The following is a 43,741-nucleotide window of genomic DNA, read 5'->3' as shown; positions in this document are numbered from 1 at the left end:
TGTTTTATTGAGTTTCTTCGCTATCCTTCAAGTAATTTATTGTAAAACTGAAGAAAATCTTCGGAGTTGAGATCCGGTTTCACAATTTTGTAGAGGGCGGTGAAATGATAAAAAATAATCCCGCAGATTACGCTGATAAACGCAGATAAATATTAGGGAACCTGTGAGATCTGTGAGAAAATTTTAGTAGGCGAAAAGACTTCTCGACTCCGCTCGAAGGGACAATTGGCTTTTCTTTGTCATCCCGACGGCAGGAGGGATCTTTTTTAATAGTAGGAATATTGCTCCATTGAGATCCTTCACTGCGTTCAGGATGACATTTTCGATGTGCTGTAATTAGTTCACATTTCTACCTCCATGTGGCATTCTACTATCATAAAAAAAGGGTTAGGGATAGTAGCGGGTAGCTCCCAATACATTTTTATGTGTTGGGACTAAAAGCGAATAGCCCGGCCGCTCTTTTTGGAGCGGAAACCCCATAAAAAAAGCCTCGAAAATTCGAGGCTTATAAGTTATTCTTCTTTAATGGCATCCATTTTGAAGTCTTCCATAAATTTGGTAGTGTAATTACCATCTACATAATCTGGATGGTCCATTAACTGCCTGTGGAAGGGAATAGTAGTTTTTACACCTTCTATAACGAATTCATCCAAGGCACGTTTCATTTTACTGATTGCCTCTTCTCTAGTCTGGGCAGTGGTGATCAATTTCGCGATCATGGAATCGTAATTTGGAGGAATAGAATATCCGCTATAAACGTGCGTATCTATTCTCACACCATGACCACCTGGAGCGTGTAAATTTGTGATCTTCCCTGGAGAAGGTCTAAAGTCGTGATAAGGATCTTCTGCATTAATTCTACATTCTATAGAGTGCAGTTTTGGGAAATAATTCTTTCCTGAAAGCGGTATTCCGGCCGCAACTAAAATCTGCTCCCGAATAAGATCGTAATCTATTACCTGTTCTGTTATTGGATGTTCTACCTGGATACGAGTATTCATTTCCATAAAGTAGAAATTCCTATGCTTGTCTACCAAGAATTCAACAGTTCCAGCTCCTTCATATCTAATGAATTCTGCCGCTTTAACCGCTGCATCTCCCATTTGCTTTCTCAACTTATCTGTCATGAAAGGAGACGGAGTTTCTTCTGTAAGTTTTTGGTGTCTTCTCTGGATAGAGCAATCTCTTTCTGAAAGGTGACATGCTTTTCCTGTGCTATCTCCAACAATTTGGATTTCGATATGGCGAGGCTCTAAGATGAGTTTTTCCATATACATTCCGTCATTTCCAAAGGCAGCAGCCGATTCTTGTCGAGCAGAGTCCCATGCTGTTTGCAGATTCTCTTCTTTCATTACGGCACGCATTCCTTTTCCACCACCACCGGCGGTAGCTTTTAACATTACCGGAAAGCCCATTCCTTTAGCAGTCTTTAAACAATCTGCATAATCTTTAAGCAATCCTTCAGATCCTGGGATACAAGGAACTCCTGCAGCCATCATAGTTGCTCTGGCAGAAGCTTTATCTCCCATTTGATCGATCATCTCTGGACTAGCACCAATAAATTTGATGTTATGTTCTTGACAGATCTTAGAGAATTTTGAGTTTTCTGCTAAAAATCCATATCCTGGATGTATGGCATCTGCATTGGTGATTTCTGCAGCTGCAATGATGTTTGATATTTTTAAATAAGAAAGGTTACTCGGTGGCGGACCTATACAAACTGCTTCGTCTGCAAATCTTACGTGAAGACTTTCAGCATCTGCAGTAGAATATACCGCTACGGTTTTTATACCCATTTCCCTGCAGGTACGGATAATTCGCAATGCGATCTCCCCCCTGTTGGCAATTAATATTTTTTTAAACATACCTTATATATTTTTTACTGAAACAGTAAAATTAAATCTAGTGAGAAGGTGAATTTATGACGGATCTACCAAGAATAATGGTTGATCGAATTCTACTGGGGAAGAATCGTCTACTAATATTTTTACTATTTTTCCTGAAACTTCACTTTCAATTTCATTGAAAAGTTTCATCGCTTCGATCACACATAGAACATCTCCCTCTTTAATACTATCTCCAACTTCAACAAAAACTGGTTTGTCTGGAGATGGTTTACGGTATAATGTTCCAATGATTGGAGATTTTACCGTTATGTATTTATCGGATTCATCGGGTGCAGATTCTTTAGAATCAGAAGCAGCCGCATGTGGAGCGGCTTGGCCTTCAGCAGGCGCTTGCTGTTGAAGAATTGGTTGTTGCATTTGACCTTGCATTGGCATTTGTTGAACATAAGTTGGTTCCTTATCTTCAGATCCTGTTTTGATGGTGATTTTAATATCATCCATTTCAAGTTTTACCTCACTAGCACCAGACTTTGCTACAAACTTGATTAAATTTTGAATTTCTTTTATATCCATAATAAGAATATTAGGGTGTTGATTTGTTAAGAATTATAGGCCCATTTTAGATAGATAGATCCCCAAGTGAATCCGCCTCCAAATGTGGCAAATATTAAATTATCTCCTTTTTTAAATTGTTTCTCGAAATCGCTCAATAATAATGGCAAGGTTGCAGAGGTGGTATTTCCGTATCGCTCAATATTCATCAATACTTTCTCTTCTTCAAGCTTCATCCTACTTGCAGTTGCACCAACAATACGTTTGTTTGCCTGGTGCGCAATTAACCAACTAACATCATCATTAGTAAGATTATTCTTTTTCATGATCTGCTCACTCACATCGGCCATGTTGGAAACGGCATATTTAAACACTGTTTTTCCATCTTGCTGAACAAAGTGTCTTTTACTGGAAACGGTTTCTTCTGAAGGTGGCATTAAAGATCCACCTGCTTCGATTTTTAAAGAATGTCTTCCAATTCCATCACTGCGTAAAATTTCATCCTGAAAACCTAATCCTTCAGTATTAGGTTCAAATAAAACGGCTCCCGCTCCATCACCAAAGATAATGCAAGTTGTCCTGTCTGTATAATCTATTATAGAAGACATTTTATCTGCTCCTATAAGTAAGATCTTTTTATATCTTCCAGATTCTATGTAAGCACTAGCTGTAGACATTCCATAAAGAAAACCAGAACATGCAGCTTGAAGATCATATGCAAACGCATTTGTAGCTCCAATTTCTGTAGCAACATGAACAGCTGTGGCTGCAACTGGCATATCTGGAGAAACAGTAGCTAGTACAACTAGATCTATTTCTTCCGGATTAATTTTCGATTTGGTTATAAGATCTTGGGCGGCCTTTATAGCCATATAAGATGTTCCTAAAGTAGGATCTTTAAGGATGCGGCGCTCTCTAATTCCTGTGCGTGAAAAAATCCACTCATCATTGGTGTCCACCATTTTCTCCAATTCTTTATTGGACAAAATATCTTCAGGGACATAGGCACCTACAGCGGTAATTGCTGCTGTGATTTTATTCATAAAAGTCTAATTTTAAACCCTTTGCAATAGAAAAGAACTATTACTTAGAGAAAGAAAAGTACTAAAAATTCTTTGAATCGGGTTGCAAAATAAGGCCTTTTTAGGACTTATTCAACTTAAAACAAAAAACTCCCACAATGTGAGAGTTTGTATTCTAGCAAAGCTCTATAATTAGGCTTGTACCTCTTCTGTATTATCTATTAAAATCTGACCACGGTAATATAATTTACCTTCATGCCAATGAGCTCTGTGATACACATGTGCCTCTCCTGTAGTAGGATCTTTTGCAATTTGTGGAACAGTAGCTTTATAATGTGTTCTTCTCTTATCTCTTCTCGTTTTGGAGATTTTTCTCTTAGGATGTGCCATTGCTACGTATTATTTATCGTTTAATAAGTTTTTTAATTTATTCCAGCGAGGATCTATATTTTCCTCATTGTCATTATCTTCATAAGTTCCTTTCGGACTTAATTCTTCTAATTTATCGAGTACATCAGATTTTAATGTGCCATCTTCTATACCCGGATGAATTCTTTTATGTGGAACTGCTAATACGATAATCTCATACACATATTGTGCGATGTTTATTTCGTATTCTCCATGAGGTAATATTAATAACTCCTCATTTTCATCGTTAAATTCATCTCCAAAATTCACAACCAATCTCAAGCTGCCATCAATAGGCATATCAAAAGGTTCATTTGTAAGATCGCAATTAACGTTTACAGTCCCCGAGATTTCAAAAAAAAGCTCCATCATCGTGGACTTTTTTTCTAGCACTACATCTGCATGTAAAGCAGCACTATTGAAATCTTCGTATTCAAAATCTTCAAAGAACTCTTTGCCAATCTCGTATTCAAACTCGTGGCTGCCAATCTTAAGCCCAACAAATGGGATTGTATATGCCGCTAATTTCCTCATAACATCATCGTTTTCACGCGCCCGCCCTCGAGCTAAGGCAGGTGCAAAGATATAAAATATAATGAATTAACTATTCGTTATAAACAATATTTTGTTTATATCTTTTTTCCTAGTTTTTTCAGGGGGTTTCGAGTGATATTTTTATATTCTTCTCTCGTTTTATAAATTTCTAAAGCCTTAAAGACGGCTTCTTTAAATGAATTTATATTAGCACAATCCTTACCTGCAATCTCAAAAGCCGTCCCATGATCTGGTGAGGTCCTAATTTTTCTTAAGCCAGCAGTATAATTTACTCCTTCTCCAAAAGACAAGGTTTTAAATGGAATTAATCCTTGATCATGGTAAGATGCGATCACTGCATCAAAATTCGCATGATTCTTAGACCCAAAAAAACTATCTGCTGCATAAGGCCCATAAACTAAATTCCCTTTATCTCTAATTTTTTGAAGCGTTGGTTTTAATATCTCTTCATCTTCGTTCCCTATTAATCCATTATCTCCACTGTGAGGATTAATTCCTAACACAGCAATTTTTGGTTTGGAAATTCTAAAATCTTGAATAAGGGTTTTGGTTATTGTTGCTATTTTCTTTTCAATGAGCTCTGGAGTGATTACACTTGCAATGTCCTTTAATGGAACATGATCTGTTAGTAATCCCACTTTTAAATTACCAGAGATCATGAACATTAAGCTATCTCCTTTTAATTGTTTCGCTAAATAATCTGTATGACCAGGAAATTTAAAATCTTCAGACTGAATAGTATTTTTATTAATTGGAGCTGTTACCAGTACATCAATCTCATTTGAAACTAAAGCATTTGTTGCTGCTTCCAAAGATTTGAAGGCATATTTTCCACTTACAGGATCTTCTTTTCCAAAATTTATTTCTACGTTCTCTTTCCAAATATTCACAACATTTATCTTTCCTTCAATGGCATCCGCGGCAGATTCTACTCCTTGAAAATTTAGAGAGAGTTTAAAATGTTTCTTGTAGAAATTTAAGGTTTTAACTGAAGCAAAAATAATAGGGGTGCAAAAATCCAACATTCTAGAATCTTCAAAGGTTTTTAGAACTATTTCTCCACCAACACCATTTAGATCTCCAATACTAATTCCTAGTTTTATCTTTTGAACGGACTTCATAATTATTCCCCTTTTTTATTTATATTTTTACACCACAAATGTAACAATAATCTACAACCATGTTTACCGGAATCGTTGAAGAAGTAGGAGAAATACTAGAAATTAAGAAAGATAAAGGCAATCTCAATATTTACGTAGCTGCCTCTATGACTTCAGAATTAAAGATAGATCAGAGTGTAGCTCATAATGGAGTTTGTTTAACTGTAGTTGCTATTAATGATAATTCTTACTTGGTAACAGCCATTCAAGAAACATTAGATAAATCTAATTTAGGAAGTTTGAGTGCTGGTGATTCTGTTAATTTAGAACGCGGAATGAAGTTGGGAGCAAGATTAGATGGGCATCTAGTGCAAGGACATGTAGACCAAACTGCTGAATGTATTGGCGTAAAAGAAGAAAATGGGAGTTGGGTCTATACTTTTAATTATGATACGACTTTAGGAAACATCACTATAGAAAAGGGATCTATTACCATAAATGGAGTTAGCCTAACTGTTGTTAATTCTGAGATTAATCAGTTTAGTGTTGCCATTATACCTTATACCTATGAGCATACTACATTTAAAAATCTAAAAGAAGGCGATACTGTAAATCTGGAATTTGATGTTATTGGGAAGTATGTAAAACGCTTAACTCAAATAGGTTAAGCCTCTTTTCTGGATCTTAAATAATAGATGCCAAGTCCTAATCCAGCTATTAACAAGTATGGTAGTTTGGAATCTATTGGTAATCCTGGTGGTGGTGGCACTCCTTGCCTGCAATCTCTAGCTTCTCTACAATCACCTCTACAATAACGTTGCCCTGGAGGGCAGTTATTTCCATTTCCATGATCTTTTCTCTGTGCTAAAACCTCAAAATTGAAAGAGAATAAAAGAATTAAAGAAATCATAGTAATGCGTATAAGACTTTTGGGAACATTAAATGCACTACACCCAATAACGCCAAAAGATTTTATTGCGAATAAAAAAACCGCTCTTATTTCTAAGGCTATGTAGATCAGGGCTTTTCTCATTTTAATTATGTGCAATTTACTTTATATATAAATCACTTAAAAACTTGTTCAGCAATATTAACGTAATAATCTCCAATTGGGTTTCAAATATTTAAAATTAATCCTGTAATAGAATCAAAATGTATTTATCCTAAAATTTAAAAACGCATGTTAGTATTATCTCTAACAATATTTATTAACTGGCTATTTTATCTGCCAATTATAAATATTATAAAAATTTAAGAGTTCTTAATTAATTCAGCCCAGTATATAAGTGTAATAAAGATACATATCTTAATTACATATCAAAAAATTATTTTGAGTAGCATACTCAGATAAAATCAATAAAAAAAGCCTCTCACTAAGTGAAAGGCTTCTATTTATTATGTGGTCCCACCTGGACTCGAACCAGGGACCACCTGATTATGAGATGAGAAAAACGAAGTTTCTTTTAGCTTCTTTTGCTTTCTTATATATTGATAATCAACACTTTAACTAAATTTAATTTTCATTAGCTAATATTTGTTTTACCTTAGAACAGTGATTTGTTGTACCTATGTTGTACCCAATTTTTGCTTATGGCGACAATTAAAACTGTTCTAAGAAAGAAAAAATTATCTGACGGTTCGTTCCCAATTTGCTTACGCGTAACCAAAAACAGAAAAACTAAATATTTCTCTACGATATTTAGGTCTATGCCATATGAATGGAATGAAAGTTCAGGCGACTTTAGAAAGAATGCTGAAAATTATATTCAAAGCAATCGGTTATTACTAAAGCTCAAATCTCAAGCCTTTAAAGTTTACACTGCTTTGGAAATTGAAAACAAGCATTTCAGCCTAGACGATTTTGAAAATTGTTATCGTGAGGAGAAAAATCCCGTTCAAAATAATATTTTTAATTTTTGGAATGAGATAGTGGATGAAATGAATATTGCTGGCAGAACTGGAAATGCACGTGTTTATAAAGATGTACTGCATGTTGTAAAACTTTATCATCGAAGTCATCACCTACTCTTCAAGGATGTTACTCCTAGCTTTCTAAATAAATTTGAAGTTTTCTGCCGGGCCCGAGGTGGTACCGATGGTGGTATTGCGATAAAAATGAGAGCGATAAGAGCTATTTATAATTTTGCAATACAACGAAATTTAGCCATAGAAGAGTCATACCCCTTTAAGGATTATAAAATTTCTAAACTAAAAGGAAAAGGATTAAAGAAGGCACTGAGCTTTCCTGAAGTATTGGAAATTATTAAACTGGATTTAAATAAGTATCCGCATTTAACAAACTGTAAACATTACTTCACATTCAGTTTTTATACAAGAGGTATGAACTTCACCGACATGCTTTGGCTTGAATGGAAAAATGTAACTGAAGATCGTATCTATTATACACGTTCAAAAACCAAAGGAAATTTTACAATTAAAATCCTCCCACCTGTTCGTGATATTCTCAACTATTATAAAGAGAGATCTTTAAACACGAAATATGTATTTCCACTACTTTTAAGTGATGATCTTACTTATGCCCAGGTTGCAAATAGAAAGCACAAAACTTTACAACGGTACAATAAAGAATTAAAAGAAATTGCCCAAATATGCAATATCAATAAACCTCTTACTAGTTATGTTGCCAGGCATAGTTTTGCGAACTCCTTAAAGCAAAAAGGAGTGGCCACCGATGTGATTAGTGAGTCTATGGGACATCAAAATCTGGCTATTACCCAAGCTTATCTAAAAGAACTGGATAATTCTGTTTTGGATGAAGCTAGTGAGTTGTTATTATAATAGTTAGAATTATAATCGTAAAAATGAATCCTGTATTAGATAATTACACATTGTCATAACTTAAAACAACTTTCGAAGTAAGAGGTTGTGCTTGGCAGGTTAAAATTAGGCCATTATCTATATCACTGTCAGACAAAATATTATTTTGGAGCATATTGACCTCCCCTTCGGTAAGTTTAGCAATACAACTACTACACACGCCAGATTGGCAAGAATAAGGAACATCAATATCTTCTTCTAATGCAGAGTCCAGTATGTTTTTCTTTTGAGGCATGTTAAAAGAATAATCTTTCCCATCTAATAAAAGTGTGATTTCTGCATTTCCAATAGCTAATGGTTTTAAAGCTTCAATAGGAGTAGCAGATGTGGTAAACAATTCAAAATGAATATTGTCTTTTTCAATACCATGTTTTTGTAATGCTTCGGAAGCGGCTGCTGTCATTGTTTCTGGACCACAAAGATAAAAGAGATCAAGTTCAATATTTTTATATTTATCCTTCACGATATATTCAACTGTATTTTTATCAATACGACCAAATAAAGTATTTTCTTCATCGGATTGACTAAAAACAAACTCTAATTTAAATCGGATAGGATATTTGCTTTTAAGTACAAGTAATTCGGAATAAAAAATGGTATCTCTAGGGGTTTTATTACCATAAACAAGGACAAATGTGCTAAGAGGTTCCTCTTCTAAAACGGTTTTTAAAATACTTATAATAGGCGTAATACCACTTCCAGCAGCAAAAGCTACAATTGTTCTTTTAATAGATCTAATCGGTTCAAATACAAAACGACCTTTTGGCGGAGCTACTTCTAAAACAGTATTAGCTTTTAAAATGTTATTGGCAAAAACCGAAAAACCACCTCCTTTAATCATTTTAACAGCAACTTTTAATTCTCCACTCTTAGGGGAAGCGCATATGGAATAATCTCTAAGGATTTCTTTGCTGTTAATTTCTGTTTTAAGCGTTATATATTGTCCGGCTTTAAATCTAAAAAAATCCTTTAAGTCTTGAGGAATATTAAAATCAATGATAACGGCATTATTCGTGTTTTTATTAATTGCCTTTATATGGAGTGGGTGAAATCTGGACATATGTTATTTTTCTTCGGAGATATACAGACGCTACTAAAAAACCTTAACCCTAATCTTATTTATCCTCAGCTTTGAAACGATATTTGATAAATCAAATAATTAAATGAAACTCAAAATTTTTAGGATAGATTGCCGATTGTGTCTGAAAAATTCTATGAATTATTTAGATTAGGGAATAGGGCTTTTGTTTGGCTAACATCTTGATAATAAAATTTAAATAGGGTTTCTACTATAAACCCTTCAATAAGAAGCTTTGGGATCTATGCTTTTTTCTTTTTCTTCTTTTTAAAAACCTTTCTAATAGTAGGGGAGGTAGTAAACCATAGCGTAAATCCGCTTAATACTGTTATTAACCCAAGAATAGAAAACGCACGCAAAATTATATTGTTAAAATCATCTCTGCCTTCATAATCCATTGTATGGGTCATCCATAAAAAATCAAAAATACGCCAGTCACGATGTCTAATAGTCTGAAATTGGCCATTATTAACCGATATATATGCTTTTAATGCTTCATCATTGGAATAAGAAACAACATATGCTGGCAATTTCCCTACATCCTTTCTTTGGCGAAATTCATGATGCCCTCCAGTCTCTGTTAATATGTCAATTGATGATACTTTTAAATCATCCTTTATTCTTTTTTTTGCGATATAAAGTGCTTCCTCTTGAGTAATTCCATTTTTTGAATCACCTGTTTTAGCATCAAAGAGTTTGCTTTCATTAAGCCAATAGTAGGGCTTATCTGCAATATTTAATAATTCTAATGAAATGATATCTTCGTTTGATTGTAATTCGGCTGGGCTAATCAAATTACTGAATGATGTACGTGTCATCGTTTGATTAAGAAATTGGTCCCCATGAATTTCATCTATATCTGTCCAGCTAAAATAGAGCCCGCTTACAGTCCACATTATGAATTGAATACCAAGAAATAGGCCTAAATATCTATGAGTTTTCCTAATTTTATTTGCCGTGTGTCTATTTACCATAATTTTTAAATAAGAAGGGGACGGTTGGCATAGTTAACAACCGGGTCCCCTTATTTGTTTTTTAATAACCTCTCTTCCTAGTAACCTTGTGTTTGTTCCATTCCAGTTGCTTCCACTTCACTGGCAGGAATTGGACAAATAGTCCTATTATCTGTGGCCAGAATGTCCAAATTAGAGACATCTATTCCGGTGTTCACATGCTCATTAGCTGGACGATTAATATCTTTACCTCTTCGTATATAGTCATATACTCCATGCCCTTCCAATGCAAGCTCTCTTCTTCTTTCTTCTGCAATTCTATTTTTTAATGCTTCACCAGTTTCCGTAACCTGATTAGAAGCAAAATCTGTTGTTCTTTTTTCTATGAGGATATTAAGAAAATTCTGTGCTTCTGTATCTCCCCCTGCACCCTGTGCAGTAGCTTCCGCAGCTATTAAATACATCTCAGAAAGTCTTATCACAGGAATATTGTGAGCACTTAAACCACCTCCTTCGCTACGATTGGTATATTTAACAAAAGCTTGCTGGGTACCTTCTTTATCTTCTTCCAACAACGCAGCCCTTGGGTCACCTTCATATACACTTAACAGGTCCACAAATGTCTGGGTAGCAATTATATCACCCTGACCCCCATCTTTCAAATCAAATTGAGCGCCTAAACCGTTACTTCCAAGAGAGTTCTGGCTGGTGATACTCAATTCAAAAATAGATTCAGAGTTATAATCATCAAAAGCATAGGAATTAATTCCCATAAGATTGTTAGCGCCCCGGACTGCAATCACCTCTTTTGCATACTTAAGGGCGTTCTCCCAATCTTGTTTATATAAATACACTCGGGCTAACAAAGCCGCGACCCCAGTTTTGGTGAGATACTTGGTGCTTCCTTGATCCCAGCTATTCTCTTCTAACAAATCAAAGGAGCTTTGCATATCAAGTATAATCTGGTCATAAGTTGCTCCCAAATCACTCCTTTCTAATACAATCTCTTCTGAAGAAAGCTTTATAGGTAATCCTTGCGAGGAAGCACCGGCTTTTATCCAAGGATAGGCAAAGGTTCTAGCCAAGTCAAAATACACCATCCCCCTGAGACCTAAAGCTTCTCCCAGTATCTCCTGCTTTTTTGCTTCATTACCTAGAGCAGCGTCAATATTGTTTATAATAAGATTTAAATTATTTATAGTTTTAAAAGACTGAATCCACAAATCTTCGCAGCTTCCACTGCTGTTGCTGTTTTCTTCGTACTTATAGCCTATGAGTTCATAATCTCTGGGATTATATGTGGTTTTAACAAATCTAAAATCAGTACCTTTTACGGCTGCCCTTTTATATAAAACCCTTCCCAAATAAGTATTTCTGGATATTTCATTATACGTTCCCGTTAATAATTTATCAAGTTTATCTACCGAATTAAGTACCAGCTTCTCTGAGATAACATGATCTGGCGATTGGTCCAGCACATCTTTACTGCAACCTTGAAGGACTATTAATCCTAAGACTAGAATGCTATTTTTTAATATTTTCATTTGAATGCTTTTTAAGTTCTAAAGTTGTAATTGAAATCCTAATAGGATAGTTCTGGCCGTTGGTACCTGAAAGAAGTTTACTCCATCAACCACAGCTTCAGGATCGTATCCGTCTAGTTCGGTCAATAGAAATAAGTTATCCCCTTGTATGTAAACAGACCCTCCTTTTAGGGTATTCCATAATTTCGGAAGATTATAGCTTAATTTAACATTTCTAAGTTTCAAGTAATCCGAATTATACAAATGTCTTGTAGAAACGTCGTTTGAGAACGTTGGGTTACCATTGATCCTGATAGGCACAGTAGCAGAGGTATTATTTGGATTCCATGGATTCAGTTGAGCAACTGTGTTGGTAAATTGGGGAGCAAACCCGTCATCATCACGCTTAAAAGCGGTGCGGTCATATACCTTTCCCCCTAAACCGAAAGTAAATTGGAAATCGAATGTGAAATTTTTATAGTTAAATTCATTAAAAACACCTCCTTGAAAGTCTTGTAAAGCATTTCCAAAAATTCCAAATCCAGCTTCCTGGGCATTTGTTGTGAGTTCACCAGTTCGTTCTCCATTTTCTAAAACATAATATTGTGCGTAACCATTTGAAGGATCTACACCTGCATAATCCCTTAAATAAAAGGAATATATACTTTCCCCTTCTTTAATAATTAAAGGATTCTGGCCATATCTTGAACTATATGTAGGAACAATATCATTCTTTAACTTGGTAATCTCGTTATCAAGCATGGTAAGGTTAGCACTGGTCCTCCAAGAAAATTCTCCCGTGGCCACCGGACTATACCCAATTTCAAACTCCCATCCTTTATTAACCATCTCCCCGTAGTTCTGCAACTGGGTCGTAAAACCTGTAGTATTTGAAACAGGAACATTTAATAACAAATCTTCAGTTTTTTTATGAAAATAATTAACTGCCAGATCCACTTCACCAAATAGATTGAAATCTACACCAAAATTGAAATTTTTACTTAATTCCCAAGAAAGATCAGGGTTCTGAAGTTGTCCATAAGACAAACCCGATTCTCCACCATATCCCAGTCCATCGGTTTCAAAAAATGCTAGGGCAGCATAATACTGAGGTGGTAAATTTCCGTTTGTTCCATAACTTCCTCTGAATTTTAGATAGTCTAATCCGTCAATATCTAGGAAATTTTCTCCAGTAGCTACCCATGCCCCAGAAACAGACCAAAAGGTTCCCCAACGAGAATCTTTTCCAAACCTTGAGGAGCCATCCCTTCTAAAACTTGTGGAAAAATAGTATTTCTGATCAAAATCATATGAGACTTTAGAGAAATAAGAAAGTAGTGAGTAATTCTCTGAATATCCTGTATGACTCCAAAGTGTACCAATGCTACTTGCTGACAGTAATTCACTATCCAAAACATCATAGCCATAAACATTTATAGAATTCATTTTTGAAACCTGTGATTCTTGACCTAACAAGACATCGAAACCATGTTTTCCGAAGTCCTCATTGTAGTTTAAAATATTGGTAATTGTGTATTGAAATACTTCACTCTTCACACGATTGAGAACACCGTTCCAAATTCCCCCACCAGCACCAAATTCTTTGTTATCATATAATGTTTCATCAATCGCTTGCTGATCTACACCAAAAGTAGTTTTAAAACTAAGCGGTTCAATAATTTGAAATTTAGCATAAGCATCACCCCTTACACGAAACTCAGTATTTTCATATTTCCCTACTTTTAAAATACCTATAGGATTGGCATTTTTTTCAATATCGTTTGGCAGGTTTGCAAAACCTCCATACCCTTCTGGATCATAAATAGCAGCAGCAGGAGGAAGAACTCGAGCCATATATAATGGATTGAGACCTCCGGCATAGGAACCATCAAAATTCGCAGTGTTCCGTTCTGTTTTTGAAACTGAAAGATTAACACCAATGGTTAACCAGTCCTTTGCTTCATTCTCAAGATTGATTCTCCCCGAGTAACGCTTCAGGTCTGTCTCTATAATTGTACCAGTTTGGTCCAGATAATTTCCAGAAATGTAAAAGGAAGTTTTTTCATTTCCCCCTCTTGCAGATAAATTATATTCTGTTCTTAAACCATCTTGGTAAATAGCATCCAGCCAATCTGCATTTGCATTGGTGTTTCCATAAATCCCCTCATAATCGCTTACAGACTGATTTTGGTAACCATTATAAAGAGTATTGTCTCCATACACTCTGCTAAATTCAGCATTTTCATTATTTTGGATATATTGGTTTATTTGACCTTCTATCCAAAGATCTTTAAACTGTTGGTTATTGATAAGTTTCTCTTCTGTTAGATTCTGGCTCCAGCCTGTCTCAACTCCAAGGGTAATTTCTGTTTCCCCATTCTTCCCATCTTTAGTGGTTATAATTATAACTCCATTGGCAGCACGTGATCCATACAAGGAGGAAGCTGCAGCATCTTTAAGTACAGTGATACTTTCTATATCTTCTGAATTAATAGTGGATAAAGGGTTGTATCCAGTTGTTCCAACCATATCGTCCCCAGCTCTCAAATTTGAATTGGTATTTATAACTACTCCATCTAAAACATATAGAGGTTGAGTATTCCCGCTAATAGAACCAATACCCCGTATTTGAACATTAGACCGTCCACCAGGCTGGCCTGAAGAAGAAACATTAATACCCGAAACTTTACCCTGTAAGGCTGTTTCAAAACTAGCCGATGAGCTCCGGGTGAGCGCTTCGCTTTTTACCGTTTCTGCCGCTCCGGTAAAACTTCGTTTATCTGAAGACCCATAGGCAACGACCATCACCTCAGTTAGAGATTCTGCAGACATTTCCATGTTTACATCAATTACATTGCCGGCTCCCACAGTGCGGTTTACAATTTTCTTTCCAATGAAAGTAAAATTGAGTATGTCTCCCACGTTAGCCAGTAATGAATATTTACCGTCGAAATCGGTTTGGGTTCCACTCTGGGTGTCTTTAATGGATACATTTACACCTGGCATTGGGAGCCCATTCTCATCCATTACAGTACCAGAAATTGTTTTTTCTTGTGCAATGACCACTTGCACGATTAACACTAAGAATAGCGTCAAAATTGTTCGTAATTTATTTTTCATAAATATTCGATTTTAGATAATTATTTTCTGTACTAACTTTTCAATGTATGAAAATGAAATTCATAATAACATGTTAAACTTGGCACAAATCAAACTTAACATTATTTTTGATACTAAATAAGACTAACTTAGTTAATTATTGATACTTATGAGTAATCAAATAGAATTAAGACATCTTCGATATTTTTTAGCAGTTGCTGAAGATTTACATTTTAGAAAAGCTGCAGAACGATTATTCATTTCTCAGCCCGGATTGAGTAGACAAATAAAACAAATGGAAGATGATCTGGGAATCCAATTATTTGAACGACACAATAGAAAAGTAAAATTGACACGTGTAGGAGAATATCTGAAATTAGAAATAACAAAAAATTTAAAAAATTTAAATCAAATAATTAATCATGCCAAATTACTCCAAAAAGGTATGGAAGGCAGTTTGACTATAGGTTATGTAGGATCTGCAATACAAAAAATCATTCCAGTATTATTATTGAAATTTAAAGAGAGATCTCCAAATATTAATTTTGTTCTCAAAGAAATGGATAATCAGAAACAAGTAGAAAATTTACTTCTACAAAATATTGATTTAGGCTTTGTTAGATTAGAGAGCGTACCCCTAAATCTTAGTATTAGATCTGTTTTAATAGAAACTTTCTGCTTAGTTCTTCCTAAAGATCATCCAATTGATAGCTCAAATTTCAAAAGTTTATCTCAATTTAAAGATGAATTTTTCATATTGTTTGACCCTATATTTAGTCCTTCATATTATGAAAAAGTAATGCGAATTTTTGACGATAATGGTTTTACTCCAAAAGTTTCTCATAGTACAATACATGCTAATTCTATTTTTAAGCTTATTGAAAATAATTTTGGACTTTCTATTATACCAAAATCATTACAATTGCCATATTATGAAAATGTCAAATTTATTGAATTAATAGATATTCCTCAGAGAACAACCTTATCTGTTGTATGGGACAAGAAAAACACAAATCCTATATTAGATGATTTTCTAAAATTACTTTAGAATAAAATTGGAAGCTTCCTTATAAAAAAATCCAGACTGAGTCATCTAGTTATCAAAGAAGAATATCCTTTAGGTAATTCGACTCAGAGCATCGAGATATTAGACCCCAAATCTCGCTAAAAAAGCGGAATTAGTTCAACTAATAATTTTTGAATTCATAGCCTCACTATTTTCCAACATTGAGTTTCACTAAAAAAAATTATTAATTGTTGTTAATACATTTTTATTTAGAAAGTATTTGAATTGCATTTATGAAAACCTGAAATATTTCACTGAGCTTCTTGAATTAATTATGCTTTAAAATAATTTATTTAAAATAGTATCTTCAACCAGATTTGGAAGTGTGACTTTTAAATTTGGGGATCTTTTCATTTCCCGTTTAATAGCAAAAGTAGCTTCCTTATTTCTGGCCCAACTTCTACGTGCTATTCCATTATTAACATCATAAAATAACATATTCTTTAAATTTGCTTCAGCTTCTCCTGTACCATCTAATACCATTCCGAATCCTCCATTTATTACTTCTCCCCAACCTACTCCTCCACCATTGTGAATAGACACCCAAGTTGCGCCTCTAAAGCTATCGCCAATCACATTATGAATGGCCATATCTGCAGTAAATTTACTTCCATCATAAATATTAGAAGTTTCACGATAAGGTGAATCCGTTCCACTTACATCATGATGATCTCTTCCTATAACTACAGGCCCCATTTTTCCAGATGCAATGGCATTATTAAATGCTTCTGCAATTCTTAAACGACCTTCTGCGTCTGCATATAATATACGTGCTTGTGAACCAACAACCATTTTATTTTTTTTGGCATTTTTGATCCATATAATATTATCTTGCATTTGCAATTGAATCTCTTCTGGAGAATTTTCCATAATGTCTTGCAATACTGTTGCAGCTATTTTATCTGTAGTGTCTAAATCTTCTGATTTTCCTGAAGTACAAACCCAACGGAACGGCCCAAAACCATAGTCAAAAAACATTGGGCCTAAGATGTCTTGAACATAGGACGGGTATTTAAAATCGATATTATTCGCTGCCATTACATCTGCACCTGCTCTGGAAGCTTCCAATAGAAACGCATTCCCATAATCGAAGAAATAGGTGCCTTTTGCTGTATGTTTATCTATAGCGGCTGCATGTCTTCTTAGAGATGCCTGCACTTTATCTTTAAACAAAACTGGTTCTTCACGAATCATCCGATTAGATTCTTCATAAGACACATCTACAGGATAATATCCTCCTGTCCATGGAATATGCAAAGAGGTTTGATCTGAACCAATATGAATATAAATGTTTTCTTCATAAAAACGTTCCCAGATCTCAACCACATTCCCTATATAGGCAATGGAAACAACTTGATTATCCCTTTGCGCTTGTTTTGCTTTATCAACTAGTTTATCCATATCATCAATTAGGACATCTACCCAACCTTGTTTATGTCTTTTGGTTGCTGCCTTCGGATTAATTTCAGCGCAAATGGTAATACAATTGGCAATGTTTCCTGCTTTTGGTTGTGCACCGCTCATTCCTCCTAATCCGGAAGTCAAGAAGATTTTTCCATTTGGCTTTTCATCTTTTGGCAAGATTTGTCGAAATGCATTCATTACAGTTATCGTGGTTCCATGAACAATTCCTTGTGGACCAATATACATAAATGAGCCTGCAGTCATTTGTCCGTATTGCGAAACGCCCAGCGCATTAAATTTTTCCCAGTCATCTGGTTGCGAATGATTGGGTATTACCATACCATTAGTAACCACAACTCTAGGAGCGCTCTTTGATGAGGGAAATAATCCCATTGGATGTCCAGAATATAAGTGCAATGTCTGTTCATCGTTCATAGTAGCTAAATACTGAACTGTCAAAAGATATTGTGCCCAATTTTGAAAAACCGAACCATTACCTCCGTATGTAATCAATTCTTCAGGGTGCTGTGCCACTTCTGGATCAAGATTGTTATGAATCATTAATATAATAGCTCTGGCTTGTAAAGATTCCCCCGGATATTCAGCAATATCTCTTGCATAAATTTGATAATTAGGTTTAAATCGATACATATAAATACGACCATAATTGATCAATTCTTGGGCAAATTCAGCTGCCAATTCTTGATGCCAATCTTTAGGAAAGTATCTTAACGCATTTCTAATTGCTAATTGTTTTTCATTAGTAGATAAAATATCTTTTCGCCTAGGTGCTCTATTTATATTCTTAGCGTATGCCTTTTTTATAGGCAGACTATTTGGTATTCCTTGCAGAATTTTTTCTTGAAATGTCATATTTTAAGTAATTTATCTTACAATAAAAGATCGATTTTTAACCAAATCAATCATATTATCAATGTCATATTTTAATATTCTATCATCATCTAACTTATTTACGCTACTTCGTACAATTGCAAAATTTTCTTCTATAATTTTTGAAAATGTATTGGGCCTTCTAAATTCCATAGCTTGTACAGCAAACATCAATTCTATTGCTAGTATCTTCTCTATATTTTCTAAAATCTGATTTAGTTTACGTCCTGAAATACTCCCCATGGATACGTGATCTTCTTGCCCCAAAGATGTTGGAATACTATCAGCAGAAGCTGGGAAACACAATGATTTATTTTCTGATGCTAATGCGGCTGTAGTATATTGGGGAATCATGTAACCCGAATTTAATCCTTCATTTTCCGTAAGCAATCTTGGCAAACCATACTTGCCTTCTAATAGTAAATAACATCGTCTATCTGAAATATTCCCTAATTCTGAAGCCGCCAATGAGACATAATCGATGGCCATTGCCAAGGGTTGTCCGTGAAAATTGCCACCAGATATAGCTTCGGTTTCACTTAACACAATCGGGTTATCTGTAACAGAATTCATTTCTATTCCTGCCAATTCCTTTAGGTGATCATAAGCATTTCTAGAGGCGCCATGTACTTGGGGCATACAACGAATTGAATAAGGATCCTGTACCCGGTTGCACTCCAAATGGCTTTCTATATTCTGTGAATCTTTAAGCAATTTCCGAATTCTCTTGGCTACTTTTAAATTCCCTTGAAAAGGACGAATTTCATGCAATGCTTTATTAAACGGAGCAGCACTACCTTGAAACCCTTCTAAACTCATAGTCCCTGACACATCTGCTAAATCTAATAAGTATTCCATTTTATCAAGCGCTTTGATAGCATGCGCTAAAATAAATTGTGTTCCGTTTATTAGTCCTAGACCTTCTTTAGCCTCTAATTGTAATGGTATCAATCCGTGAGATGATAAGACTTCTTTGGCAGAACAAATATTATCCTCAATCCAAAAATCACCTTCTCCTATTAAAGGCAAAAATAAGTGCGATAGTGGTGCCAAATCACCTGAAGCACCTACCGAGCCTTGTTCTGGTACTACTGGGAGTAAATCATTTTCTATAAAATATATAATGCGCTCAATCAAGCTAAGCCGCACTCCAGAATACCCTTGACATAATGCATGTACTTTACAAATCATCATAATTTTTGATAATTCTTTATCAATTGGCTTACCTACCCCAACAGCATGACTTATCAATAAATTTTCTTGTAACTTTTGAGTTTTTTCTGGAGCAATTTGTGTATCACACAACGGACCAAATCCAGTATTAATACCATATACTGCTTTATTGCCCTTGGCCATTACTTCTACTTTTCTTCTACATGAATTTACTCTATCAATAGCAGTATTTGTTAAACTCCCTTTCAAAGCACCATTGGCTATATCTTTTACTTTTTTTATAGTTAGAATGTCAACTCCATATTTAAACATATCATATCAAAATTAATTTAGAACAAAGTAATTCAATTTTTCCATACGTTTTAGGACTAATATTATGAATAATTGATAACTATAAGGTATCAATTTAAAAAACTGACCTTTTTTGTTTTTTGATTTTTTAAATGAATATTGCTATATTAGTATGCTTGTATTAATCAATCGATCTTAAACTTCATTTGAGGAATGATACCAATAATTAGACTAGAATTAGAAATTTTAGTAGGTCTTACTATGCTGCAAATTAAAATCCTAAAAGTCCACACAATAAAAATATCCGGTCCTTTAATTTAAACTTAGTTAGCGGTGCTGATATTTTTTAAATTGCAGAGGAAGTATTAATATCGAAGTTCTCTATTTTAAAAACTCCCTGAAATTTTCATTTGTAATTACTTTTACTTCTGTATTATAAGCTTCCACAAACGTTTTAGGGATTTTCACTTTGCTTTTTGGATTCCACTTTATTTCAATACCAGTAATTGTCCCCGCATCCTCCTCTACATAATCAATTTCTTGCTGCTGCACGGTTCTCCAAAAATAGGCTTTGGCTAATGAACCATTGTAGGCATTGTGCTTCAATCGTTCTGCTATTAAAAAATTTTCCCAAAGATTGCCTTTGTCCTGACGAACTTCTAAAGGATTTAAATCTCCAATAATCATGTTTCTAACACCAGTATCATAAAAATATATTTTTTGATTGGTCTTGATCTCGTTACGTAAATTCTTACTAAAACTTGGAAGTTTGAAAACCACATATGCTTGGCATAATAAGTCTATATAATTCGAAACAGTTTTTTTATCTATTCCTAATAGCTGTGCTAATTCATTATAACTTACCTCGCTTCCTATTTGAAAAGCCAAAGCGCGTAATAATTTTTCAAGGATTTCAGGCTTTCTAATTCCACCATAACTAAGAAGATCTTTGTACAAGTAACTATCTGTTAATTGCTTTAGAATTTCTTTTTCATCTCCAAAATTATTAATAACATCTGGGTACATCCCATAAATAACTCGTAGCTCAAGCTGTTGTTCAGCTTTAAGGTACCCAACGTTCGATTCGAATTCACCCCAAGAAATAGGATAAAGCTGATATTCCCATTTTCTTCCGGTTAATGGTTCTTGTGTCTGGTTATTTAACTCGAAGGCAGATGAGCCGCTCACAAGTAATTGAACAGATTGAAGTTGATCTGTAATGAGTTTTAGTGTTAGCCCTATGTTATCAATCCGCTGCGCTTCATCTATGAACACAATTTTATTGTTCCCAATAATATTTTTGAGTTGTTCTAAATTCGGGTTGGAGATTAATTTTCTCACGGTTGGATCATCACCATTCAAAAAGAGATATTCTTTTCCTTCCAGTAACTTATTGAAAAGTGTAGTTTTACCAACTTGACGTGGACCAATTAATAGAATTGCTTTGCCGGTTCCAAAACGGTTTATAATCTTCTTTTCTAAATCTCTTTTAATCATCTTTAGGGAATGTAATCCCCAAATATACTATTTTTTAAGGATTGTAATCCCCAAATATCAAATTAACATGTGTTATTGAAGATTTATGAACTGATTTAACCTTGGGGTAACTTCGTGAATAAAGTAATCCTCACCAAACATAATCTCTTTTGTTCATTGTTTTGCACTGTTCAGTGACAATGAACACTAAAATATAATGAACGTTTGTGTTCATTAAACATTTATCTGATTATTTTTTGAGAGAATTTGAATAAATGAAAAGTCTTGGTTTAGAGACTTTTTAAAAGTTTATAAGGATCAAAATCTCTAAAAAGCTCATCCTCCTTTTGGCTTAGAGGATCCAACCAGTCAGCTTTTCTTAAACCAAATGATATCTGTTCTTTTGTTTCATCTGATAGTTCAACTTTCTTTTCATACTCATTCAAAAAAGTCCGCAGTTTATTAGCTTCATGCCAGAGATCAGACTTTTGTTTTATTAAAGATAGCATTGAGATTTCTTCCTTTTGCAACTTTTCTATTTCTTCCTGCTTTTTCTTTTCAACAGCTTCCTTTTTTAATCGAATTTCATTTTCCCTATGCCATTCCCGTTTTTCCTTCGCTATATCTTCCAAATATTTAATAATGAGTGGTAATTTTTCCGCAAGAGTTTTACTTGTAGTCTCCTGCCATTCTTTTCCAGAATATTCTCCAGCTAAAAAACTAAGAAGACCAATAGATTCTAATTTACTGCTTCGGTATCCTGAATTTTCAATCTCGTAAATTCTTTTTGACCTTTCCCTCATTCTAATAGCAAATTCGATCCCTTCAATAACTACATATGAGTTTCCATAACAGAATAGAAAATAATGTCCCCTAGCCTTCATCACGGTAATAAAAGTGTTTAGAAAACATAAAGCTCTTTTATATGGCTTTTCAGAAGCAGTGACTGAAATTCTTCCGTAGTCATATCTTTTAGTATAATTCCAAACATTATTAACAACCGGATGTAATTTCGGATTATCCGAAAGCATTTCCATAATGATCGGATCAGGATTTTTAGGTATTCTTTTGGGAACTTCTAAATCAAAGATCTTATGATCATCATTTATAGTCTTCAGCTTTTCTGCAGGTTTAAAATTTTTTGAATTTTCGCTAGTTCGAATCTGCAGCTCTACATCATCCGCATCTGGCATGTTTGGCAATTTTGGTTTGCTAATCGCTTTTCCATATTTTCTTTTCATCCAGTAGCCATTAGGGGGTAAAGGGATTTTGTGTTTTTCACAAATACTTTTAAATTCTTGGTAGGTTAAGGAATAGCTCTTACAAAACCATACAATACTCTTCTCCCAACATAAATCAAAAAACTCCTCTCTTGAAAACTTATTTCTCATAATATTGATGATTTACTCATGTCTAAAATATTCAAAATCAACATAACTTTTTTCACTATTATCATCACCAATCTTTAGGAGCTGGATCAGAAGTCATAATTGAAATTAGAATGTTACTATTTCATAGCCCCTCATCTACCATAACTTACCTGCGCGTGGATCCTGTGCTGTTTTTATAGCGTTCGGGAAGATAAGCGTTAAGTAAAAACAGCATAGGGCGCATTGCTATTTTTGGTTTATATGATTATTTTTTTTATTTAAACCAAGACGGTATTTTAAAACAACTTTGTTATTTATAGAAATCGGGATGCGTATCGTCCTCTTCATAGGCTTTCTTTTCAAGATATCGGAACTTATTTTTGGGGTCTGCCAATTTTATAAGATCAAGCAATATTTTAAGCGTTGGCTCTAAACTTTCTCGTTCCATTTTGCGCAACAATACTTCAAGCGCATCCATTCGTTATTAAAAATATTTAGCAATCTATAATTGGTAAGAGGGAAAGGTTCGAAGGGAGAGATGAAATTGTGGTCAAAAAAATCCAACATCGCTTCTAAGGTTTCGGTATAATTTACCTCATTTTCTATGGCGTGTTTTTTAAAGCGTTCCACCGTTTCAGTATGGAAGTTAATTCGGGAGAAATTCCTGCTCATGGTATTTATTTTTTAAAGATTAGGATAATTGGTTGTACTGTTTATAGGGACTGCCAAGCATTTACTGTAAAAGGTATCATGAGGTGGTTCGTGCAGAATCCTAGATTAAATCATAAATCACTGTAAATCAAATACTTATTATAAAATGAGAACAACCTAACAACGCGCAGCGTGTTATCCTCTTGCTTCTCATTTTCCTTCGTTTACAACTCATGAAAAAGAGAACTAAAAACCTCCATGTTGAAAAATGAAGTTTTCAATTTTGAGCACATTTTATTTTATATTAGTCTGTTCAAGATTACTGTTTTCAAAAGAGGTGCAGCGAAGGTACTCAGAAGGGGAAATTCCAGCCCGGGCCTCTCTTTTTTGGAGCAACTTTTTCTCGTAAATCGAGCAGCGTATCTGGATGTATTCCCGTTTCATTTTTTCTTTTAAAATCTTTGCAACCTCCGGGAGCAAAGCAAGATTGTCATGACAATGACACATCTTGCTTTGCTTCTCCAAATGAAATTCTCCCTTTGGGCGTTCACCGGAGTTTTTTAATTTTGTTAGTCAATTCTTTTTCTTTTCTAATTGAGATCAGTTGCTCATTCAGATCCTTATAACCTATGTAACATTTACTTTTATCCTTCACATTGGAATATCAATCGGTTAGTTCCTTAGAATTAATTCTTCCCGGCTCATCATGATCCAAATACAAATCAACTTCCTTATAATTTTCAAACAATTCCGAAACTGCTTGTAAAAAAGAGAGCGAGTTTAAAACAATCACATCGGAGCTTTTTAGTGCCTCTGGAAATAACTCAGCCATGGATAAAAGATCAAACATCCCTTCCAAAACTATCATTTGCTCTGAATGCTTGTTCAAATAGGTATAGGCTTTGGGAGAACTGGAGATTTTAAAAAATTTGTTGCGAAGTTCCCAACCTCCATCTTTATTTTGAAGACCGATGGAGAAACAGGATTTCCCCTCAATTTGATAAGTAACTTCTTTGCAGTACAAGTTTGCTGTTTGTATCGAAATCATTCTAGCTTTCAAATATTGAATCAACGCCAAATGTTGGATGGGTTTCACTTCTATAATTTCAATATTGGGACTTGTTTCCTTTTTTATGATGTGCTGCTGAAAAAAAAAGAAGTCCTTTTCTTTACTTAGAAGATCTAGTGCTTCTTTAACTGAACAGTTTTTCATCACCAGAACCAAATCAAGCCCGTTTCCGCCTGTTCCTAGTCCATGGTCATACCATTTGTTCAAAAGCAAAGAAACCTTGAAAGAGGCCTGCGTTTCTGACCGAAGGGGACTCAGAAACCAGGCTTCTTTCTCCGTAGTCCTGCTTGGAAAGTGCCCGAAGCTTGCCAGCGTTTTTACGATGGAAAGATTTCGGGCTCTTTCGCAGGTTATCCGTGAAAATTCTTTTTTTTTCATTAGCATTATTTTTCCAAATACATCTAAATAAAATTATACCTACTCATCACTGTTTTTTTTGATGAGAAAACGATGAGCGATCAAACCCTTGGTATCACTAGTCCTATTCTTTATCTCTCATCATTCATCAAAAAAAGAGATACCTATAAGCATTTCTCCTCCACTTATTTCTCAAAATATCAAAAATGATGAAAACCTTAAAACAACATCCATAAAAAAAGGCTCTTCAAGGTTATCAACCGCTCATCAGATATCGTTCAGTTTTTCGCTAAAATTCTTGGATAAAAATGATTTTCTTACTGTATAGTATCTCCCAACGGCATCAATCAATCCCAAACCTCCATCTTGCCAAATGATCATTTTTTTGTAGGTTAGTGAATTGTCCTGATTAATTAGTTTCCAATCTTTTTTGAGAATTTGTCGCAAATGGGTCAGATCAGTTTTAACCCGTGTACGGCTCAAGACTTGCAGCGCATCTAATGGACAAAGGTCTATTTCATCCACCTCAAAAGTTTCCATCGCGCTTAAGATCATACTGGCCAGTTCCTTTTCTACTCTGTTTCGATTATTTTGCATTAGATTTACCAATGCCTCGGTTTTAATTTCTTCGGCAGAAAACCACATGCGTGTTTTATGCTTGGTAACTAACTGGCGATTCTGTAAAAAATTTAAAAATGCTGGTATTTCTGTCTCTAAATGATCTAAAAAATTGGTTTCTTCTTTTTTGAGGGAAGGAATTTTTAGAACCCAAAAACGGGTTTCATCGCTATCGATCTTAATAAAATTATCTTCGTTATTGCTGCAGAGAATGAACTTTCCAAAGAATTCCACTTCCCGCTTATCCTTTCCTTTAGCCTCCAGTTTATTAAAATTGGTGGTGCTCAAATATTTAATTCGCTCTGTAAGCTCTTCCTTATTGAACAGGACTTCATCTATACAGATCAGTAATTTATTAGTCCAATCTGAATTAAACTGACTGCTAAAATCATCATTGTTCAAATATGTGAGATTGTTTTCAAAAATGGTTTTTAACCATTTAAGGAAGGTTGTTTTACCCGTAACCCTTTCTTTCGAAACTAAACATAAAATTGGCAAAACCTGAGTAGGCTTGGAATATAATAATTGTAAATAGTCTAGCCCTAATTCGAATTGCTTCCCAAAAATGTGTTTTAACAATTGCAACGAATAATCGACCTTTCCTTCCTTTGGATTATTGGATAAGGGACTATAGGTATTGTAAAATCCATAGAGTTCTTGTTTAAAATCATGATGGCTTGGGATGCACGCAAAGCCATCGAATTTTTTGATATTTCCTATAAAATCTTTACCATGATCAGTCCTAAGAGCTTCGATCTTCCAAGGAACTATGATTTTATTGAAATTTCCTGAGATTGATGGCACATGTACTATTTTATAATAGCAAGTACCCACGCGGATGTAAGAAGTCTTTTTCATCTTGGACGGTGTTTTCGAATTATTTTCTGTTTGATAGTAGCTTCTTATTAAACTCCTTTTCAAGAAACTCATCGGAAAGATTTGGTTCTCCAAGAAGCCAAGCATCAATCCTTTCTTTATCAAAAAACTTCTGCCTGATGTTTGGATTGTTTCCGGTTGGGATCAGCTTTAAATGGGTAAGCTTGTAGATTTTGCTTTTGGAAAGTCCAGTATATTGTGCTAGATCTTCCACGTTCAAGATTTTCTTGTTGGAGGCTAAGAGGCCCTTAATATCTTTAAGTAGATCCTCAACTCTTTTGTTTTCATCCATAATTATTAATTTTTAGTTTATGGAACAAACTACCTGAGAAGAATGAAATTAAATCTTGACAAATGAAATTTTAACTACATTAAAAATAAAAACTTGAATAATTTTTAATAAATCAATGAATTTATTGATTAATCAATAATGTAGCATTTCGAAGAAATGATATGATACTAGTTGCTACAAAATGAAAATTTTATTGATCGGTAATCCAAAATATTAATTTGAAACGAAGAAAATTGACATCACTTCATAATCAGAAGCAATAGTCTTAAGAATATTAGGAAAATAATTGAATCCTCTGTACTTGAATAAACACAGAAATTAAGATTGAAGTCTAAAAAGGAATCAACAACGTGAGAAAGTCGGAAAAAGATAATGTTGTTTAAAGTGCTCTATACTTTCTCTTACTCGAGATAAAAGATTTATGACCTCCAACCCGGCTTATACATTCTCAACATTTAGAATAAATTATTCCAACAAAGCATCTGCTTTTCCAATTAAAAATAACAGAAATAAAATAGAAAAGTTTTTGCCAAAAATAATGTTGTACCTATGTTGTACCCACCTCCAACAAAGAAGGCTCCCGATCTCTCGGAAGCCTTGTCTTTACTAGTGTGGTCCCACCTGGACTCGAACCAGGGACCACCTGATTATGAGTCAGGTGCTCTAACCAGCTGAGCTATAGGACCGGCTCAATAGGTATAATGAGGGCGCAAATTTATGTAATTGCTTTTTAGTGAACAAGCATTTTTTAAAGAATGTTTAATAGCACCCTTCAGTACAAACACTAATACATTTAGGTTCAGCATCAAACCAAGAAAATCAATATCTTTTTTTCAATTTTTAAATACTATTCCGTAACTTTTTCTTGGCATAATTCAACCAATACTCCATTTGCAGATTTTGGATGCATAAATGCAACTAATTTATTATCTGCTCCAGATTTCGGAAAATCATTCAGCAAAACAAAACCTTCTCCTTTCAATCGATCTATTTCAGACTGGATATCTTCCACATTAAATGCGAGATGATGGATCCCTTCACCTCGCTTCACTAAGAATTTAGCAATAGGACTCTCTGGATTTGTAGCTGCAAGTAATTCTATCTTATTGTCTCCTACTTTAAAAAATGAGGTGTTAACTCCTTCACTTTCTACTTTCTCCGTCTTATAACTAGCAACTCCTAGAATAGCTTCATAAGTTTTGTTGGCTTCTTCTAAGTTTTTAACCGCGATACCAATATGTTCAATCTTGTTCATTTTTTAATTTTTATCTCCTAAAGTTGGTTTAAATTAAGCATTAAATGATGGTTGATCCACATTATACTTTTTCGTAACTTCTTTCATATTTCCGATTATAAAAATACTATAATCTTTAATTATGCTACTTTTGCAAGATGGAAACAAATAGACAAAAAAAAATAGGTGGGGTTTTGCAACAGGATTTAGCTGAGATCCTTCAAAATCACTTGAGAGATTCTGGGGTAACGGGTATTTTGATCTCGGTTTCTAAAGTTAAAGTAACTACAGATCTTTCTATAGCTAAAGCATATTTAAGCGTATTTCCTTCAAAAAATGGGGAAGCGATATTAAATGATCTTAATGAAATTAAATATAAAATAAAGCATGAACTGGCACAACGAACCAAAAATCAGTTGCGTAGAATGCCAGATCTTACATTTTATGTAGATGATTCCCTTGAGTATATAGATCAGATTGAAAAATCTATGAAAGGGGAGGATAATCCCATTTCTAAACCCGATCTTTTAGACAAAAGGAAAAAATCTTAATTTGAATTTCCCCTTATACATTGCAAAGCGTTATTTGTTCAGCAAAAGTTCAAATAATGCCATAAACATAATTACCATAATTGCTGCTATAGGGGTTTTTGCGGGTGCTTTCTCATTATTCATCGTGCTTTCGGGATTTTCGGGATTAAAAGATTTTAGTCTTTCTTTTACTAATGAATTTGATCCAGATCTTAAAATTCTTCCAGAAAGCGGGAAAAACTTTACTTACTCTGAAGCTGAAAAAGCAAAGTTATTAGCCATCGATGGAATTCAGGCCACTTCAGAAATAGTTGAAGAAAGAGTCTTTCTTGATTATAAATCTAAAAATCACACCGCTTTTATAAAAGGGGTGGATGCCAATTATAGAAAGGTAAATTCTATAGACAGCACCATTGTTTTTGGCACCTGGTTAACTCAAAGTGAATTCCAAGTGGTTGCTGGAAATGGAATATCTAGATTGCTTTCCTTGAATACTTTCGACTATAATAACCTTTTGGATATTATGGTACCGCGACCTGGAAAAGGGCAAATAACAAATGCTTCTCAAGCTTTTAATAAAGAAAGTGTAATAGTTACTGGAATCTATAGTGTAAATGAAGAGTTAGATAGTAAGTATATTTTTACAAATATTCAATTTGCTAGAAACTTATTGGAAATAGACGAAGGCCAAGTTTCTGCAATTGAGTTAAAGGTAGATCCAACAATAGATCTGGAAGCCATTCGAAATAAAATTTCGGAAGTTTTCGACCACAAAGTAATCATAAAAGATAGAGCGCAACTAAATGAAACGCTTTATAAAATGCTAAATACAGAAAACCTTGCGGTATATCTCATTTTTACCTTAGTATTAATTATTGCCCTCTTCAACGTAATAGGATCTATAATTATGGTAATTTTAGATAAGAGAGAGAATATTAAAACCCTTCACAACCTTGGAGCTACCAAAAATTCTATAAGGAATATATTCTTTTTGCAAGGATCCCTAATGACTCTTGTTGGTGGATTGCTAGGATTATTTTGTGGATTAATCCTGATCTTTCTACAAATACAGTACAATTTTGTAATGATAACTCCGAGCTTAGCTTATCCTGTAAAGATCAAGGCTGAAAATATTATACTGGTGTTTTTAACTATTAGTATTTTAGGAATCTCTGCTTCTTATATAGCAGCTAGTAGAAGTAAAAGTGCTTTGAATTCCTAAGCAAATTCAAATCCAGAGAATTCTCTTTCTACCTCATTAAAAGCTTCAAAAACGTCTACAGAATGATCACTGGTTACCATTTTCATTCGGTATTCCTTGAAATGTGGAATTCCTTTAAAATAGTTGGTATAGTGTCTTCTAGTTTCAAAAACTCCTAATTTCTCACCTTTCCAGTCTATAGCCATCTGTAAGTGACGTCTAGCAGCATCTACGCGTTCTTCTAGGGTTGGAGGACCCAAATGTTGACCTGTTTCAAAGAAATGTTTCACTTCTCTAAAGAACCAAGGATAACCTATACTTGCTCTCCCTATCATTGCTCCGTCTAAACCGAATTTATCGCGCATTTCCATCGCTCTTTCTGGAGTATCTACGTCACCGTTGCCAAAAACAGGAATATGCATTCTTGGATTCTCTTTCACTTTGGAAATTGGAGCCCAATCTGCATTTCCTTTATACATCTGCACTCTGGTACGTCCATGAATAGAAATAGCCGCACAACCTACATCTTGCAGGCGCTCTGCTACTTCAACTATCTTGATAGAATCTGTATCCCAACCTAATCGGGTTTTAACGGTAATTGGAAGATTCGTGTGTTCTACCATGGCCTTAGTAAGAGAAACCATCAAATCTATATCTTTTAAAATACCAGCACCAGCTCCTTTAGAAACTACCTTTTTTACAGGACATCCAAAGTTGATGTCTATAATATCTGGGCCAGACTTCTCTACGATCTCTACAGATTGTAGCATAGATTCTAAATTAGCTCCAAAGATCTGGATGCCAACAGGGCGCTCTTTTTCGTAGATGTCTAATTTCATCATGCTTTTTGCAGCATCGCGAATAAGCCCTTCAGAGGAAATAAATTCGGTATACACCACATCTGCTCCCTGCTCTTTGCACAACGCGCGAAATGGTGGATCACTCACATCTTCCATTGGTGCAAGCAACAACGGAAACTCTCCTACATCTATATTTCCAATTTTAGCCACTACTTTTTATTTAAGTGTTGCAAAATTAAGAAATTAGATCGAGTTTGCTAGTAACTAAAGTTTAAGTTAGGAATGTCCTTTAGAATTAAAAATTCTTATAGCATCTGTTGAGCTTCTAAACGTTCATTTTCATCTGCCTCCAATGCTCGCTGATTATCCCTTAACTTAAAGTTTCCAAATTTATAAAGTAGGCCAAAACGGATGCTTCTGGACTCTGGCATCGCAAAAAACGAATTATCCTGATTTAAATAATTAGAACGTAAGGGAATGTTGTAAGTATCAAAAAGGTCTTCCACATTTACAGTAGCGCTTAATCTATCATTAAAAAAAGTTTTTCTTAAACCTAATGAAACCCCATATTGCGGCTCATCAAAATCGTATGACCCCGCAATGAAGTCTGGTGAATAAAATGCAAGAATATTTCCTGAAAAAGTCCCGTCTTTAGATAATGTAAGATAATTCGATGCTCTAAGATAAACACTTGTTACCTCATTTTTGACTTTTTGGTTTTCACTTTCAAAAGCTACAAATTCATTCTCCATTTTAAAAACAGAAGCATAAAGATCAACAAACCACCAGTCCTTAATATAGTCGTAATAAGAAATATCTAAACTAAACTGTTGCTCGTAAATCAAATTATCTGCTACAGATCTTAAAGTTCGGTTTTGATTATTTTGAAAAGGTAATATTGCCGGGGCATCATTTATCTTATCGTAATATAAATCAAATGAAAGCTTATTTTTATAGGTATAATTCAATAAAACTTTATTGGATATCCCCGGCTGCAGATTTGGGTTACCAACTTGGAAATTATTTTCATTCAAGAAATACCGGTAAGGATTCAAACTTTGAAATCTAGGTCTTGTAATCCTTCTGCTATAATCCAAACCAAAAGAGTGATTTTCACCCACGGTATGCATTAAATATAATGTTGGAAATAACTCAAAATACTCTTGAGTATTCACGGCTCCAAATGAAGCAGAATTTCCTTCGATATCTGTATACTCTCCACGAAGACCTGCTTTTAAACTCCAGGTATCCCAATCTTTAGCAAGACTTACATAGCCTGCAAAGATATTTTCATTATAATCAAATTTATCTGAAAGCGCATCTACAAAATTTCTATTTCCAGCATTAGTATTGAAAAAGTCCAACCCGCTTTGAGAATCTATTCCAGAATATTTAGCTCCATATTCCGAAGCAAGTCCGGCGATAGTAGAAGTGAAATCAACCTGTCCCGTATAAATATCTGTGTCTTGATTTGCTACCGTATAAAATGAATTATTATTTAATAAGTTTCCTGAATTTGAAAAATACTGAGTTAAAAGATCCTGAGTTTGATCGTCATTATATTTAATATAATTGGCCTGAGCGCTAAATGTAGATTCACTCTCTCCAAGGGAAGTTGAATAATTAGCGTTGAATAATAAATTGTCACCCTCATTCTCTAATCTACTATCTGTTGTGTATAGAGAATCCAACTGCATTTGCGGATTATAAATTTCGGTTCTCCCGTCAATATCAGAATCAGCCTTTGGAGTGTACAAAATATTTGCGCTCAAACTTAATTTACTTTTTTCTGAAAGAGTAAAATCTAGGATTGTACTCAAACTATGAGACTCCCTTTTAGTTTCCTTATTAAATTCATCATCCCATCTGGAATCTACTCCGCCTGCTGGATCAAAATAAGTGATGTTTCCAAGATCTGTTTTTATATCGTTTCTAGTATTGTAGTTGTAGCTAGCAAAAGCATTTAAATTATCTGTTTTATAATAATGGCTGGTCCCTACAGAATATTTTGGTTTAATAGCTATCGTGTTAGAAGCATTAAGGCTTCCTTTATATCCTATAGCTAAGTTTTTGGAAGTGATTATATTCAAAATGGAGCCACCTTCAGCATTATATTTTGCAGGCGGATTGGTGATCACCTCAACAGATTTTACATTTTCTCCTGAAAAGCCTTCAAGTAATTGCTGAAGTTCTTGTGCGGTTAAATAAACCTTATTATCATTAATATAAACATCTGCAGGCCTATTCTTGATTAGAAGTTGACCCTGACTTACGATTACTCCAGGCGTTCTTTTTAAGATCTCGTAAGAATTTCCTGAAGAAAGCACAGAGTTTTCTACATTGAAGGTAATTCTGTCTACACTCCGAGAAATGGTGGGTTTTTTTGCAGTAACAGTAACCTCATCTAAATTTGAAGCAGATTCTATAAGTACTAATTTTCTAAGATTTGTATTTCCTTTTACCTCAATTTTTTTAACGAAATTTTCATAACCTACGAATCTAACTTCCAGAACATATTCATTGTTTTCTACAGCCTCAATTAAAAAACCGCCATCCTCTTCAGATACGGTTCCTTTATAAACTGTCGTAGAATCTGATGCCTGTAAGAGAATCACATTGGCAAATGGAACAGCATTTTGGTTTTCATCAATTATAACTCCTTTTAAGGAATTTTGAGCTTGAGAAGTGAATGATAGTAGGGAGATCAGACAAAGAAAGGGGGTGAAATAAAAATTTTTCATTCTTAAAATTAGGTAGATTTCTTTGAGAATTTGGTTGATATAGTGAACAAATATAACATTTCCTATAACATACATGCTAAATTCTAAATGGAAAATCTACGAATTTTAAGTATAAAGTTCTACCATAATCTTCTGTAATTTATTCTATAATAGCATCATATAACACCTGCTGAATATTGGTTCTGGTGTTTAGTTTATAAAGCATCGTATTGTCTCTTGTAGGATGAACTCTATTGGAAAGAAATACAAACAAAAGTTTAGTTTCTGGATCCATCCATACCATAGTTCCAGTAAAACCCGTGTGTCCAAAACTGGCATCGCTTGCAGAGACTGCTGTGTTGCCATTGGATGATCGCTCCCCTAGTGAAGGTTTGTCAAAACCTAATCCTCTTCTATTTCCATTATCAGGAAATTGATACTTTGTAAATTCTTCTAAAGTGGCTTTAGATATAAAATTATCTCCACCATAACTTCCTTTATTAAGGTACATCTGCATCACTTTAGCCAAATCGTTCGCATTAGAAAACAGTCCTGCATTACCAGAAACGCCATTCATCATAATAGCTCCTTCATCATGCACTTTTCCATGAATTGGTTTTTTTCTGAAGAAATAATCATTTTCTGTAGGTACTATTCTACTTAATTCGAACTCCCGGTTAGGATTATAAGTAAGAGTATTTGAACCTAACTTATCATAAAACTGATTATCTAAGTAAGTAGTGAAATTCTCATTGGTTAATTTTTCTACTACACTTGGCAGCAAATAGAAAACAAGCCCCGAGTATAGGTATTTCTTTTCTTTTTCTAAGTCCGATCTTTTGATCTGTTTAAAGATCTCCTTTTCATAATTTTTAAAAAGCCACATGTGCTCTGCGATCTTTATAGTAAATCTTGCCGAAGAATCCTTTTTAATAGTCTTCCATTTATAAGTTCCATTATTTCTAAGTGTCGTTTTCCAATAAGGGATCCAGGATTTAAATCCGGCTTGGTGGGCGAGAATTTCTCTCATAGAAACCCCAGTCTTATTGGAGTTTTTAAAATAAGGGAGATAGGTGTCTATTCCCGCTTCTAAACTAAATTTTTCTTCATCTTTTAGTTTCATCAAAGCAGGCAAGGCAGAGGTTATTTTAGTGATAGAGGCAAGATCATAAATATCGGTTAGTTTTACTTTTGTGGTATCCGAATAAGTTTGAAAACCATACGCTTTATGAAATACCACTTTTTGATCTCTAGCTACTAGAATTTGTCCTCCTGGCATAGCTTTTTGCTTTAAGGCATCTTGCATCAAGGAATCAATTTTCTTATTTAGAAGTTCCGCATTCATATTTGCATCTTCTGGAAGCGTGTATTTAAATCTAATTCCTCCAGAAATATTTAATCCATCTCCTTCTTTATATTTATCTCCAATACTTACCGGTAGTTTTCCATTTGCTCCTACTCCGCCAAAAATCAACTGTGCTGCTAGATCTTCTGAATTTTTACTGTCTTGATACGTTAGGATTAAAGAAGAAACACTTTCAGAAGCATCCAAATCATTCAAGGAATACGGATTCTTGAAAAATGTGAGTATACTTTTCTTCTCTTTCGTAATAAGCTTCAGAAATGATTGTACTTCTGAAGAAATTCGCATATTATTTCTAGGATATTTGCTGTCATCATGAACCCCAATGATTACAAGGTTGAATGCTGAAATATTATTTTTCAATGAATCTAATTCAGCCTTACTAGCTTCATAAGGGATATTGAAATGAGTTATTTTTGAATACAATTCCAATGTCTTCTGAAATTTATTATTAAAATCTTCACCCACCGAAATTGAAGCGATTTTTAAAGTGTCTAAATGCTGAAGCGGTAATAAATCTGATTGATTCCGAAGAACGGTTAAGGAAGCTTCGCTAAGATTTCGGTTCAAAAGCTCTGCAGAAGAGGAATTAAGATCCTTATCTATATTCTTTGAATCGATTGATCTATATGCATCGAGTCCTACCCATTGTTTTAATGCTAAGAGTTTTCTGCAACGCTCATCAATCTCTTTTTGAGTAATTAATCCTTGGCTTATAGCTTTTTTAATCTCTTCTATAGCTTTTGGGACATCCTCTGTGAATTCCAAGAGATCATTCCCAGCAAGGATAGCATCCTTATCCACTTCACCCGGACTGTGATCTTTGGTAACCCCTTTCATATTCATGGCATCGGTAACTATTAAACCTTGAAAGCCAAGCTCATCCTTAAGTAAACCAGAAATAATAGGTTTAGAAAGGGTAGATGGAATTCCAGTAGAATCTAATGCTGGAATATCCAGATGAGCAACCATAACTCCACCAATTCCTGCTTTTATGATTTCTCTAAAAGGGTATAATTCTGTTTCATCCAATCTTGCTCTGGAGTGTGTTATTCTTGGTAAGGCATAATGAGAATCTGTATCTGTATCACCATGTCCGGGGAAATGTTTGGCCGTTGGTAAAACTCCTGTTTCCTGTAAACCACGCATATATGCTATTCCCTTTTCTGCAACTTTTACCTTATTCTCTCCAAAAGATCTATAATTAATCACAGGATTTGCAGCATTATTATTGACATCTACCACTGGAGCAAAATTTAAATGCAGTCCTATTCTTTTAATTTGATTGGCAACTTCTACACCCATATCATAAATCAAACTATCATTCTGAATAGCTCCCAAACTCATTTGGAAAGGAAAACTCATCGTGCTATCTAATCGCATTCCAATTCCCCATTCAGCATCCATCGCTCCTAACAAAGGTACTTTTGAAGCTTCTTGATACTCATTCATCAAATTTATCTGACGCACAGGTCCTCCTTGAAAAAAGATAAGACCTCCTATTTTTTGCTCCCTAATTTGCTTTAAAATTTCCTGTCTATGTTCTTCTCCTCTATTAGAATAAGCAGCCACCATTATAAGTTGAGCTATCCTTTCTTCCTGAGAAAGAGTAGTCATTATAGAATCTACCCAAACACTATGCGTAAATTTTAAAAATTCAGGTGATTTCGCCTTTGTTTCTTGAGCAGAAACATTAGAAAAGATGCCGATGACAAGTAATAATGGGGCGTAAATTTTGATTAATTTCATACTTATAATTGATAATTAAAGCAAACCAATAGTTTGCGCAATTTAAACTTTTATATAGATCTTCTTTTTGTCAAGCACATAGCCTATAATCCACATAAGCAACATAAAACTAACGGCAAAAGCTAGTGATGCATTGTATTTTGTAAGCCAGCTTAAAAAAACATTATTATAAATCCAAGGTTTTAGAGATCCTCCATCCACCCATATAATGCTCATAAGCATGGCAATTAAACCCGATAAGACAAAAATAAAGAGTGGATTTCTCCCAAAAACCTGAAAGAAGTAAGTCCATTTTTTAAATTTCCATATTTCTATAATCAAGATTAAAGCAGCAATAATGAGAAGGTTCCAACCTATAGAATATATTACATAAGAACTTGTCCAGATCCCTTTGATAATAGGAAAATAAAGATCCCAGACTTTTGCAATTATCAGTAGAATAATTCCGCTTACGGCTAACTTCCCGATACTTGAGATGGTATTTCCTGAGCGTTGAATAAAAATCCCAGCAATATAACCCGCAACCACATTAACAATGGCGGGCAAGGTGCTTAAAAGTCCTTCAGGGTCAAAGGTTATTCCAAAACCTTTCCATAAATTATCCGGATGAAATAGTAATAGGTCAAATTTTAAAGCTGCATTATTTGATAGGCTATAAGGATCTGGTAACGATCCAAACCTGTACATAATCCACCAATAAATCAGTAATATATTTATACTTATGATAATTGTGGCTTGAGTTTTAATAAGATGAAGCATTAAACCGGCTATTAAATAACAAAGAGCAATTCTTTGTAGCACACCCATAATTCTCATTTGTGTAAGATCCTTAAATATTAATTCTCCCAATTCATTTCTATAAACAAAAGGAAAAGCACTCATAAAAAGACCAATAAAAAAGATGAGCAAACTTCTGGTGAAAATTTTCTTTAAAAATATACCTACAGATTGCTCTTCATATTTTCTGAGACTAAAGCTCATGGCATTGCCAATAACAAATAGAAAGGTAGGGAAAACTAAATCTGTAGGTGTAAATCCATGCCACGAAGCATGTTTAAATGGATCGTAAATATTTGACCAGCTGCCAGGGTTGTTTACTAACACCATTAAAGCAATAGTAATACCCCGCAAAACATCTAAGGCTAAATATCGTTGAGACCGGTTTAACATAAAATGTCCATCATATTTATAAAATTTCTATTGAAATAATATTTTTTAATCTTCAATGAATAAAAAATTCAACGTTTACTTATCTTGAGAAAACTTTAAGCAGCTAATTTTTGATTTGTTTTTAAAACTAAAGCTTAAAAGTATAAATTTTAAGTAAATAATCAATCTTTCATAAAAATTTTAATAAAGTCTTTTTTCAAGATAATATTTTGCATATTTTTAATGAAAATTATTTCTTTCTCTTATGTGTCAGAAAAGACTAATCTTAAAGACAAATTAAATTCAATCTTAAATTCTATTTATGTCGAAAGAATTGCCAGAATTTTTCATCAATCTTAATCTCCCGATGGAATTAAGTAATGTTGAAAGGAAAAAATATCTCCAAAAAATAAGGATCATAAAGCATCTATATTTTAATGGAGCTAATACTAATACTGATATTTGCAATACCTTTAATATAAGTCTACCAACTTCTATGTCCTTACTAAACCAATTAGTAGCAGATGATTTAGTAGCAAAACAAGGAAGAGGTGAATCTGTAGGAGGTAGAAAACCAGATCTTTTTGGTTTAAAAGAGAATAGTTTTTTTGTTATGAGCATTCATATAGAACGCTTCCAAATTCAACTGGCTATTTTAGATAACACACATCAAGTATTGTTCGAGAAAAACATTCGAACGATTATTTCCAAAGATTTTGATATTGTAAATGTTTTACATCAGCATGCAACAGAACTTATTGCTGAATCTGATATCAATTCAGATAAACTGATGGGTATTGGAATTAGTATGCCAGGACTGGTATCTTCAGAAGATGGAAAAAACTTTACGTATTTCCTTAAAGATCATCAACCACAAAATCTACAAAGTGAATTTGAAACAAAATTTAACAAACCCGTTGCAATCCTTAACGATGCAAAAAGTGCGTGTTTAGCGGAGTTTCGTTTTGGACTTGCAAAGAATAAAAACAATGTTCTTGTACTTTCTATGGATTGGGGAATTGGCCTTGGGATTATCATGGGTGGAAAATTACATATGGGATCCTCCGGTTTTGCTGGGGAATTCGGACATATTCCTTTAGTAGAAGACGGAGCTTTATGCCATTGTGGGAAAAGAGGATGTTTGGAAACTGTTGCTTCTGGAATTGCTTTGGTCAAAAAGGCTAAGGATGGTATTGTAGCCGGGCAGCATTCTATTTTGAAAGAAATGGTGAATGATGACCTTGATAATTTAGAGCCTTCAGTTATTATTGAAGCAGCTAATCGAGGAGATCAGTTTGCTATAAATGTGCTTTCAGAAATTGGAATAAATCTTGGGAAAGGTATTGCCATTCTAATTCAGATATTTAACCCAGAACTTATCATCTTAGAAGGAAAAATAGCAGAAGCCAAACAATTTATAACTACTCCAATTCAGCAATCTATCAATACCTATTGTATGATTCAGCTAAAAGAGCGTACAGATATTTCACTTTCTAAACTAGGCAAAAACTCAAGCCTGTTGGGAGCAACCGTGGCTATTATGGATCATATATTTAAGCAACAAATTACAGCGGCAAAAGCACAACTTAATTAAGCATATAAGGATTATTCCCAAATACATTGAAAAGACTAACTATGGCAAGATTAAATTTACTTGAAGAAACTCGCTACGAAAAATTACCTGTCACTGTGTTTCCAGATGAGAGTACAGCGTCTAAAAGTGTTGCAAAAAGAATAAGAGACCTAATTGTTAAAAAACAAAAAGAAGGATCTCCAGCTATTTTAGGTCTTGCTACTGGTGCAACTCCAGTAGAGGTTTATCAAGAGCTTGTACGCATGTATAACGAAGAAGGCTTGAGTTTTAAAAACGTGATTACCTTCAATTTGGATGAATATTATCCTATGCAACCAACGGCGCCTCAAAGCTATGTTACTTTTATGGCTGAGAATCTATTTAACCATATAGATATCCCTAAAGAGAACATTCATATTCCAGACGGAACTTTGAAGAAAGAAGATATTGCTGCTTTTTGTCTTGAATACGAAAATAAAATTGAAGAATTAGGCGGATTAGATCTTCAAGTACTGGGAATTGGTAGAACGGGACATATTGGTTTTAATGAGCCTGGATCTGCTCCAAATTCTGGAACCAGACTTGTAACATTAGATGATCTTACAAGAAGAGATGCTTCCAGAGATTTTGGAGGAAAAGAAAATGTACCTACAAAGGCCATTACTATGGGAATTGGTACCATTTTTAAAGCGAGAGAGATCATTTTGATGGCTTGGAGTAAGAAAAAGGCCAGTATTATAAAAAAAGCAGTAGAAGGAGAAATTTCAGGAAATGTTCCTGCTACTTACCTTCAACATTCAGATAAAGTAGAATTTATTTTAGATACAGATGCTGCTTCAGAACTCACAAGATTTAATACTCCTTGGTTAGTAAAAGATTGTATCTGGGATAAAAATCAAATTAAAAAGGCTGTAATCTGGTTATCTTCAGAAGTAGGAAAACCTATTTTGAAACTGACAGACGAAGATTATAATAATAATGGAATGGCACAATTGGCTACTGAAAAGGGTCCAGCTTACAACATTAACATTGAAGTCTTTAATCATTTGCAGCACAGTATTACCGGGTGGCCTGGAGGAAAACCAAATTCTGACGATTCTCAACGCCCCGAACGATCTGAGCCTGCACACAAAAGATCATTAATTTTCTCTCCACACCCAGACGATGATGTGATTTCTATGGGAGGAACTTTTATAAGGCTGGTAGATCAAGGTCATGATGTGCATGTTGCTTATCAAACCTCCGGAAATACCGCAGTTTGGGATACAGATGTGTTGAGATATATGGAATTTGCTATCGACTTTAACAAAAGTATTGGCGACGATTCCAATAGATTGGAAACTATCTATGAGGAAACAAGGACCTTCTTAGATTCTAAACAGCCAAACGAAATTGATCTTCCTGAAATTAGAGCTGTTAAAGGATTTATAAGAAAGTCTGAAGCTTATGCAGGTGCAAGATATGCAGGTTTGGAAGATCAAAATATTCATTTTATGGCATTGCCATTTTATGAAACTGGAAAGACTATTAAAAATCCAGTTACAGAAAAAGATGTTTTGCTAACCATGCAGCTTTTACAAAAAATAAAACCTCAACAGATCTTTGCTGCAGGAGATTTTGCAGATCCACACGGCACTCATATTGTTTGTTTTAGAATTATAATCGAGGCCATGAACCGTCTAAGAAAAACGGAATCTTGGACTAAAGACTGCTGGCTTTGGATGTATAGAGGTGCTTGGTTAGAGTTTGAAACTCATGAAATTGAAATGGCTGTACCACTTTCTCCTCAAGAGGTAGACCGTAAGAGAAAAGCCATTTTTCAGCATCAATCACAGAAAGATCACCCTGTTTTTCCTGGAGATGATGAACGAGAATTTTGGGTACGTGCTCAGGAAAGAAATAGTGAGACTGCAAGTAATTATCACAAATTAGGAATGGCAAATTATGAAGCCATGGAAGCATTTGTTCGCTGGAAATTTTAAAATAAGATTTTAAATGAAAAGAATAAAATCAGTATTCACTATAGTTGCTACTGCATGCATGGTCCTTTCATGCGCTAGTAATCCATATGCTCCCACTAATAGAGTTCATAAAAAACACACCAAAGAACTTATTAAAGAGTTGGAAATACTTCCTCCACCTAATCCAGGGATGGGAAGTAGTTTAAAATATGCCGAAGATTGGGTGGGAACAACTAATTTTAACCTTAGAAAGCCCAATATTGTAATAATTCATCATACAGCGCAAGATTCTGTAGGGCAAACTTTAAAGACATTTACTTTAGAAAGAACTCAGGTAAGTGCGCATTATGTAATTGGAGAGAATGGGAAGATCTACCATATGCTTAATGATCTTTATCGCGCATGGCATGGAGGAACTGGGCAATGGGGTTCTAATACAGATCTAAATTCATCTTCTATTGGAATTGAACTAGATAATAATGGAAGTGACGATTTTTCACCACTTCAAATTCAGAGTCTTTTAGAATTATTAAAAGACCTAAAAGAGAAATATAAGATCCCTACAGCTAATTTTATAGGCCATTCTGATATTGCACCGACCAGAAAAAATGATCCAAATAAAACATTTCCATGGAAAGAATTGGCGAAGGAAGGATTCGGCTTATGGTATGACGAGATTCCTGAAGAAAAAGTTCACGTTTTAGGAGAAAGTAAAACTTTAACCACAGAAATCCCTCAGGAAATAAGGACAGAAGTTAACGACTCTGTGATTGTAGCTAAAATAAAGGCTCCAATCTCCACTCCCATTTTGGACGTAACCCCAAAAGTGGCGCTGAAGATCATTGGATTTGATGTAAGCGATATGCCTGCTGCAATAAAGGCTTTTAAATTACATTTTATTCAAGCGGAAGTGAATTCTACCCTTACAGATCATGATTTGAAAGTGCTGAATAATCTTTATAAGAAGTATCTATAAGAGTTTATATTATAAAAAAAAGCTCCTCTAAAATATATTTAGAGGAGCTTTTTAATTGAGTAAATTAAAGATTATTCTTGAACTGAAGTAGAATCATTCTTACTCATGAAAATATCCTTTTCAGCAAGATATATCAATCCCTTCCCTTCCTGATCATTAATTCTTTTTGTTCTTAAGTATCTGTTGTAGTTGTATTCATCAAAATCTGCATTGGTAGAATCCATCGTACTAATATGAACATTCCCCATGGAGTGAATGAATTTTTGATCTCCAATCCACATTCCAACATGAATGACTCTCTCACTTGTAGAATCTGTAGCTTTTCTTCCGAAGAATAAAAGATCTCCAGGAATTAGGTTTTTAAAAATTTTAGTAGAATCTATCAGTTTCCCAGTATGCACCTGTTGCGAAGCATCTCTTGGGATTATCAATCCGTTCAAGAAATAAACTGTTTTTGTAAATCCGCTGCAATCAACTCCTTTAGGAGAAGTTCCTCCCCATAAATAAGGCAAACCCATCAATTTTTTCGCAGTAGCCACCAGATCTTCCCCAGATTGATCTACAGAAGCAACCCAATCTAGATATGGTGTTGCATCTGCTTTGTCAACAAAAGCTTTTTGCCCGTCTGGATACTTAACCTCATAAAATCCGTTTTTGTCGCTTAAAAGCTCTAAAATGTTTCCTGCTACCAAATCTGAAACTGCCTGACTCTTAGCATCTGCACTTTCATAAGATTTTCCATAAGGATTTAGATAAATGATCTTATCTGCCGATTTCCATTTAGAAAACTCTGCATCTGTTAGTCCAATAACTCCTCCATTATCTACCCAGGAAATATAACCTTCTGGAGTCTGGATCAAACTCCAGCCATCATTAGTTTTAAAAATCTTCACAGGTGTTCCTAATGTTGCTTGAGTAACAAGTTCTGCGGAATGCTTTCCTTCTCCCCTTAAATTGGCTACAGATATTTTAATAAGTCCGTTGATCTTCCCTTCTACATTTGCTGCAGGAAGTAGTTGAATACTGTCTGAAAACACAACTCCTTCAGAATTTAATTTTTCTTTTAATGCATTAACTGCATCTGGCAGATTAGATTCTCCTTTTAAAATATAAGTATCCTTAGATTGTATTGCTTCTACATCAAATAATGCCACTCTTTTGTCTGGAGCATATTCCTGTTTTACAGCTGCAATATAAACTTCAGCTTTATTTTCTTCCTTTTCTTCAGCTTTCTCATTACAGGAAGTAACAACCAAAAGCCCTATTAAGGCTAATAAATTCATCTTTTTAAATACGTTCATATAATTCAGTTTTACTTTATTCAGTGATTAATAATTTTGCTCCAGTTCCATTTCTCTTTGGGAAATGTACTTTTTCATCATAAACTTTTACCCCATCTGCAATATCAGATTTTAATAAAAGTGCACCATCCATATCTACATAATCTAACAAAGGTAATAATTGTGCAATTGCCGAAATTCCCACGGTAGATTCGGTCATGCAACCCACCATCACCTTCATGTTTAATTTTTTGGCTTCAGCGATCATTTTTCTTGCTGGCGTAATTCCTGCACACTTTGTTAGTTTTATATTAACGCCATGAAAATAGTCCTTACATTTTGCAACATCTTGTTCTACAATACAACTTTCATCAGCAATTAATGGTAAAGCAGAATTCTTATAAACTGCTGCCATTCCATCCAGATCTCTTGGATCTAGAGGTTGTTCAATAAATTCAACATTTAGATCTTTTAATAATTCAGAATTTTTAATGGTTTGTTCTGCAGTCCAAGCGCCGTTGGCATCAACCCTGAAAATAGAATTGGTATGTTTTCTTAATTCTGATATGATCTGCACATCATCATTAGTTCCTAATTTGATCTTATATAAAGGCCATGGAAATTCCTTAATCTTTTCTGTCATTTTTTCAACAGAGTCTATTCCGATTGTATAATTGGTAAGCGGAATAGTATCCA

35 protein-coding genes and 1 tRNA gene (1 of these 36 running past the window's edge) are annotated in these 43,741 nt (G+C 34.4%); 8 read left to right on the top strand and 28 right to left on the bottom strand.

The features are described from left to right. Positions 1-512: 512 nt before the first annotated feature. From accC to pdxA, 6 genes are all read right to left on the bottom strand, one after another. Positions 513-1,865 carry an acetyl-CoA carboxylase biotin carboxylase subunit gene (gene accC, locus I130_RS05985; protein ID WP_034920446.1) on the bottom strand — a complete coding sequence of 451 codons (1,353 nt, stop codon included), beginning with the start codon at positions 1,863-1,865 and terminating at the stop codon, positions 513-515. Positions 1,866-1,919: 54 nt separating this feature from the next. Then, a complete protein-coding gene (gene accB / locus I130_RS05980) occupies positions 1,920-2,420 on the bottom strand; it encodes an acetyl-CoA carboxylase biotin carboxyl carrier protein (RefSeq protein ID WP_034920445.1) in 501 nt (166 codons plus the stop codon). Between the two features lie 26 nt (positions 2,421-2,446). Continuing rightward, entirely contained in the window at positions 2,447-3,442 is a 996-nt protein-coding gene (locus tag I130_RS05975; protein ID WP_034920443.1) for a beta-ketoacyl-ACP synthase III, read from the bottom strand. Between the two features lie 171 nt (positions 3,443-3,613). Continuing rightward, complete coding sequence (gene rpmF, locus I130_RS05970) at positions 3,614-3,811, bottom strand: 50S ribosomal protein L32 (protein WP_034920441.1); 198 nt, start codon at positions 3,809-3,811, stop codon at positions 3,614-3,616. A gap of 9 nt (positions 3,812-3,820) precedes the next feature. Beyond that, entirely contained in the window at positions 3,821-4,363 is a 543-nt protein-coding gene (locus tag I130_RS05965; protein WP_034920438.1) for a YceD family protein, read from the bottom strand. 95 nt (positions 4,364-4,458) lie between these two features. Continuing rightward, positions 4,459-5,505: a 4-hydroxythreonine-4-phosphate dehydrogenase PdxA gene (pdxA, locus tag I130_RS05960; RefSeq protein WP_034920437.1), complete on the bottom strand. Its 1,047-nt coding sequence runs from the start codon at positions 5,503-5,505 to the stop codon at positions 4,459-4,461. A 59-nt stretch (positions 5,506-5,564) separates the two neighbouring features. On the opposite strand from pdxA, the gene I130_RS05955 reads away from it, so the two are divergent. Then, positions 5,565-6,152: a riboflavin synthase gene (locus I130_RS05955; protein ID WP_034920436.1), complete on the top strand. Its 588-nt coding sequence runs from the start codon at positions 5,565-5,567 to the stop codon at positions 6,150-6,152. Here the strand turns inward: I130_RS05955 and I130_RS05950 are convergent. Further along, positions 6,149-6,517 (bottom strand): hypothetical protein, encoded by a 369-nt coding sequence (locus I130_RS05950; protein ID WP_034920435.1) that lies wholly within the window; start codon positions 6,515-6,517, stop codon positions 6,149-6,151. The two genes, I130_RS05955 and I130_RS05950, sit on opposite strands and share 4 nt — an antisense overlap. A gap of 557 nt (positions 6,518-7,074) precedes the next feature. Here I130_RS05950 and I130_RS05945 point away from each other — a divergent pair. Next, a complete protein-coding gene (locus I130_RS05945; protein WP_034920434.1) occupies positions 7,075-8,283 on the top strand; it encodes a site-specific integrase in 1,209 nt (402 codons plus the stop codon). A gap of 43 nt (positions 8,284-8,326) precedes the next feature. On the opposite strand, the gene I130_RS05940 is transcribed toward I130_RS05945, so the two are convergent. From I130_RS05940 to I130_RS05925, 4 genes are all read right to left on the bottom strand, one after another. Continuing rightward, positions 8,327-9,382, bottom strand: a complete 1,056-nt coding sequence (locus I130_RS05940) for a 2Fe-2S iron-sulfur cluster-binding protein (protein ID WP_034920433.1) — start codon at positions 9,380-9,382, stop codon at positions 8,327-8,329. Positions 9,383-9,642: 260 nt separating this feature from the next. Further along, entirely contained in the window at positions 9,643-10,374 is a 732-nt protein-coding gene (locus tag I130_RS05935; RefSeq protein ID WP_034920432.1) for a PepSY domain-containing protein, read from the bottom strand. A gap of 77 nt (positions 10,375-10,451) precedes the next feature. Next, positions 10,452-11,897 (bottom strand): RagB/SusD family nutrient uptake outer membrane protein, encoded by a 1,446-nt coding sequence (locus I130_RS05930; protein ID WP_034920431.1) that lies wholly within the window; start codon positions 11,895-11,897, stop codon positions 10,452-10,454. 18 nt (positions 11,898-11,915) lie between these two features. Beyond that, positions 11,916-14,996: a SusC/RagA family TonB-linked outer membrane protein gene (locus I130_RS05925; protein WP_083932868.1), complete on the bottom strand. Its 3,081-nt coding sequence runs from the start codon at positions 14,994-14,996 to the stop codon at positions 11,916-11,918. 148 nt (positions 14,997-15,144) lie between these two features. Here I130_RS05925 and I130_RS05920 point away from each other — a divergent pair, with 148 nt between their 5' ends. Next, positions 15,145-16,023 carry a LysR family transcriptional regulator gene (locus tag I130_RS05920; protein ID WP_034920426.1) on the top strand — a complete coding sequence of 293 codons (879 nt, stop codon included), beginning with the start codon at positions 15,145-15,147 and terminating at the stop codon, positions 16,021-16,023. Positions 16,024-16,320: 297 nt separating this feature from the next. Here the strand turns inward: I130_RS05920 and I130_RS05915 are convergent, their stop codons facing one another. The 11 genes from I130_RS05915 to mce form a co-directional block, all read right to left on the bottom strand. Next, the gene (locus I130_RS05915) at positions 16,321-18,318 is read right to left on the bottom strand and encodes a urocanate hydratase (protein WP_034920425.1); all 1,998 of its coding nucleotides are present in this window, start codon (positions 18,316-18,318) and stop codon (positions 16,321-16,323) included. 12 nt (positions 18,319-18,330) lie between these two features. Then, a complete protein-coding gene (hutH, locus tag I130_RS05910; protein WP_034920423.1) occupies positions 18,331-19,821 on the bottom strand; it encodes a histidine ammonia-lyase in 1,491 nt (496 codons plus the stop codon). 360 nt (positions 19,822-20,181) lie between these two features. Next, positions 20,182-21,297: an ATP-binding protein gene (locus tag I130_RS05905; protein WP_034920420.1), complete on the bottom strand. Its 1,116-nt coding sequence runs from the start codon at positions 21,295-21,297 to the stop codon at positions 20,182-20,184. Positions 21,298-21,566: 269 nt separating this feature from the next. Then, a complete protein-coding gene (locus I130_RS05900; protein ID WP_034920417.1) occupies positions 21,567-22,667 on the bottom strand; it encodes a hypothetical protein in 1,101 nt (366 codons plus the stop codon). Between the two features lie 408 nt (positions 22,668-23,075). After that, a complete protein-coding gene (locus tag I130_RS16425) occupies positions 23,076-23,318 on the bottom strand; it encodes a BfmA/BtgA family mobilization protein (RefSeq protein ID WP_232224031.1) in 243 nt (80 codons plus the stop codon). 273 nt (positions 23,319-23,591) lie between these two features. Then, positions 23,592-23,741, bottom strand: coding sequence for a plasmid mobilization protein (locus I130_RS16985; protein ID WP_410503375.1), 150 nt, complete (start codon positions 23,739-23,741; stop codon positions 23,592-23,594). Positions 23,742-23,961: 220 nt separating this feature from the next. After that, positions 23,962-24,744, bottom strand: a complete 783-nt coding sequence (locus I130_RS05895; RefSeq protein ID WP_232224030.1) for a toprim domain-containing protein — start codon at positions 24,742-24,744, stop codon at positions 23,962-23,964. A 246-nt stretch (positions 24,745-24,990) separates the two neighbouring features. Then, positions 24,991-26,199, bottom strand: coding sequence for a primase-helicase family protein (locus I130_RS05890; RefSeq protein WP_034920414.1), 1,209 nt, complete (start codon positions 26,197-26,199; stop codon positions 24,991-24,993). Between the two features lie 19 nt (positions 26,200-26,218). Beyond that, a complete protein-coding gene (locus tag I130_RS05885; RefSeq protein ID WP_051119620.1) occupies positions 26,219-26,509 on the bottom strand; it encodes a helix-turn-helix transcriptional regulator in 291 nt (96 codons plus the stop codon). A gap of 612 nt (positions 26,510-27,121) precedes the next feature. Further along, positions 27,122-27,195 (bottom strand) — tRNA-Ile (locus I130_RS05880). A 161-nt stretch (positions 27,196-27,356) separates the two neighbouring features. Further along, complete coding sequence (gene mce, locus I130_RS05875) at positions 27,357-27,764, bottom strand: methylmalonyl-CoA epimerase (RefSeq protein WP_034920412.1); 408 nt, start codon at positions 27,762-27,764, stop codon at positions 27,357-27,359. 137 nt (positions 27,765-27,901) lie between these two features. Between mce and rbfA the strand changes: the two genes are divergently transcribed. Next, complete coding sequence (gene rbfA / locus I130_RS05870) at positions 27,902-28,294, top strand: 30S ribosome-binding factor RbfA (protein WP_026836835.1); 393 nt, start codon at positions 27,902-27,904, stop codon at positions 28,292-28,294. Between the two features lies 1 nt (position 28,295). Beyond that, on the top strand, positions 28,296-29,495 hold the full coding sequence (locus tag I130_RS05865; protein WP_034920410.1) for an ABC transporter permease: 1,200 nt from the start codon (positions 28,296-28,298) through the stop codon (positions 29,493-29,495). Here I130_RS05865 and dusB read toward each other — a convergent pair. The 4 genes from dusB to I130_RS05845 form a co-directional block, all read right to left on the bottom strand. After that, positions 29,492-30,484, bottom strand: a complete 993-nt coding sequence (gene dusB, locus I130_RS05860; RefSeq protein ID WP_034920408.1) for a tRNA dihydrouridine synthase DusB — start codon at positions 30,482-30,484, stop codon at positions 29,492-29,494. The two genes, I130_RS05865 and dusB, sit on opposite strands and share 4 nt — an antisense overlap. Before the next feature lie 95 nt (positions 30,485-30,579). Next, a complete protein-coding gene (locus I130_RS05855) occupies positions 30,580-33,015 on the bottom strand; it encodes an outer membrane beta-barrel protein (RefSeq protein WP_034920511.1) in 2,436 nt (811 codons plus the stop codon). A 139-nt stretch (positions 33,016-33,154) separates the two neighbouring features. Beyond that, positions 33,155-36,106, bottom strand: coding sequence for a glycoside hydrolase family 3 N-terminal domain-containing protein (locus I130_RS05850; RefSeq protein WP_034920407.1), 2,952 nt, complete (start codon positions 36,104-36,106; stop codon positions 33,155-33,157). 42 nt (positions 36,107-36,148) lie between these two features. Beyond that, positions 36,149-37,276: an acyltransferase family protein gene (locus I130_RS05845; RefSeq protein ID WP_034920405.1), complete on the bottom strand. Its 1,128-nt coding sequence runs from the start codon at positions 37,274-37,276 to the stop codon at positions 36,149-36,151. A 301-nt stretch (positions 37,277-37,577) separates the two neighbouring features. On the opposite strand from I130_RS05845, the gene I130_RS05840 reads away from it, so the two are divergent. Genes I130_RS05840 through I130_RS05830 form a run of 3 tightly spaced genes read left to right on the top strand, consistent with a single transcriptional unit; the run spans position 37,578 to position 41,765 of the window. Continuing rightward, on the top strand, positions 37,578-38,849 hold the full coding sequence (locus I130_RS05840) for an ROK family protein (RefSeq protein ID WP_034920403.1): 1,272 nt from the start codon (positions 37,578-37,580) through the stop codon (positions 38,847-38,849). Between the two features lie 41 nt (positions 38,850-38,890). Further along, positions 38,891-40,810: a glucosamine-6-phosphate deaminase gene (gene nagB, locus I130_RS05835; RefSeq protein WP_034920400.1), complete on the top strand. Its 1,920-nt coding sequence runs from the start codon at positions 38,891-38,893 to the stop codon at positions 40,808-40,810. A gap of 13 nt (positions 40,811-40,823) precedes the next feature. Then, positions 40,824-41,765: an N-acetylmuramoyl-L-alanine amidase gene (locus tag I130_RS05830; RefSeq protein WP_034920398.1), complete on the top strand. Its 942-nt coding sequence runs from the start codon at positions 40,824-40,826 to the stop codon at positions 41,763-41,765. Positions 41,766-41,836: 71 nt separating this feature from the next. Here the strand turns inward: I130_RS05830 and I130_RS05825 are convergent, their stop codons facing one another. Further along, positions 41,837-43,066 (bottom strand): C40 family peptidase, encoded by a 1,230-nt coding sequence (locus I130_RS05825; protein ID WP_034920397.1) that lies wholly within the window; start codon positions 43,064-43,066, stop codon positions 41,837-41,839. A 16-nt stretch (positions 43,067-43,082) separates the two neighbouring features. Continuing rightward, on the bottom strand, positions 43,083-43,741 hold the 3' portion of the coding sequence (locus tag I130_RS05820) for a dipeptide epimerase (protein ID WP_034920396.1). Its footprint extends 361 nt past the window's final position; 659 of the gene's 1,020 nt are visible here — the last part of the coding sequence; its start codon lies beyond the right edge, outside the window — the gene reads right to left on this strand; its stop codon occupies positions 43,083-43,085.

It is taken from the genome of Gillisia sp. CAL575 (assembly GCF_000403785.1).
Taxonomy (GTDB): Bacteria; Bacteroidota; Bacteroidia; order Flavobacteriales; family Flavobacteriaceae; genus Gillisia.
The sequence above is the reverse complement of the archived record's forward strand: the minus strand, read 5'-3'. Positions and strand labels throughout refer to the sequence as shown.

Coding starts and splice junctions, on each gene's coding strand:
- I130_RS05895 (WP_232224030.1), bottom strand. CDS start 24,744: ATGAAAAAAAAAGAATTTTCACGGATAACCTGCGAAAGAGCCCGAAAT.
- I130_RS05850 (WP_034920407.1), bottom strand. CDS start 36,106: ATGAAATTAATCAAAATTTACGCCCCATTATTACTTGTCATCGGCATC.
- rbfA (WP_026836835.1), top strand. CDS start 27,902: ATGGAAACAAATAGACAAAAAAAAATAGGTGGGGTTTTGCAACAGGAT.
- I130_RS05925 (WP_083932868.1), bottom strand. CDS start 14,996: ATGAAAAATAAATTACGAACAATTTTGACGCTATTCTTAGTGTTAATC.
- I130_RS05915 (WP_034920425.1), bottom strand. CDS start 18,318: ATGACATTTCAAGAAAAAATTCTGCAAGGAATACCAAATAGTCTGCCT.
- rpmF (WP_034920441.1), bottom strand. CDS start 3,811: ATGGCACATCCTAAGAGAAAAATCTCCAAAACGAGAAGAGATAAGAGA.
- I130_RS05845 (WP_034920405.1), bottom strand. CDS start 37,276: ATGTTAAACCGGTCTCAACGATATTTAGCCTTAGATGTTTTGCGGGGT.
- I130_RS05900 (WP_034920417.1), bottom strand. CDS start 22,667: ATGAGAAATAAGTTTTCAAGAGAGGAGTTTTTTGATTTATGTTGGGAG.
- accB (WP_034920445.1), bottom strand. CDS start 2,420: ATGGATATAAAAGAAATTCAAAATTTAATCAAGTTTGTAGCAAAGTCT.
- I130_RS05975 (WP_034920443.1), bottom strand. CDS start 3,442: ATGAATAAAATCACAGCAGCAATTACCGCTGTAGGTGCCTATGTCCCT.
- I130_RS05920 (WP_034920426.1), top strand. CDS start 15,145: ATGAGTAATCAAATAGAATTAAGACATCTTCGATATTTTTTAGCAGTT.
- I130_RS05825 (WP_034920397.1), bottom strand. CDS start 43,066: ATGAACGTATTTAAAAAGATGAATTTATTAGCCTTAATAGGGCTTTTG.
- I130_RS05940 (WP_034920433.1), bottom strand. CDS start 9,382: ATGTCCAGATTTCACCCACTCCATATAAAGGCAATTAATAAAAACACG.
- I130_RS16985 (WP_410503375.1), bottom strand. CDS start 23,741: ATGAAACGGGAATACATCCAGATACGCTGCTCGATTTACGAGAAAAAG.
- mce (WP_034920412.1), bottom strand. CDS start 27,764: ATGAACAAGATTGAACATATTGGTATCGCGGTTAAAAACTTAGAAGAA.
- I130_RS05890 (WP_034920414.1), bottom strand. CDS start 26,199: ATGAAAAAGACTTCTTACATCCGCGTGGGTACTTGCTATTATAAAATA.
- I130_RS16425 (WP_232224031.1), bottom strand. CDS start 23,318: ATGAGCAGGAATTTCTCCCGAATTAACTTCCATACTGAAACGGTGGAA.
- I130_RS05885 (WP_051119620.1), bottom strand. CDS start 26,509: ATGGATGAAAACAAAAGAGTTGAGGATCTACTTAAAGATATTAAGGGC.
- I130_RS05840 (WP_034920403.1), top strand. CDS start 37,578: ATGTCGAAAGAATTGCCAGAATTTTTCATCAATCTTAATCTCCCGATG.
- I130_RS05855 (WP_034920511.1), bottom strand. CDS start 33,015: ATGAAAAATTTTTATTTCACCCCCTTTCTTTGTCTGATCTCCCTACTA.
- accC (WP_034920446.1), bottom strand. CDS start 1,865: ATGTTTAAAAAAATATTAATTGCCAACAGGGGGGAGATCGCATTGCGA.
- I130_RS05950 (WP_034920435.1), bottom strand. CDS start 6,517: ATGAGAAAAGCCCTGATCTACATAGCCTTAGAAATAAGAGCGGTTTTT.
- I130_RS05905 (WP_034920420.1), bottom strand. CDS start 21,297: ATGATTAAAAGAGATTTAGAAAAGAAGATTATAAACCGTTTTGGAACC.
- pdxA (WP_034920437.1), bottom strand. CDS start 5,505: ATGAAGTCCGTTCAAAAGATAAAACTAGGAATTAGTATTGGAGATCTA.
- I130_RS05945 (WP_034920434.1), top strand. CDS start 7,075: ATGGCGACAATTAAAACTGTTCTAAGAAAGAAAAAATTATCTGACGGT.
- I130_RS05830 (WP_034920398.1), top strand. CDS start 40,824: ATGAAAAGAATAAAATCAGTATTCACTATAGTTGCTACTGCATGCATG.
- I130_RS05955 (WP_034920436.1), top strand. CDS start 5,565: ATGTTTACCGGAATCGTTGAAGAAGTAGGAGAAATACTAGAAATTAAG.
- nagB (WP_034920400.1), top strand. CDS start 38,891: ATGGCAAGATTAAATTTACTTGAAGAAACTCGCTACGAAAAATTACCT.
- hutH (WP_034920423.1), bottom strand. CDS start 19,821: ATGTTTAAATATGGAGTTGACATTCTAACTATAAAAAAAGTAAAAGAT.
- I130_RS05930 (WP_034920431.1), bottom strand. CDS start 11,897: ATGAAAATATTAAAAAATAGCATTCTAGTCTTAGGATTAATAGTCCTT.
- I130_RS05935 (WP_034920432.1), bottom strand. CDS start 10,374: ATGGTAAATAGACACACGGCAAATAAAATTAGGAAAACTCATAGATAT.
- I130_RS05965 (WP_034920438.1), bottom strand. CDS start 4,363: ATGAGGAAATTAGCGGCATATACAATCCCATTTGTTGGGCTTAAGATT.